Origin of the sequence: Accumulibacter sp., assembly GCF_036625275.1 — a bacterium.
In the GTDB taxonomy this organism is placed as follows: domain Bacteria; phylum Pseudomonadota; class Gammaproteobacteria; order Burkholderiales; family Rhodocyclaceae; genus Accumulibacter.
The window spans coordinates 1-44,339 of the sequence record NZ_JAZKUD010000033.1; the positions used below are offsets into that span (position 1 = coordinate 1).

At 64.5% G+C, this 44,339-nt stretch carries 30 protein-coding genes and 2 pseudogenes; 13 read left to right on the forward strand and 19 right to left on the reverse strand.

The window, feature by feature from the left end; genetic code table 11:
• Nucleotides 1-1,012: 1,012 nt before the first annotated feature.
• Nucleotides 1,013-2,551 (reverse strand): YiiX/YebB-like N1pC/P60 family cysteine hydrolase, encoded by a 1,539-nt coding sequence (locus V5B39_RS11925; protein WP_332343115.1) that lies wholly within the window; start codon nt 2,549-2,551, stop codon nt 1,013-1,015.
• A gap of 179 nt (nt 2,552-2,730) precedes the next feature.
• Between V5B39_RS11925 and ilvA the strand changes: the two genes are divergently transcribed.
• From ilvA to V5B39_RS11960, 7 genes are all read left to right on the forward strand, one after another.
• Entirely contained in the window at nt 2,731-4,242 is a 1,512-nt protein-coding gene (gene ilvA / locus V5B39_RS11930) for a threonine ammonia-lyase, biosynthetic (RefSeq protein ID WP_332343116.1), read from the forward strand.
• A gap of 24 nt (nt 4,243-4,266) precedes the next feature.
• Nucleotides 4,267-5,199: a cysteine synthase A gene (cysK, locus tag V5B39_RS11935; RefSeq protein WP_332343117.1), complete on the forward strand. Its 933-nt coding sequence runs from the start codon at nt 4,267-4,269 to the stop codon at nt 5,197-5,199.
• Nucleotides 5,200-5,215: 16 nt separating this feature from the next.
• A complete protein-coding gene (locus V5B39_RS11940; protein ID WP_434735689.1) occupies nt 5,216-6,382 on the forward strand; it encodes a MalY/PatB family protein in 1,167 nt (388 codons plus the stop codon).
• 358 nt (nt 6,383-6,740) lie between these two features.
• Nucleotides 6,741-8,015, forward strand: coding sequence for a hypothetical protein (locus tag V5B39_RS11945; RefSeq protein ID WP_332343119.1), 1,275 nt, complete (start codon nt 6,741-6,743; stop codon nt 8,013-8,015).
• A gap of 114 nt (nt 8,016-8,129) precedes the next feature.
• Complete coding sequence (locus tag V5B39_RS11950) at nt 8,130-8,771, forward strand: hypothetical protein (RefSeq protein WP_332343120.1); 642 nt, start codon at nt 8,130-8,132, stop codon at nt 8,769-8,771.
• The gene (locus tag V5B39_RS11955) at nt 8,771-14,092 is read left to right on the forward strand and encodes a KGGVGR-motif variant AAA ATPase (RefSeq protein ID WP_332343121.1); all 5,322 of its coding nucleotides are present in this window, start codon (nt 8,771-8,773) and stop codon (nt 14,090-14,092) included. The genes V5B39_RS11950 and V5B39_RS11955 overlap by 1 nt, the downstream gene beginning before the upstream one ends.
• Before the next feature lie 451 nt (nt 14,093-14,543).
• On the forward strand, nt 14,544-15,128 hold the full coding sequence (locus V5B39_RS11960) for a molybdopterin-dependent oxidoreductase (protein ID WP_332343122.1): 585 nt from the start codon (nt 14,544-14,546) through the stop codon (nt 15,126-15,128).
• Between the two features lie 37 nt (nt 15,129-15,165).
• Here the strand turns inward: V5B39_RS11960 and V5B39_RS11965 are convergent, their stop codons facing one another.
• The 8 genes and pseudogenes from V5B39_RS11965 to V5B39_RS12000 form a co-directional block, all read right to left on the reverse strand.
• On the reverse strand, nt 15,166-15,483 hold the full coding sequence (locus tag V5B39_RS11965) for a hypothetical protein (RefSeq protein WP_332343123.1): 318 nt from the start codon (nt 15,481-15,483) through the stop codon (nt 15,166-15,168).
• Nucleotides 15,484-15,923: 440 nt separating this feature from the next.
• Nucleotides 15,924-16,850 (reverse strand): ketopantoate reductase family protein, encoded by a 927-nt coding sequence (locus V5B39_RS11970; protein WP_332343124.1) that lies wholly within the window; start codon nt 16,848-16,850, stop codon nt 15,924-15,926.
• Between the two features lie 81 nt (nt 16,851-16,931).
• Nucleotides 16,932-17,960 (reverse strand): zinc-dependent alcohol dehydrogenase family protein, encoded by a 1,029-nt coding sequence (locus V5B39_RS11975; RefSeq protein ID WP_332343125.1) that lies wholly within the window; start codon nt 17,958-17,960, stop codon nt 16,932-16,934.
• A gap of 218 nt (nt 17,961-18,178) precedes the next feature.
• Entirely contained in the window at nt 18,179-18,499 is a 321-nt protein-coding gene (locus tag V5B39_RS11980; protein ID WP_332343126.1) for a DUF2442 domain-containing protein, read from the reverse strand.
• Nucleotides 18,454-18,714 (reverse strand): DUF4160 domain-containing protein, encoded by a 261-nt coding sequence (locus tag V5B39_RS11985; protein ID WP_332343127.1) that lies wholly within the window; start codon nt 18,712-18,714, stop codon nt 18,454-18,456. The genes V5B39_RS11980 and V5B39_RS11985 overlap by 46 nt, the downstream gene beginning before the upstream one ends.
• Before the next feature lie 54 nt (nt 18,715-18,768).
• A complete protein-coding gene (locus V5B39_RS11990) occupies nt 18,769-19,167 on the reverse strand; it encodes a transposase (RefSeq protein WP_332343143.1) in 399 nt (132 codons plus the stop codon).
• A pseudogene (locus tag V5B39_RS11995) lies at nt 19,115-19,264 on the reverse strand (IS5/IS1182 family transposase); the annotation flags it as partial. The pseudogene V5B39_RS11995 and the gene V5B39_RS11990, both read right to left, overlap by 53 nt.
• Before the next feature lie 451 nt (nt 19,265-19,715).
• Nucleotides 19,716-21,818, reverse strand: a complete 2,103-nt coding sequence (locus tag V5B39_RS12000) for a molybdopterin-containing oxidoreductase family protein (protein ID WP_332343128.1) — start codon at nt 21,816-21,818, stop codon at nt 19,716-19,718.
• Nucleotides 21,819-22,503: 685 nt separating this feature from the next.
• On the opposite strand from V5B39_RS12000, the pseudogene V5B39_RS22190 reads away from it, so the two are divergent.
• The 4 genes and pseudogenes from V5B39_RS22190 to tsaD all read left to right on the forward strand — a co-directional run.
• Nucleotides 22,504-22,707 (forward strand): annotated as a pseudogene (locus V5B39_RS22190) (Ig-like domain-containing protein); the annotation flags it as partial.
• A 64-nt stretch (nt 22,708-22,771) separates the two neighbouring features.
• Entirely contained in the window at nt 22,772-24,319 is a 1,548-nt protein-coding gene (locus V5B39_RS12005; RefSeq protein ID WP_332343129.1) for an Ig-like domain-containing protein, read from the forward strand.
• A gap of 126 nt (nt 24,320-24,445) precedes the next feature.
• The gene (locus V5B39_RS12010; RefSeq protein ID WP_332343130.1) at nt 24,446-25,015 is read left to right on the forward strand and encodes a hypothetical protein; all 570 of its coding nucleotides are present in this window, start codon (nt 24,446-24,448) and stop codon (nt 25,013-25,015) included.
• Nucleotides 25,016-25,181: 166 nt separating this feature from the next.
• Nucleotides 25,182-26,201 (forward strand): tRNA (adenosine(37)-N6)-threonylcarbamoyltransferase complex transferase subunit TsaD, encoded by a 1,020-nt coding sequence (gene tsaD, locus V5B39_RS12015; protein WP_332343144.1) that lies wholly within the window; start codon nt 25,182-25,184, stop codon nt 26,199-26,201.
• Nucleotides 26,202-26,529: 328 nt separating this feature from the next.
• Here the strand turns inward: tsaD and V5B39_RS12020 are convergent, their stop codons facing one another.
• The 9 genes from V5B39_RS12020 to V5B39_RS12060 form a co-directional block, all read right to left on the reverse strand.
• Nucleotides 26,530-29,733 (reverse strand): type I restriction endonuclease subunit R, encoded by a 3,204-nt coding sequence (locus V5B39_RS12020; protein ID WP_332343131.1) that lies wholly within the window; start codon nt 29,731-29,733, stop codon nt 26,530-26,532.
• Entirely contained in the window at nt 29,730-30,809 is a 1,080-nt protein-coding gene (locus tag V5B39_RS12025) for a PDDEXK nuclease domain-containing protein (protein ID WP_332343132.1), read from the reverse strand. The genes V5B39_RS12020 and V5B39_RS12025 overlap by 4 nt, the downstream gene beginning before the upstream one ends.
• The gene (locus tag V5B39_RS12030; protein WP_332343133.1) at nt 30,806-32,056 is read right to left on the reverse strand and encodes a restriction endonuclease subunit S; all 1,251 of its coding nucleotides are present in this window, start codon (nt 32,054-32,056) and stop codon (nt 30,806-30,808) included. The genes V5B39_RS12025 and V5B39_RS12030 overlap by 4 nt, the downstream gene beginning before the upstream one ends.
• Nucleotides 32,057-32,202: 146 nt before the next feature.
• Nucleotides 32,203-33,054 carry a DNA damage-inducible protein D gene (gene dinD, locus V5B39_RS12035; protein WP_332343134.1) on the reverse strand — a complete coding sequence of 284 codons (852 nt, stop codon included), beginning with the start codon at nt 33,052-33,054 and terminating at the stop codon, nt 32,203-32,205.
• Entirely contained in the window at nt 33,051-34,682 is a 1,632-nt protein-coding gene (locus V5B39_RS12040; RefSeq protein ID WP_332343135.1) for a type I restriction-modification system subunit M, read from the reverse strand. Before V5B39_RS12040 ends, dinD begins: the two co-directional genes overlap by 4 nt.
• Before the next feature lie 229 nt (nt 34,683-34,911).
• Nucleotides 34,912-35,535: a ParA family protein gene (locus V5B39_RS12045; RefSeq protein ID WP_332343136.1), complete on the reverse strand. Its 624-nt coding sequence runs from the start codon at nt 35,533-35,535 to the stop codon at nt 34,912-34,914.
• Complete coding sequence (locus tag V5B39_RS12050) at nt 35,532-36,872, reverse strand: TAXI family TRAP transporter solute-binding subunit (protein ID WP_332343137.1); 1,341 nt, start codon at nt 36,870-36,872, stop codon at nt 35,532-35,534. The genes V5B39_RS12045 and V5B39_RS12050 overlap by 4 nt, the downstream gene beginning before the upstream one ends.
• A complete protein-coding gene (locus V5B39_RS12055; RefSeq protein ID WP_332343138.1) occupies nt 36,872-37,846 on the reverse strand; it encodes a quinone oxidoreductase family protein in 975 nt (324 codons plus the stop codon). The genes V5B39_RS12050 and V5B39_RS12055 overlap by 1 nt, the downstream gene beginning before the upstream one ends.
• 239 nt (nt 37,847-38,085) lie before the next feature.
• A complete protein-coding gene (locus V5B39_RS12060; protein ID WP_332343139.1) occupies nt 38,086-40,275 on the reverse strand; it encodes a UvrD-helicase domain-containing protein in 2,190 nt (729 codons plus the stop codon).
• Between the two features lie 166 nt (nt 40,276-40,441).
• On the opposite strand from V5B39_RS12060, the gene V5B39_RS12065 reads away from it, so the two are divergent.
• Nucleotides 40,442-41,284, forward strand: a complete 843-nt coding sequence (locus V5B39_RS12065; RefSeq protein WP_332343140.1) for an HDOD domain-containing protein — start codon at nt 40,442-40,444, stop codon at nt 41,282-41,284.
• A 27-nt stretch (nt 41,285-41,311) separates the two neighbouring features.
• On the opposite strand, the gene V5B39_RS12070 is transcribed toward V5B39_RS12065, so the two are convergent.
• A complete protein-coding gene (locus V5B39_RS12070) occupies nt 41,312-41,950 on the reverse strand; it encodes a 5-formyltetrahydrofolate cyclo-ligase (RefSeq protein ID WP_332343141.1) in 639 nt (212 codons plus the stop codon).
• 152 nt (nt 41,951-42,102) lie between these two features.
• Between V5B39_RS12070 and V5B39_RS12075 the strand changes: the two genes are divergently transcribed.
• Nucleotides 42,103-44,046: a lytic transglycosylase domain-containing protein gene (locus tag V5B39_RS12075; RefSeq protein WP_332343142.1), complete on the forward strand. Its 1,944-nt coding sequence runs from the start codon at nt 42,103-42,105 to the stop codon at nt 44,044-44,046.
• Nucleotides 44,047-44,339: the final 293 nt, after the last annotated feature.

Sequence of the window (44,339 nt, forward strand, 5' to 3'; positions counted from 1 at the left end):
TCCGGTGGTAACAGCTTCGCTACCACCCGATCCTTCATCACTTGTCCGTATCTTGCCATTTCCTCACCTCGTTATTGCCCCCGGTTTCAGATCCTATCGAGGCGACAACTAGTCTGACACAGGGGGGTGTGACCCCCACTTCCGCCTATATCACAAGAACTACGGCAACAAGAAATGTTGCTAAGCCAATGCCGAAGAATAGGAGCAAGTCGGATAGCTGACTTCCCGCAAGAAAGTAGTCGGCCTCCGAGACCTCTACCATGCCGGATAAGTCAGGCCTCCACTTAACCCTACAACCACCCTCCAGAAATTCAAACGTGTAATTCGTTTGAGAAGCGTTTGAAGGGCTGGAGTAACTGAAGTAGAAATTTTCTCCCCATCTGCGAATAGCCCATAAGTCGAATTCTTCAGTCGTGGGCATGCGGCCATAATGAGCGGCATGGTGGTTTACGAAAGCAGATGCTTCCTCAACTAATGCAGTGTTATGAAGACGGTGCATGATTGGAGGAGACTCTGTATTGAGCGCGATATACGTCCCGAAAAGGAAAGACAATAGGCTTGGGACAAGCAATAGTGCCGAAAATAGCCCGCGCAACACCATGATGAGCGCTAACGAATGAAAGGGACTTCCCCGTGCCGAGCGGAGCGCGTGGCGAAAGCCTCGCGCGAAGCGGCAACGAAGTGCCAAGATGGGGTTTGCCAACTCATCTCAATGCCCAGGAGGGGAAATCCTGGAAATCGTAACGCTTGGAATTGATCTTGCCAAGAAACTTTCGTCTTGACGCCCCGTTGCCCTGAACAGGCTCTGAAAATATTCCGCGAAGTCCTCACCGAGATTGCCCGTGTGCGCTACTAGCGGCCTAAAGCGCCACGGCCTTCGCAGCCCCGCGTACCCAAAAAAACCCATCAACAAATGGCGGATCGATAAAGCCAAACGAATCGCACAGGCTGAATTCAACAGCACTGGGGGCCGACCGACCCTCTCCGTCACCCGGCCGGCCGTGTCAGCCACCTATTCGGTACGCCTGGTTTGCAGGCGCGCCAGCCGTTCCGGCCTGATCAGCCGTTCCATCTGTCGGCGTGGCTCCGGCATTTCCTCGCCGTCGTGATAGAGCAGCACCACCGCCAGTGGCCCGTCGCCGATGGCGCGCCGTGCGATGTCGTCCGGACTGACGGTGGTTTTCCCGAGGATGCGCGAGGTCGGCCACTGCAGATCGCCATAAGCCAGATAGACGAGCTTCGAGCAGAAAATCCGGTGTGTCGTCTCGGCGTCGAAATTGAAATCGTAGGCCTTGCCCACCTGGCGCAGCGTGTGCAGGACGATTTCCGCCTGCCGCGCCGTATGGCTTGCCTCGCCCGTTTCGTGCCGCAGCAGCGCGAGATCGTCCACATTCAGGAAATGCGCCAGCGAATTCATCTCGACGCCCGAGCGTAGCGCCTCGACGACGCCCCGCCCGGCGCGGATCGCGGCGTGGTGCGGGCGCACGACAGGATGCTCCCAGATGCCCAATGCACGCAGCTCCGCCGCGCTGCCGATCCAGATCGCCGCGTGGCCCCAGTGACCGGGGATGAAAACGTCGGTCAGCCGGAACGGCGTCTTCTCGACCAGGATGTCGCCGGCGCGCAGCGTGCCGGCGACATGGCTGGCGATCTCCTGCCGCCCGTACAGCTTGCCACGGCGCGTTTCGACGAGGCCGACGGCGTTGCCGAAGAGCAGGCTGGTCAGGTTGGTGCCCTCGTTCTTCAGCGAAAACAGACCGTCGATGGTCAGCGTGCCGAGCAGCGCGAACGGCTTGCCGATATCGCGCAACAGGTTCGCCTGGCGCACGAGATGCAAGGACGGGCTCTGCGCAATCGAACGGGAAAGATATTCGTAGTGCTCGAACGGCGTCGGCGAGAGCGTGGCACCATGCCGCGTCCACCACTCCAGCGCGTTGCGTGTGCGCCCCCGGTTATCCACCGAGCCGTAGTTCATTGCGATGCGGTTCAGCGTACCGGCGTCGATATTGAAGCCGGCGTCAGCGCGGTTGAAGTGCTGGCGGAATTCGTGATCCTGGCGGTAGGGGGCGATCGCCAGCAGGTAGTTGTCGTAGAGGAGCAGTGCAGCCGACAGCGACATCGCGACGCCGGTGGCGCGCAGCGCGATCTCCTCGTGGTCGTCGGGGAGCGCGGCATAAACCCAGCACTCGTGCGCCTCGGCGATGCGCAGCAGCGCGCTGCGTTGCGCCAGCAAGCGCGCGGCGCCTTCGTTGAGGCGCTTCAGGTCGTGGCCGCTGAGCGGCTGCCGGGCATCGGTCTTCGCCTTCAGCTCGCGATACAGCCGGATCGCACCGGCACGCATGGCCAGCGCCTCCTCGGAAAGGCGCACATACTCGACCAGCTCCGCCGCCATCGCCGCGTGCCGCACCCCCCTGTCGGCGTCGCCGTGATGCGTGCGCAGATGCGCTTCGCAGACTTGCGCATCGTAAGTCACCGGTGGCGCCATCTCGTCGGCCGAGGTGCCCCCGGCCAGACCGAGTGCGAAGACCGCCAGGGCGATCAGTCGTTTCATGGTTCCCTCCCGCAGGTCGAGGAGGTGATTATGCCGGGGAGGAGGGCGGATGTCATTTTCCGTGCCGCCGGGGGGGCGATTGAACTTTCAATCACACCCGACATCAATGGTTTGCCCATCAAACACCGTTTCTGCTGCTAGAATCGGGCGCTTGACCCAAGGATCTCTTGTCTGCTGCCATGCCCACGGATTATCTCGAAAGAATTCTCAACGCGCAGGTCTACGACGTCGCGATTGAAACCCCCCTGGACCTCGCACCCAGCCTGTCGGCGCGGCTGGGCAACCGAATCCTGTTGAAGCGCGAAGACCTGCAGCCGGTTTTTTCCTTCAAATTGCGCGGTGCTTACAACAAGATCGCCCATCTCTCGGCCGAGCGACTGAAGCGCGGCGTGATCTGCGCCTCTGCCGGCAACCATGCCCAGGGGGTGGCGCTGGCGGCAGCCAGGCTGGGCTGCCGGGCGGTGATCGTGATGCCGACGACGACGCCGCAGATCAAGATACAGGCGGTGCAGGCGAGAGGTGCGGAAGTCGTGCTCGCCGGTGAGGGCTATGATGACGCCTACACCCACGCTCTGGAACTCGAGAAAAGCGAGAAGCTGAGCTTCGTGCACCCTTTCGACGACCCCGAAGTGATTGCCGGGCAGGGCACGATCGGCATGGAGATCCTGCGCCAGCATGCCAAGCCGATCCATGCCGTATTCTGCTGCGTCGGTGGTGGGGGTCTGATTTCCGGGGTCGCCGCCTACATCAAGCGGGTCCGGCCGGAGACCCGGATCATCGGGGTCGAAGCCGTCGACGCCGATGCCATGACGCGCTCGCTGAAAGCCGGCCAGCGCGTCCGACTTGATCACGTCGGTCTGTTCGCCGATGGTGCGGCGGTCAAGTATGTCGGCGAGGAAACCTTCCGCCTCTGTCAGAGCTACGTCGATGAAATGGTGCTGGTGGATACCGACGCGATTTGCGCGGCGATCAAGGACGTTTTCGAAGACACCCGAGCCGTGCTCGAGCCGGCCGGCGCACTGGCCGTGGCCGGTGCCAAGGCCTATGCCAAGGCGCACAGACTGAAGGACAGGACGCTGATCGCAATCGCATCCGGCGCCAACATGAACTTCGACCGCCTGCGTTTTGTCGCCGAGCGGGCCGAGATCGGCGAGCAGCGCGAAGCCGTCTTTGCCGTGACCTTGCCGGAGAGGCCTGGCGCCTACAAGCGCTTCGTTGCGCTGATCGGCGCCCGCAACATCACCGAGTTCAACTACCGTTACAACGACCAGCGTGATGCGCATGTCTTTGTCGGCATCCAGGTCGCATCGCGCGCCGAATCGGTGCGGCTGCTCGAACATCTGCGCAAGCACGACTATCCGACGCTCGACCTGACCGATGACGAAATGGCCAAGGGTCACATCCGTCATCTGGTGGGCGGGCACTCGCCACAAATCGAGCACGAGATCCTCTATCGTTTCGAGTTTCCCGAGCGCCCTGGCGCGCTGATGAACTTTCTCAACCGCATGAGCGCCGGCTGGAACATCAGCCTTTTCCATTATCGCAACCACGGCGCCGACTACGGTCGCGTGCTGGTCGGCATGCAGGTGCCGCCGAGCGAGATGGGCGACTTCGAGGATTTTCTGGCGAAACTCGGCTACGCGTACTGGAACGAAAGCAATAACCCGGCGTACAAACTGTTTCTTGCCTAGTCATCTTTCAGAGGAGATTTCGCCATGCCCATTGCCAACAATGTCACCGACCTGATCGGCAACACGCCACTGGTCAGACTCAACCGTCTCGGTGCCGGAATTGACGGCACCGTCGTCGTCAAACTCGAGTTCTACAGTCCCGCGCACAGCGTCAAGGACCGTATCGCTGCAGCGATGATCGATGCCGCGCAGGCCGCCGGCAAGATCAGCGCGGAAACCATCGTTCTCGAACCGACTTCCGGGAATACCGGCATCGGCCTGGCGATGGTCTGTGCGGCGCGCGGCATCCGGTGTTGCTTCGTGATGCCGGAAACCATGAGCCGCGAACGCCGCCTGTTGCTCAAAGCCTATGGTGCCGAACTGGTACTGACCCCCGGGCCCGATGGCATGGCTGGCGCGATCCGCCGCGCCGAGGAACTCGCTGCCGCCGATGCCCGTTATTTCATCCCGCAGCAATTCGAGAACCCGGCCAATCCGGCGATCCACCGCGCGACGACGGCGGAAGAGATCTGGCGAGATACCGACGGGCAGGTCGACATCTTCGTCTCCGGCGTCGGCACCGGTGGCACCATTACCGGCGTCGGCGAAGTGCTCAAGGCCAGAAGACCCGGCGTGCAGGTCATCGCTGTCGAACCCGACGCGTCGCCGGTGCTCTCGGGCGGGGTCAAGGGACCGCATCCGATTCAGGGGATCGGCGCCGGTTTCGTCCCCAAGGTCCTGAACACTGCGATCTACGACGAAGTGCTGCGCGTCAAGGCCGACGACGCTTTTGACATCGCTCGCCGGATGGCGCGCGAAGAAGGGCTGCTGGTGGGAATTTCCTCGGGCGCGGCCGTCTGGGCCGCCCTCGAAGTCGCGCGGCGGCCGGAAAATGCCGGCAAGCTGAGTGTGGTGATCATTCCCTCGTTCGGCGAACGCTACCTGTCGACCGCACTCTACGCTCACCTCGAAGTCTGAAGTCCCGACTCTGGGCCTGCCGGTGAACGGTTTCGACTTTACCCATGTCATCGACCGCCGCGGCGGTGATTCGCTCAAGTGGAACAAATACGCCGGTCGCGACGTGCTGCCGCTATGGGTTGCGGACATGGATTTCGCCGCGCCGCCGGCGATCGTCGCGGCCATCGAGAAGCGCGTCGCGCAAGGCTGTTTCGGCTACGCCGTGCCATCGCCGGCACTCTACGACGCCGTTCTCGGGCACCTGTGGCGCGCCTACGGCTGGCGGGTCGAGGCCGACTGGCTGGTGTGCTTGCCCGGTCTGGTCTGCGGCCTCAACGTCGCCTGCCGGAGCGTCGACGGCGATGTCCTGACGGCGACGCCCGTCTATCCTCCCTTTCTCTCTGCACCACGCTTGTCCGGCCGGCGGCTGGCGAGCGCCGCGCTGTATCAGAGCGATGGCCGCTGGAGCTGGGATTTTGCGGCGCTGGAAGCCGCGCTGACGCCCAGCAGCCGCCTGTTGCTGCTTTGCCATCCGCACAACCCGGTTGGCCGGGCCTGGGAACGTGCGGAACTCGAAGCCATCGCCGCATTCTGCCAACGCCACGACCTGCTCGTCTGCTCCGATGAAATCCACTGCGGCCTGATCCTCGACGAGTACCGGCAGCATCTGCCGCTGGCGATGCTCGATGCCGACCTGGCCAATCGCAGCATCACCCTGATGGCGCCGTCGAAAACCTACAACATTCCGGGCCTGGGCGCTGCTTTTGCGGTGATTCCCGATGCCACCTTGCGCCGGCGCTTCATCGCTGCCGCGCGCGGCATCGTACCGGACGTCAATGTCCTCGGTCTGGCGGCGACCGAAGCGGCATACCGCGACTGCGAGGACTGGCGCAGCGCCCTGCTGCAGGCGCTACGCAGCAATCGCGATCGTGTCGAAGCTGCCCTGGCCGGCATGCCCGGCCTGGCCGTGAGCCATGTCGAAGCAACCTACCTGGCGTGGATCGACGCGCGCGGTCTCGGGGTCGACGACCCCGCCGCATTTTTCGAGGCCGCAGGCGTCGGTCTGTCGAGTGGCGTCGATTTCGGTCTGCCGGGTTGGGTCCGGCTCAATTTCGGTTGTCCGCAGGCGACACTCGATGCTGCGCTCGAACGGATGCGGATTGCCTGCAGCGAGAACCGTGCGGCTTCGACTACCGGAATTTGACAGGTGTTGATGCCGGTGCCCGAAGGATAGGAAATCCACCCCCCCACGGTGAGAACATGAGCGCCCACCAAGCGGCGTCAATCTCCAGATTTGTTCCAGGAGTCTCGCGAAAAGTCCTCTGGATTCGGTCTGCCCAGTGCCCGTCGTCACCTGCCGGGGGCAATCCGCTCCGGCAGGTGACGACGGGCACGCATCCTCTCGCTTTTTCGCTTCGACTCATCCAGTCCGACAGGCGGTTAGTCATATTTGGAGTAGCATCTTATTTCGCCGGCCGAGAAGTTGCTCTGGGCATGATCGGGTCGCGCGCATTGGCAAGGAGTGGGTCGTCACGGCTGGAAAAAGGCATCGGAACGAGGGCATGCAACGCGTCGTCAGCGCAATCAACAGCGGTCACTTCGAGGACGCACTGATCCGACTGTGGGTCATGGCGATCGCCACGGTCGACGACGAGCAGCAGGCGAGCCGTTGGCAGCAAGCGCTTCCATCGGAGAATCCTGCGCAGGTCGAAACATTTCTCGGGCGACAGATCGACGGGGCTGCGCTCAGCCTGGAAACTGCCAACGACCATCCGCTTGCCCTGCTCGCCGCGCTCGACCGTCACTTGCACGAGTACTCCAGGGATGGGTACCGGGGCGTGCCAACGCTGGACATCGGCGGTGTCACCTACGCGCTGGTTCGCCGCGGCTTTGCCCGTCAGACGTCGGCGAGCATTCAGTCGCCGAACATCGGTGCCTGGTGCCGCTATCATTCGGTCATCCCGCAGACACTGCCGGTTGGCGCCAGTCACTTCACCGTCCACATCGTCCCGCTCCGGTTCGTCCCCTCGGCATTCCGGCAACACGTTTCCTGCCGTCTCAGCCATTTCCATGACGAAGTTATCCTGCAGATCGAGGAATCCCCTGCCAGCCCCTCGTTCCGCGCCATCGGTCTGAGTGACGCGACGTGCCGGCGAGAACGGCTGCTGCAGGAGCTGAATACGTGTCGCTCGGACGCGATCGGGTTTTGGGTCGCTCCCGAACTGACCGTTCCCCCGCTCTTGCAGGAAGAAGTCGGCCGACTTCTCGCCAGTAACCCCGCCCGGCAGTTGCTGCTCGCAGTTCCCGGCAGCTTTCACGAGTGCGCGGATGGCCAGTGGCGTAACAGCGCGCGCGTATTCACCGGCAACGGCACGCCGCAGCCGAGCCACGCCAAGCTGACGCAATTCTCGTATGGCAGAAACGGGCAAGGCGATTACCCGCGCGTCGAGGGGATCGTCGCCAGCCGGCGAATCACCGTCTTTCTGACGCCGCTCGGGTTGGTCGGCGTCGCCATCTGCAAGGACTTCAGCGACGCCTCGGCGCCCGAAGTCGAAGCGGTGTGGAACCTGATCGCCCCCGATTGGCTGTTGGTTCCGAGCTACGGCGACGAGGCGCACACGCTGAAGCGGCACCGCGAGCGCGCGCGAGAACACGACTCTCGGCGTGGCATCCGTTCGCTGATCGCCAATCAGGAACCGAGTTTCGCAAATCAGCATGGGCAACGCGTGTGTGACGCTTCGGCACCCGGCTTTCTCCGCGCTGACGGAGGCGAACAGGCGGTCGCGAGTGGAGGCAGCACCCTGCAGGTGAAGAATCCGCTGTTCCCGAGCTGTTGAGCGCCGCTCGCGAAATCTGGATTGGCGCACGCGGGCCAAAGTGAACTAAACTAGTTAAAAACATGCCGCATCCAGTTTAGTCAACTTTAGCGAAATTCCCTGCCCAGACAACCGATGCCGCCAATCGACCTCAACGCCGTCAACCCGCTGCGCAGCGCCGACGCCGACGATCCCGAAGCGCTGTTCGACGCCGTGCAGGCCATGCCACAGTGGACCGAGCGCAGTCTGCACTGGGTCGACGCGATCGCCACCGAGTGGGTCAGCGACGCACTGGCGGCGCCGGCCAACCGCGAAGGCTGGGCCGAGCTGCACAGCCTGCTCGAACGCGTGCAGCTGATTCAGCCGCTCGCCGCGCAGAGCGAAACGCTGCGGCCGACGGTCGAAGCTTTCTACTACCGCTGGGACGCGCTCGCCGACCTGCTCGCCGCGCGCGCGCACCGGCACGACCGGCACGATCCGGCGCAGATCGAAAGCCGCGCGCACATGCCGCAACTCAGGGACGCCCTACGCGCCGCCGCACCGCAGCCTTTGCCTGTCGGCGAACTGCCGCAACGCCTCGCTCTCAGCCGGTCGCGAGTCAGCCAGCTGCTGTCGCTGGCCGAAGCCGCCGGGCTGGTGGTACGCGGGCGCGAAAACGGCCAGCGCGTCGTCCGCACGGCCGGCCAGTGGACCAACGCAGAGCCAAAGAGGGCTGCCGCCGAACAATCGTTTAAGCGGTCGCGCCGTGGCGCCTCGCTTCTCGGTCCCTGTCCCTGATGGCGCTCACCGTCACCTTCTACAGCTACAAGGGCGGCGTCGGGCGTACCGTCCTGGCGGCGAACATCGCCGTCCTGCTCGCGCGGCACGGCAAGACCCTGCTCTGCGACTTCGACCTCGAAGCGCCCGGACTGCACCGCATCGCCGATCTGTCGACCAGCCGCGAAAACCGCGGCGGCCTTTTCGAATGGCTGCTCGACTGGCAGGAAAAACGCCACTTCGACCCGCCAAGCGCGCGTGACCTCGACGCGCTCGCTCGCTGCGCCTTGCCGGCCGAGAAGCAGGACCGCCTGTTCCTGTTGCCGGCGCACGCCACCCATGCCAACCCGGCGCAGCTTTACCAGGCGGTCGACTGGTCGCGCTTCCTGGTCGACGACCCCGACCTTGGCCTGGCCATGCTGCGCGCGCTGCTCGGCCACCTGTGCACGGCGCACGACTTCCGTTACCTGATCCTCGATGCACGCACCGGCATCACCGACGTCGGCGGCTTTCTCGCCGCGCTGCTGCCCGACGTCACCGTCCTTGTCGGCAACTACGGCGCGCAGAACACCGGCGGCCTGAAAGGCGTCTGGGAAGGACTGCGCGCGCACGCCGACGACTCGCGCCGGCGGCAGAAAGCGCAGGAAGTTGGCACCGTAACGGGCGAACTGCCGGCATTGCGCCCGCTGGAAATCCGCCTCGTCGCCTCGCCGATCCCCGACGAAGGGCCGGAAATCAAGCGCCAGTTGCGCGCGATCTGGGAGCGCGAGTTCGACCTCGCCGCCGGCAGCCTGATCGAAATCCCCGAGCGCAGCGACCTGCGGCGCAGCGAAGCGATCCTGGCGATCGGCGAGACCGATTCGCCGGTGGTTCATCAGTACCGCGCGTTGTGCCGCGAGCTTTTGCACATCGAGGAGGCGATCGCGCGCGACAACGCCGCCGAAGCACTTGCCGCCGAGCAGCGGCCCGAGCACTACCGGCGCCTCAACCCCGCCGACCCGCGCGCGCGTCCGGGCCAGGGCAAGCGCTTCGAGGAGCGCGTCGCCGACCTGCTGCGCCTGCTCGGCTACCGCGTCGAACCCGAACAGACGCTCGACGGCAACCGCGTCGACCTCATCGCGACGCTCCGCCAGGGTCTGGACGAAACCACCTATCTGGTCGAATGCAAGGACCGACGCGATGCGGTCGGTACCGCCGTCGTCGACACGCTCGCCAGTTGGCTGAGCCGCGAAAAGGCGCGCGCGCTGCAGGCGCGCGGAATGATCGTCGGTCGCCGCTTCAGTCCACAGGCGATCGAGGCAGCCAAAGCCGCCGGCATCCGCGCTTTCACTCCCGAGGATCTCGAGCGCGCGCTGATCGACTTTGCCCCCTACCTCAACCGGCTGCTCGCCGACTTCGCCCACAGCACGCTCGCCCGCTACTACGTTGCGCAGCAGGTGCAGGCCGAAGGCCACGAAACGCCACTGCCGCTGCTCGACTACGCGGTCGCCTGGGCGAACGGCGAGCGCAGCCGGCTGTGGGTGCTGCTCGGCGACTACGGCACCGGCAAGACCGCCTTCACCCGCCGTTTCGCCTACGAGCTGGCGCAGCAGGCGCTCGGCGGCGGCAGCGAGACAGCGGTCGTGCCGCTGCTGATCAACCTGCGCGACTTTCCGAACAAGACCAGCCTCGGCGACATCCTGCACGAGCACTGGCACCGATCGACCGGCGAGCGGCGCGACCCGGCGATCTTCCTTCACCTGCTGGCGCGCGGCCGCGTGCTGCTGCTTTTCGACAGCTTCGACGAAATGGGGATCAGCCAGGCGCACCGCAATGTCGTCGAACAATTCCGCATGCTCGCGCAGCCGACCGGCAGCGCCGGCGACGGTGCGCGCGGCAACCGCGTGCTCGTCACCTGCCGCGAGCAGTTCTTCCGCGAGCACGGCGAAGCGTTACAGGCGATGCGCGGCGAAAGCGACCGGCTGGCGGCGCTCGAACAGGCGGCGCGCGGCTTCGACGGCACGATCGACGTGCTGCCGCGGTTTACCGACACGCAGATCCAGGAGTACCTGCAGAGCCGGCTCGGCGCGCGCGAAAGCGAGCGCGCCTGGCGGGCGATCGAGTGCATCTACCATCTGCGCGGGCTCGCCGACCGGCCGCAACTGCTCGAAATGATCATCGACTCACTGCCCGAGCTGTTGCGCTCCGGGCAGACGGTCAGCGCCGGCGCCCTCTACCTGCGCTACACCAACCGCTGGCTCGAGGACCCGGCAATCCGCCCGGCCGACCGGCAATGCAGCAGCGAGCAGTTGCGCGCGGTGCTCGAAACGCTGGCGGTCGAACTGTGGCGGCGTGAAGGCCAGCGCATCCACCACGCCGACCTCTACGCGCTGATCAGCATGCGTGGCGAATTGCGCGGCGGGCACGATGCGGTCGTCCTCGACGTCGAACTGCGTACCGCCGCTTTCCTCTCGCGCACGCCCGACGGCTACTACGGCTTCTCGCACCGCAGCTTTCTCGAATTTTTCTACGCGCGCGCCTTGCTGCAGTCGCTGCACGCCGGTGCCGACGAAACCGCAGCCGCGCAAGCGCTGGCGGCGCAGCTCGCCGGGCCGCTGCCGAGCCGCGAACTCGCCGGCTTCATCGCCGACCTGCTCGCTGCAGCGCCACCGCCGGGCGGCATAGACTACGCGCGGCGTTGCGTCGCGCGCCTGCTCGCCGACTCCGCTCAACCAGCGCGCGCGCGGCGCAACGCCTACCTGCTCGCCTACTGGATCGCCGGCCACCGTCTTGCGTCGGGCGGGGCGCTGGCCAAGGAACTCGACGCCTGGTTGCCGCAGGCACCCGCGCGCCTCGAACTCGCCGGCTGCCGCGGCGACGGTCTGGCGCTGCCGGGCGCACGCCTTGCCGGCGCCGACCTGAGCCACAGCGTTTGGGACGACGGCGACCTCAGCGGCGCCGACCTCAGTGGCGTTGACGCCGGCGCTGCGAGTTTCCGCCGTTGCCGGCTGGCGCAGGCGACTCTCGCCGACGCCGAACTCGCCGACGCCCGCTTCGACGCTGCCGACCTCGCCGGCGCCCGGCTGGTGAATGCGCACGCCGTCGGCTCGAGCTGGCGCAACGCCCGGCTGACCGGCGCTGACCTCACCGGCGCCGACCTGACGAACGCCGATTTGCGCGCCGCACGCCTCGCCGCGAGTCGCGGTCAGCCGCGACTCGCCGGCGCGCTGCTCGAAGGCGCGACGGCGCCGGGCGCCGAACACCCCGATCTGCCGCTCCCACCCACCCACCCCGCGGCGCGTCTGCAGACGACGATCGCTCTCGGTCACACCGATTCCATTAACAGCGTCGCCTGGTCGCCCGACGGCCGCCGCCTGCTCTCCGGCGGCGATGACGGCTCGCTGCGCGTCTGGGAGGCCGAGAGCGGTGCGCTGCTCGCGACCCTCGAAGGGCATCAAAGCGAGGTGATGAGCGTCGCCTGGTCGCCCGACGGTCGCCGCCTGCTCTCCGGCGGCGCCGATGTTATGTTGAACGGCTCGCTGCGCGTCTGGGACGCCGAGAGCGGCGCGCTGCTCGCCACCCTCGAAGGGCATCAGGGCGGGGTGACGAGCGTCGCCTGGTCGCCCGATGGCCGCCGCCTGCTCTCCGGCGGCGATGACCGCTTGCTGCGCGTTTGGGACGCCGAGAGCGGCGCGCTGCTCACTACCCTCGAAGGGCATGAGGGCGGGGTGACGAGCGTCGCCTGGTCGCCCGACGGCCGCCGCCTGCTCTCCGGCGACGATGACGGATCGCTGCGCGTCCGGGACGCCGAGAGCGGCGCGCTGCTCGCCACCCTCGAAGGGCATCAGGGCGGGGTGTGGGGCGGGGTGACGAGCGTCACCTGGTCGCCCGACGGCCACCGCTTGCTCTCCAGCGGGGGTGACCGCTCGCTGCGCGTTTGGGACGCCGAGAGCGGCGCACTGCTCGCGACCCTCGCCGGGCATCAGGCCTGGGTGACGAGCGTCGCCTGGTCGCCCGACGGCCGCCGCCTGCTCTCCGGCGGCGAGGACGGCTGGCTGCGCGTCTGGGACGCCGAGAGCGGCGCGCTGCTCGCCACCCTCGAAGGGCATCGGAACTGCGTGACGAGCGTCGCCTGGTCGCCCGACGGCCGCCGCCTGCTCTCCGGCGGCGATGACGGCTCGCTGCGCGTTTGGGACGCCGAGAGCAGCGCGCTGCTCGCCACCCTTGAAGGGCATCAGGGCGGGGTGTGGAGCGTCGCCTGGTCGCCCGACGGTCGCCGCCTGCTCTCCGGCGGCGCCGATGTTATGTTCAACGGCTCGCTGCGCGTCTGGGACGCCGAGAGCGGCGCGCTGCTCGCCACCCTCGAAGGGCATCAGGGCAGGGTGAGGAGCGTCGCCTGGTCGCCCGACGGCCGCCGCCTGCTCTCCGGCGACGAGGACGGCTCGCTGCGCGTCTGGGGCGCCGAGAGTGGCGCGCTGCTCGCCACCCTCGAAGGGCATCAGTACGGGGTGATGAGCGTTGCCTGGTCGCCCGACGGCCGCCGCCTGCTCTCCGGCGGCGCCGATGTTATGTTGAACGGCTCGCCGCGCGTCTGGGACGCCGAGAGCGGCGCGCTGCTCGCCACCCTCGAAGGGCATCAGGGCGGGGTGACGAGCGTCGCCTGGTCGCCCGACGGCCGCCGCCTGCTCTCCGGTGGTGCCGATGTTATGTTGAACGGCTTGCTGCGTGTCTGGGGCGCCGAGAGCGGCGTGCTGCTCGCCACCCTCGAAGGGCATCAGGGCGGGGTAACGAGCGTCGCCTGGTCGCCCGACGGCCGCCGCCTGCTCTCCGGCGGTGGTGACCGCTTGCTGCGCGTCTGGGACGCCGAGAGCGGCGCGCTGCTCGCCACCCTCGAAGGGCATCAGGGTAGGGTGAGGAGCGTCGCCTGGTCGCCCGACGGCCGCCGCCTGCTCTCCGGCGGCGATGACGGCTCGCTACGCGTCTGGGACGCCGAGAGCGGCGCGCTGCTCGCCACCCTCACCGGGCATCAGGCCAGGGTGATGAGCGTCGCCTGGTCGCCCGACGGCCGCCGCCTGCTCTCCGGCGGCGATGACGGCTCGCTGCGCGTCTGGGACGCGGCGAGCGGCCGCCCGCTGCGCTGGTATTGGGCCGACGGCGAGCGCTGGTTCTCGCTCGACCTCGCCGGGATCGACCCGGCTGGCGCGCCATTCGCCGCAATCAGTCGGCCGCGTCTGCGTGGCCGCGGGCCGCTGCCGCTCGCTTTCGTCGAAGTCGTCGACCAGGAGCATCCGATGCCGCCGCCGCCGTGGATCCCTCGCTACTGGCGCGCCGACGACCTGCCCGAACTCTGGCTCGCCACCTAGCAGCCACCGGGCTTGATGAGTCGAAGCGAAATCAGTGGGAGGCGAGGACAGATTTTTACGAGTCGCCAGATCGACTCCCTGTGGCTGCTGCGGTCACTGGACGATTGGTTGAACCAGAATCCCGCGGCCCGCTTCATCGTGGAGGGGGTGACCCACTTGACCTGTCGAAGCTGACGCGACGATACGCGGGGTGGGATCAAAGGCATACCCTCCGTCGACCCTGCTGGCGATTCTGGTCGATGGCGACAGCACGAGGGGCTCGATAGGGAAAAGCGAGGAGAAACCCGTCGAAAAAGCCGGAACATCGACGAAATCCGGCTTTTGCATTCCGGATGGTGAAACTTGGCGGATTTTCAGGGCTCAAGTCCGACAGGCCGCCAGAAAATGTATATCAGCAGTTAAGTCTGCTCGTCGTGCAGCTCATCTTTGTTTGACGCCTTGGGAGCGGTTCATGAACAAACGCGATTTCCTTTCAGCAAGCGCCATGATGGGTTTGCTGTCCGCCGGATTGGCCCGCACCGCCAACGCGGCCGTATCCAGTCCGGTTCTGCTGACGGTCAGCGGCGAGATACACCGGAGTAACCGGGGTCCGTTCGATCCGGCGTTCGATCAGATGATGGCCAAACACGGCATTCGGTTCGTCAAGGCCTTCACCTTCGACGCGCCCGCTCTGCAGCGCCTGCCCGCGGTGTCGATCAGGCCGACCCTGGAGTACGACGGACGGGTTCATGCGCTGTCCGGCCCGCTGCTCGAAACCGTGCTCGAGGCCGCCGGGGCGGGAACCAATGGTGCCGTGCTGCTCGGTCTGCGCGCTGTCGACGGATACCAGGCGGTGGTGAGTCGGGCAGATGCAGGCAGCTACCGGATGATGGTTGCCACTCACCTCGACGGCCAGCCGCTGGCCCTCGGCGGACTGGGGCCACAGTGGGCGGTGTTCGACGCCGATACCATCGCCCCTTTCTGGGACAAGCCGCTGCAGGAGCGTTTCGCGCTGTGTCCCTGGGGCCTGTACCACATCGATGTCAGGCGCGCGTAGACCCTGCCGGTGGACCGATTGCACGCCGGGGAATCGGTCACCGGAGAGTACGGTTTGCAACAGGCGGGTGAAGCGGATCGTCAAAGCCTTCTGGCCGCCCCGGACGATCGCTCGATGGCGGGATGCAGATCTTGCCGAACCGAGCGCCGCTTTTCAGGTACGCCAGCGCTTCCTTGAGCGCCGGAAATTCGGAAACCCGGTCGACGATCACCGGCACGCGGTGTTGCTCAGATGCCCACAGCATTGCCTCGAAGCGGTCGCGATGGCCGACGGAGATGCCCTGCAGCCGTAGCTGCCGGGTGATGACCGGGCCGCGCGGCGTCGCCAGGGAGGAGCCCGGGAGCACGCCGATCATCGGGTCGACGACCCCGCCGCCTTTTTCGGGGCCGCAGGCGTCGTTCTGTCGAGTGGCGTCGATTGCGGTCTGCCGGGTGGGGTCCGGCTCGATTTCGGTTGTCCGCAGGCGACATTCGACGCTGCGCCCGAACGGATGCGGCTTGCCTGCAGCGAGAACCGTGGCCTGGCTCCGATTACCAAACGGTCATGACTTTGCAAGATACCCCCGATGATGAAAGTCATGACCGTTTCCCTCTCCCCCGACCCCTTCCACGGCCCGCGCTGCATCGCGGGCCGGCTGCGGCGGCGCGGAGCAGTGCTCCGCGAAACCCCGCCTTCGCCCCCGCGAGGGGGGAGGGGAGATTCGAGAGTCGCTCACGACTTCCATAGTAAACCTGATGGGCGTGCAGCAGGAGCCCGCTGGCTGTGTGCGATCGACGCCTTGATCCTTCCCAGGCATCAACGACGGACGGCAGACTCCGATTCCCGGATTTCCATCTGGCTGAAAGCCAGTGCCAGTATCGGCGAGTCCAGTCCCTTTGCCAACGATTTGTCCAGCAGATCGCCGAGCACGTGGCGGTGCTCGGTGCGCAATCCCGCCTGCAGATCACGAAGCATCGAGGAGGTCAGTGCCGAACCGCGCTGGGTGAGTATTTTCAAGGCCGCGTCGCGGGCTACCGGCGCCATGTCGATGCCGCAGGTCGTGGCCACCGCCAGACATTCCGCGTACAGTTGCCGAATCAGCGATTCGCCGTTGGCAGTGGCCATGATCTGACCGACGCTGCCCCGCATCAGGGTGGTGATACCGGCCAGGGTGGCAATGAAGACCCATTTCTCCCAGAGGCTCAGGACGATGTCCGGGGACAGGCGGGCGTTGAATTTTGCGGTCTGGCACAGTTCGACGAAGCGGGCGGCAATGGCCTGGGTGTCCGCCGTTCGGCCGCCAACGGTCAGGGAATGGATCGGGGCGAGTTGTCGTACCGCACCGTCCGCTTCCAGCATGGCCGCCACTTGGGCAACGCCGCCGAGGACGCGCTCGGCGCCAAAGCGACGGTCCAGCATGGGCATGTGCGAAAGACCATTGAGCAACGGCAGGATGAAGGTCGCAGGCGCGATGAAAGCGGCAACGGATTCAATCGCATCCTCGAGGTCGAAGGCTTTTGCGGTTAGCACAACGAGGTCGTAGTCGTCCGCTGGCTTATCCCGGGTGACGCATCTTGCTGGAACGACGAAATCGCCGTCAGGGCTGTACACCCGCAGGCCCTCGGATCGCAGACGTTCGGCGCGTGCCGGTCGCACCAGGAATGTCACGTCTGCGCCTGCTTCGACGAGCCGGGCTCCGAAATAGCCGCCGACGCCGCCAGCACCAAGAAACAAGATCTTCACGATGGCTCCTTCGATGTGGGACGCCACAACACAAAAAAGAGGGGAAATCCAGCCCACTGGCGGGAGAGTATATCGGTTCCCCTATCCACTGCGATCACCATGGCGGATGCAGATCTTGCCGAACTGTGCGCCGCTCTTCAGATACGCCAGCGCTTCCTTGAGCGCCGGAAATTCGAAAACCCGGTCGACGATCACCGGCACGCGGTGCTGCTCAAGCGCCCGCAGCATCGCCTCGAAACCGTCGCGATGGCCGACGGTGATGCCCTGCAGACGCACCTGCCGGGTGATGATCAGGCCGAGCGGTGTCGCCAGGGAGGAACCCGAGAGCACACCGATCATCGACAGGGTGCCGCCGGGACGAATGCAGCGCAGCGACTGTGGCAGGGTTTTCTCGCCGCCAAGCTCGACGATGTGGTCGAAGCCGCGACCATCGGTGAGCGCACGCGCCGGTTTCGACCATTCGGGAGTCGTCCGGTAGTTGATCGTCGCGTCGGCACCGAGCGCCTTGAGTCGCTCGATCTTCTCGTCGCTCGAAGAGATCACGGTGACCCGTGCGCCGGCGATCCTGGCAAACGCCAGCGCGAACAGCGCGACGCCGCCGGAGCCCTGGATCAGTACCTGTTCGCCGGGCTTGACCGCGCCGTGCGTGGCCAGAGCACTCCAGGCAGTCAGGGCCGCGCAGGGTAGCGTCGCGGCCTCGACGTCGCTGAGATAGGCGGGCACCTTGACCACGCCCTGCTCGGACAGGCACATGAACTCCGCCATGGTGCCATCGATCGGGCCACCGAGCGACCCGGTCATGCGGGAAAGATCCGGTTCGCCGGCGATCCAGCCCTGGAAAAAGGTCGGGCAGACGCGGTCGCCGACCGCCACCCGGGTGACTCCGGGGCCGACCGCAACGACCTCGCCGACGCCGTCGGAGAGCGGGATCAGCGGCAGTGTCCCGGTAAAGCTGCCATATCCGCGCTCGGGAACGACCAGGTCGCGGAAATTCAGCGACGAGGCGAGCATTCGCAGCAGGACCTGTCCCGCTCCTGGCTGGGGTTGCGGGCGATCGGCCAGTTTGAGGTTGGCCATCCCCCAATCATCCTGAATCTGAAAAACGCGCATTTTGTACCTCCAAGTATCCGGCGCCGTAGCACCAGGGTATGGCCTGCCCATTTCCATGGCCTCCACGACGTGTTTGTGTGGGAGGGGAGGAGGGCACTTCCGGGAGTTTGTCCGAGCAGCGTGGTGGCCGTCAATCCTTCCGGCCGACCTGCGGCTACCCCCGTTCGACTTCGACCAGGCAGTCGTAGAAGGTCGCTCCACCAACCTAAAAGGGCAACCTAAAAGGGGACAGACCACGATTTTCTGTCGGCCAGTTCCGCATGCAGCCAACTTGGATCGAGATCGGCACCATTGGGCCAGGTGAGGGCGCCGAGTTCAACCCGAACCTGGGTGAAGAAATCGGGGTCGCGCAACGGGCCGTAGATGCCCGGATTGCTCGATTTCTTGATCGATGAGCAATCGACGATTCCGTTGCGCCCATCCCGGAAGCGCACGGCCAACCGGTAATCAGGCAGCACCGTAACCGCTCGAATCCGCCAGGGCGCCGCGGGAATTACTCCAGCGGCTGTATCTTCTTGGTCGGTTGTCTTGTTTGGCATAAATTCCAGTCCTCCATGAGTTCCTGACGATGTTCGATGGCCCATTTGATCGTCAGGTTCAGCGCGCGCTTGGGCAGGTGGCCGACGATGACATCCAGTGTTCGGATGTCGATCTGCGCTTCGTACTCGCCGTAGAGCGCATGAAAGTGGGGCGGGGCATGTTCCCGCCAGAACATCTGGATGACGATCCCGAAGAACTGGCTGATGGTGGGCATGGCTTGCCTGCTTGAGCGTGGTGACTAGGGCGTGTCATCAATTAAGCCAAACGGTCATGACTTTTCCAGGCACCCCCGATCATGAAAGTCATGACCGTTCCCCTCTCCCCCCGGCCCCTTCCACGGCCCGCGCTGCATCGCGGGCCGGCTGCGGCGGCGCGGAGCAGTGCTCCGCGAAACCCCGCCTTCGCCCCCGCGAGGGGGGAGGGGAGATTCGTGAGTCGCTGACGCGACTTTCACAGTAACGACGGATGCCACCAGATGAATAGCACCGAGGAAGTTCCGCGCGGTTTTGTCGTAGCGGGTAGTGATGGCGCGATACTGCTTGAGTCGAGCGAAGAAGTTCTCGATCAGATGGCGCGCCTGGTACAGATGCTGGTCATAGAAACGTTGCGTCTTACCAAGGGATGCCGGTTTTATACCGATACAGCACCGCCTCCACGAACAGGCGATTGTTTTGAGCCATCACCCTAACGTGCCCCTTCCGTCCTGGTCGTAAATCCTTGATGCGGTCCCATGGGTCATCTCTCAGGGCATGCCGAGGGGTCATCCGTTCTCTTTCTCGACCCGGTTCGTCCGCCATTATCGCGGATCTGGTCATTGATGACACGCCCTAATTTTTCATTGTAACGGTCATGACTTTTTCAGGCACCCTTGATCATGAAAGTCATGACCGTTTCCCTCTCCCCCGACCCCTTCCACGGCCCGCGCTGCATCGCGGGCCGGCTGCGGCGGCGCGGAGCAGTGCTCCGCGAAACCCCGCCTTCGCCCCCGCGAGGGGGAGGGGAGATTCGTGAGTCGCTGACGCGACTTTCACATTAAAGATTCGCCGACGATCCAGCCCTGGAAAAAGGTCGGGCAGACGCGGTCGCCGATCACCAGGGTATGGCCTGCCCATTTCCATGGCCTCCACGATGTGTTTGTGTGGGAGGGGAGGAGGGCACTTCCGAGAGTTTGTCCGAGCAGCGTGGTGGCCGTCAATCCTTCCGGCCGCCCTGCGGCTACCCCCGTTCGACTTCGACCAGGCAGTCGTAGAAGGTCGCTCCACCGCCCATCTCGGTCAGTGCCTGGCTGGTGACCTCGTTGCAGTTGCGTCCGTCGGGCGAAAGTTTGCGCCACCAGATCGAGGTGGCCATGGCGACGCCCGGACGGATGCGGTCGCTGACGACGGCGCGGGCGCGGAATTCGCCACGGTGGTTATGGATGCGTAGCGGGCTGTCGTTGGCAATGCCGCGTGCCGCGGCGTCGACCGGATGGATGTGGAGGGCGGGCGATTTTTCCTGCGCCAGAAAGCGTGGCGAGTTGGCAAAGCTGGTGTTCAGGAAGTTGCGCGCCGGTGGCGTGATCAGCGCCAGCGGGAATTGTGCTGCCAGCGGACTGTTTCGCCATTCGTGCGGTTCGATGAAAGTCGGCAGAGGGTCGAGTCCTGCACCGGCGAGCATTTCGCTGAAAAACTCGCATTTCCCTGAAGGGGTCGGGAAACCGCCCTCTGCGAACGGCGCTTCGCCAGGTGGCAGATTGAGGCGGGCGTGACCTGCGGTTCTGAGCTTTTCCCACGACAGCCCGGCGAGGCGCGGATCGCTCCAGTCGAAAGCCTGGCGGCACAGGTCCTCGTCGCTGTCGGCGAAGCAGGCTTCGCTGAAACCCATTTGCCGGGCCAGACGGCGGAACAGTTCGGTGTTCGGCAGCGCTTCAGCGAGCGGTGCGATCGCCGGCTGGTTAACCTGCAGGTACAGATGCCCGTAAGACTTGTGGATGTCGAGCTGTTCCATGTGGCTGGTGGCCGGCAGCAGCAGGTCGGCGTAGTCGGCGGTATCGGTCTGGAAAAGGTCATGAACGACGGTGAACAGGTCGTCGCGAGCCAGGCCGCGTTCCACCTCGGCCGACTGCGGGGCCACTGCGAGCGGATTGCTGTTGTACACGAACAGCGCCTTGATCGGCGGTTGCGCGCGCAGCAGCGCGTGGCCGAGGGTGCTCATGTTGACCGTTCGCGGCGCCGGCGTCGGCATCAGGTCCGGTCGTTCGAGGGCCGCGGTGTCGACCGGATAATTGCCGGAGCTGGAGAGCAGCACGCCACCCGCTGCGTCCCGCCAGGCACCGGTCAGCGCCGGCAGGCAGGCGACGCTGCGCAGCGCCATGCCGCCGCCAGCGGTGCGGTTGATGCCGTAATTGGTCCGGATCGCTGCTGGCCGGGTGCTGCCGTAGGCGTGCGCGAGGTTTTCAATCTCCTGGGTGCCGATGCCGCAGATCGCCGCGACCCGCTCCGGCGGGTATTCCAGCACGCGTTGCTTGAGCGCGTCGAAGCCGAGCGTGTAGCGGGCGATGTAGTCGTGGTCGAGCAGATCGTCGCGAATCAGTACGTGCATCAATCCGAGCGCCAGCGCGCTGTCGGTTCCCGGCAGCAGCGCGAGGTGCTGGTCGCACTTGTCGGCGGTGGGGGTGCGGCAGGGATCGATGGCAATCAGGCGCGCGCCGCGCCGCTTCGCCTCCTGCGCCAGACGCCAGAAGTGCAGGTTGGAGACCACGCTGTTGGTTCCCCAGAGAATGATCAGGCGCGCGTCGACGACGTTTTCGGCGTCGAACCCGACGCTAGCACCGATGGTTGCCCGGTAACCCATCGCGCCGGCACTGGCGCAGATCGTCCGGTCGAGTTGCGAGGCGCCGAGACGGTGGAAGAAGCGGCGGTCCATCGAACCGTAACCGAGCATTCCCGAGTTGCCGGCATAGCTGTAGGGAACAATCGCCTCGGCGCCGTCTGTGGCCGTGATCTGGCGGAAGCGATCGGCAATCGTCGCCAGCGCCTCCTCCCAGGAGATGCGCTCGAATCTTGCTCCCGGACCCTTGGCGGCGATCCGGCGCGCCGGGTACAGCAGGCGCTCGGGGTGGTGGATGCGCTCGGGGTAGAAAGCGACCTTGGTACACAGCACGCCGGCCGTCGGCGGGTGATCGGCCGCACCGGCGACCTTGACGACGCGGCCATCGCTGACGGTGATGTCGAGCGCGCAGGTATCCGGGCAATCGTGCGGGCAGGCGCCGCGCACCGTGTGGGGGGCGGTCGGCGCAGAGGTCGGCGCAGAGGTTGACGCAGAAGCGGGGTGGGCCATGGGGTGTTTCCGTGCGGGTGTCGATGGCGAGAAGATAGCATACCGACTGGAGTAGAATGCTGCCCATGCGGGTTCTCGGCATCGAATCTTCCTGTGACGAAACGGGTATGGCGCTGTACAGCACCGACGCTGGCGGTGCCGGGGGAAAATTCTTGAGCGTGCACGGTCGCGGCCGACGGCCTGACCCTGGGACACCGCACTGCCCACCGTGGCGGTTGCCGGTCGCGGCCTCGTGGCGGCTGGCGCCTTGCCCGAGACCGCTTCCGTTCGCCACTCAGCAAGCGCTGGCTACTTGCCATTCGCTTGCCCAACTCTTCGCTCCAAGGGACGCTGCGCGATAAAGCTGCGCAGCGCCCCAGAGCTTTCGTTAGGTAGCACGAGGTCAGCCAGCAGCAGGTGGCCTACACGAATGCGCTGCAGGCCTTGGTCGACTACCCGACCGAACATTCGACGCACAGATCTGGCTCAACATCGACGCCGGCCGATGACGCCGAGCGTCATTTTTCGTAACCGGGTGTTCGCCGTAACGAGCCATGGCACCGGTGTACGGCTGCTCTTCCGGTGTCGAAAAATTTTACATGCGGCTGGACGCCACTCGTCAGAGAATCGATCAAGTCGTTGTTTTAAAGAACATGGAATGGTTATTGCTTATATGCCCTGGGGGCAATAATCAACGGAGAACGCCATGGCGGTGAACAACACACCTGTCGCCCGCAACGACACCTTCAACATCCGCCCGAACCAGGTGCTGAACGTGGCTGCGCCGGGATTGCTGGCCAACGACAGCGACGCCGACGGCGACCCGCTGAATGTCACCCTGGTCAATGTCACCGGTCTGCAGGGCACCCTGTCACCCTTCGCCGACGGTCACTTCAGCTTCACGCCGACGACCGGTTTCGCTGGCACCACCAGCTTCACGTACGCGATCGGCGACCGCTACGGCCACGATCAACGTGGTCAACAGCGCTCCGGTGGCCGGCAACGACCGCTACACGGTCCACACCAACCGGACGCTGAACATTGCTGCGCCGGGACTGCTGGCCAACGACAGCGACGCCGACGGCGACCCGCTGAACGTCACCCTGGTCAATATCACCGGCCTGAAAGGGACCCTGTCACCCTTCGTGGACGGTCACTTCGACTTCACACCGACGACCGGTTTCACCGGCACCACCAGCTTCACGTACACGATCGGCGACGGCTTCGGTGGCTCGGCGGTGGGGACGGTCACCATCGACGTCGTGAACAGTGCGCCGGTCGCCCGCAACGACAGCTACAGCATCCGCCCGAACCAGGCGCTGAACGTGGCCGTGCCGGGATTGCTGGCCAACGACAGCGACGCCGACGGCGACCCGCTGAATGTCACCCTGGTCAATGTCACCGGTCTGCAGGGCACCCTGTCACCCTTCGCCGACGGTCACTTCAGCTTCACGCCGACGACCGGTTTCGCTGGCACCACCAGCTTCACGTACACGATCGGCGACGGCCTGGGCGGTTCGGCGACCGCCACGGCCACGATCAACGTCGTGGCCAACAGCGTCCCGGTGGCCGGCAACGACAGCTACACGGTCTACGCCAACCGGACGCTGAACATTGCCGCGCCGGGATTGCTGGCCAACGACAGCGACGCCGACGGCGACCCGCTGAACGTCATCCTGGTCAATATCACCGGCCTGCAGGGCACCCTGTCACCGTTCGCCGACGGTCACTTCGACTTCACGCCGACAACCGGTTTCACCGGCACCACCAGCTTCACGTACACGATCGGCGACGGCTTTGGTGGCTCGGCGGTGGGGACGGTCAAGCTCAGCGTCGTGGCGACACCCACCAAGACTCTGAGCGTTGGCAACGCACCGGATCGTCAGTCGGGGGCGGGGGGGCAATGGGCTGCGGCCTGGACCAACAATGAAATCGTCTCGGCCATTACCCACAAGGCTGACCAGACCAATGCTGCGGAGAACTGGAGCACGGTCCGGTTGACCGGGCTTAGTCCGCAATCGCTTGCCGGTGGTGATGTTTATGCCGGCGATCTGGGAGTCAGCGGGCAGTCGGCAGCCACCAGCTCGGTGCGGCAGGAAATCGACGGGAAGGAAGCTCTCCGTTTTGATCTCGCCCAGAGCGCGACCGCTCTGACCGTCCATCTGTCTCGTCTGTTTACTCAGGACGATGGTAGCCCATTTGTCGAGAGTGGTCTCTTGCGGTTGCTCGACGCGGCTGGCAAGGTCGTGACGGAAACCAGCTTCCACGCCAGCGGCACCACCGGAACTATGGTGGTCACGCTGACATCGGACACGGCCTTCAGTGCCATCGAACTCAGTGCGGGCGTCTACGATGGCAGCAACTTCGTGTATGGCGGCTATGCCCAGGCCGATGGCAGCTTCGCATCGGCGGTGACCACGGACGCCTCGGGGAACAGGCATGGCAGTGACTTCATGGTCGACAAGATCGACTTTCAGGTGCCGCTTGTCGGTATTCCCCTTACCGAGGCGCTTGCCGGTTAGCGCGTACAAGGGGCGCGCTAACGGTGCCTCTGCTACCAATCGATATCATATAGCCATCTTCGATATAGCCATCGTCATGTCGGCGCAGTTCTTGCGCTGGCGTACATCAAAGGAACTGGAAATCACATGCAGCCACTCGCCATCTTTCGCCAATCCCGCAGCATGTTGCTCCTGGGCTGCGCATTGCTTGCCACCAACGTTTCTGCGGCGGTGCTCGTCGAGCATTTGCCGGCGACCATCGCTGTTGGCCAGCAGGCCGACAACAGCACTCCGCCCTATGTGGCGGACTTGACCCTGGGCCCGGCCTCGATAAACCGGATCTCCTGGTGGGGCTACTACGATGGGGGTTCCCCTGTCGACGACTCGTTCTCTGTCAGGCTCGAAGGCATCGCGCAAGGCGCCATACCAACGAGTGTCCTGGAAGGTGTTGTCGACGGCTTCGATCTGTACCGTTACGACCTGACCTTGCCCGCACCGTTTGCCTTTGCTGGCGGGGGGATGACTCTGGAACTCGAACTGATCAACGCCAGCGATGACGTCCAATGGTTCTGGCAGGGCATGAGTTCCTTAGATGGCATGCGTGCGGTCAGGGTGGAGGGCTCTGCGCCGGTGCCGGAGCCCGGTATTCCTGGATTGTTGGCGATTGCCTCGATGGCCCTGGTATTGTCTTCCAGGCGCAGGGCTGCAGGTAGGTGAAGGGAAGGTCGTGCAGGGCAACTGTACGGGGATGCTCGCCGGCCTCGTCGCCTACTGCCTTTTCCCCAAAAAACCCAAGCTTCCTTTGCGGGATTTCCGCCGGATCTCCGAAACTTCGCTTATCCCGAACTGACGTTAGCATACCGGCTGGAGTAGAATGCTGCCCATGCGGGTTCTCGGCATCGAATCTTCCTGTGACGAAACGGGTATGGCGCTGTACAGCACCGACGCTGGCGGTGCCTTGCTCGCGCACGCCCTGCACTCGCAGGTGTGCCTGCATGCCGACTTCGGCGGGGTGGTCCCCGAACTCGCGTCGCGCGATCATATCCAAAGACTCGTCCCGCTGCTGCGCCAGGTGCTGGCCGATAGCAACTGTTCTCTGGCCGAACTCGATGCCATCGCCTACACGCAGGGACCGGGCCTGGCGGGCGCCCTGCTGGTGGGTGCGGCGTTTGCCGAAGCGCTGGCGACCGCGCTCGGTGTGCCGACCGTGCCGGTGCATCACCTCGAAGGCCACCTGCTGTCGCCGTTGTTGTCGAGCAAGCCGCCGCGCTTTCCCTTTGTCGCCCTGCTCGTTTCGGGGGGTCACAGCCAGTTGATGCGGGTGACCGGCGTCGGCGCATACGAGTTGCTGGGCGAAACCCTCGATGACGCCGCCGGCGAAGCTTTCGACAAGACCGCCAAACTGCTCGGTCTCGGCTATCCAGGTGGCCCGGCGCTGGCCGCACTGGCGGATACCGGCCGGCCCGGGCAGGTGAAGCTGCCACGTCCGATGCTGCAATCCCCGGACCTCGATTTCAGCTTCAGCGGTCTGAAAACCGCCGTGCTGGTCAAGGTGCGCGAGTTGGCGACGATCAGCGATCAGCAGCGGGCGGACATTGCGCGCGGATTTCAGGACGCGATTGTCGAGGTTCTGGTCAGCAAGGCGCTGCGTGCGGTGAAAGTCTGCGGCCTGCAGCAACTGGTGGTGGCTGGTGGCGTCGGCGCCAACCGCGAACTGCGTCGCCAGCTCGATGCACACGCCCTGGCTGCAGGGGTTACCGTCTTCTACCCCGAGCTCGAGTTCTGTACCGACAACGGCGCGATGATCGCGCTGGCCGGGGCCTTGCGTCTCCAGGCCGGGGGAGCAGGCAAGCTGCCCGGCGCCTTTGCGGTGCGGCCGCGCTGGCCCTTGACGGGCGCCTAGCCGCTTGTCGGACTGGATGAGTCGAAGCGAAATGTGAAAGTCGCGTCAGCGACTCACGAATCTCCCCTCTCCCCTCGCGGGGGCGCAGGCGGGGTTTTGCGGAGCACTGCTCCGCGCCGCCGTAGCCGGCCCGCGATGCAGCGCGGGCCGTGGGAGGGGTCGGGGGGTGAGATGGGGAATTCGCAGAGCCTGCTCTGCGCCCATCGAACGATTCCGGCGTGCAAGCCGGAATGCGCCCTGCAAGGGAGGGAAACGGTCATAACCTTCATGATCGTGGAGCGCCTGAAAAAGTCACGACCGTTAGTCGTGAGCCCGCCCGCCAGTGCGCTCATGCCGCCTCCGCGTAAACCCCTGCATTCCTTTCCGGGTAGCTCTCATATACATGCTCGAAAAGGGCGGCGCACTTCTGTGCATAGAGCGGTCGGTCGTAGCCTCCTGGAAGGTTGTCAAGCGTGTCCTCGATCGCCAGCTTCAACGACGAGCGCGCCGCCGACTTCTGCCGCCAGTTGAGTACCAGCAAGGTCTGGAGGCGAGCGAGCAGATCCTTGGCCACCTTCTTGACCTCGTCGCGCTCGGCGGCGCTCAGCTCCGGCGCAGGGCGCGTCAGGATGTCGAAGATGACCAGTTCTTCTTCGGTGAGGTTTTCGCGGACGTGGCGCTCCTGTTCGTCGTCGAGGCTGTTCGACAGCTTGAGCAGCTCCTCGAAAAGTTGCTCGATGTTCCGGCTGCCGCTGTTGTAGCTCTCGATCAGCGCCTCGAACTTCTCGGCGAAGTCGGTGCGGGTGCGGTTCAGGCGGACCAACTTCTCGAGCTTGGCCTGGATCGCTGCCTTCAGCGCCTCGAGGTCGGTGTTCTTGTGCTTCGACGCCTTGAAGCGCTGCGCCAGCGCCTCGAAGTTGATCTTCGACAGGTCGATGGCGGGCGGCCCGCCTTCGCGGATCGTCAGGCCGGTGATGGACTCATCCAGCAGGCCGGAAATCTGTCCGAGGATCGTGGCGATGTCGGGCGGGCTGGGGCTGCGCTTGGCGCGGATGGCCGCCGCCAGCATGGCGATGCCGGACACACGCACGGAGAACTCGATGGCCGCCGGGTCGGGCTGCACGGCGCGATAGAGCGTGCCGACGAATTTCTCGTGGCCGAAGAATTCACGGCGCAGGGTGTCGGGACCGATCAGTGCGTTGATCGCGTTCTCGACGGCGGCAAGCCGCTGCATGCTGCCCACCGGCAAGGCTTCCATCGCCGCGAGGTCCACGCCGTGCGCCAGGCAGAACGCCGTGGCCGCCGCCACCGCTTCGCACAGCGCGGCGACCAACCGCGCCTTGTCCTGCACCGGATTCGTGCCGCCCTTGCCGGCGCCGTAGATCGCCAGCGCCTTCTCCAGCGAGGCGAACACGTTGGCGTAGTCCACGATCACGCCGCTGTGCTTGCCGGGGAAAACCCGGTTGGCGCGGGCAATCGTCTGCATCAGCGTGTGGTTGCGCATCGGCTTGTCGAGATAGACCGTCGAACAGCTCGGCGCATCGAAGCCGGTCAGCCACATGGCGCAGACGAACACCAGTCGCAGCGGGTCGGCGGGGTCCTTGAACTTCTCGTCGAGGCCCGGTTGCGACTCATTCATGCGCTTGCGGTGCGGCCCGATGTCGAGGCCGAGCTTCTTCATCTGCGCGATCTCGTTCTGTCCCGGCGAAACGATCAGCGCCATGTCGGTGGTGGTCAGCACCTCAAGGCGTTGCTTGAGCGGCTCCCGCCCGGCCCTGGACAGGTCGTAGCGGCCCAGAGCCTCCCGAACCCGCGCGGTCTCGGCGGCCCAATGCGCCTTCACCTTGTCGTGCATGCGCAGCGCCGTGGCCTTGTCGATGGCCACCACCATCGCCTTGCCCACCGCATTGGCCAACATGCCGCGGCCAAGAAAGTGCCGCACGATGTCCTGCGCCACCGTTTCCAGCCGGTCGTCGCGGGTGATCAGGTGATATTGCCGCCCAAGCACCTTCTCGAGCTTCTCCTCCTGCTCGGCGTCGAGGTCGGCGTCCTCGATCAGGCGGTAGATGTCGTCGTTGAGGTCGGGATTAACGAGTTGCAACTCGGGCGTGCGGTTTTCGTAAAACAGCGGCACCGTCGCGCCGTCCTCCACCGACTGCTGGAAGTCGTAGATCGACACATAGTCGCCGAAGACCTCCCTGGTGCGCTCCTCGCCAGCGATCAGCGGCGTGCCGGTGAAGGCCAGGAACATCGCTTTGGGCAGCGCGGCGCGCATGTTCAGCGCCAGCGTGTCGTACTGGCTGCGGTGCGCCTCGTCGGTCAGTACGATCACCTCCGAGCGGTCGGTCAGCGCCTCGGGCCGGGTTTGGCCAGACCCGAACTTGTGCACCAGCGTGAACACATAGCGGTGGTTGCCGCGCAACAACTCGCGCAGATGCGCGCCGCTGGCCGCGTGGCACGGGTCGCCCTCGGCCTCGCTGACCGCGCCCACGGTCTTGAAGGTCTTGGCGATCTGCTCGTCCAGCTCCACCCGGTCGGTGACCACCACGAAGGTCCAGTTGCCGGCGAGCTTCCTCAGCACCTTCTGCGCGAAGAACACCATCGAAAAACTCTTGCCGCTGCCCTGCGTCTGCCAGAACACGCCGCCGCGCCCGTGGCCGAGCTGGCGCGCCTCCAGCATCTTGCGAACAGCGTTGTTCACGCCGAGAAACTGGTGGTTCTGGCCGAGTACCTTCACCAGCCCGGCCTTGTGCTCGGAGAAGAGCGTGAAGTTCTCCACCAGGTCGAGCAGGCGTTGCGGCAGGCAGGTGCCGCGCAGCATCACCTCCAGCGACACGCGGCGCGGCTCGTCCTCGCGCTCGATCCGCTTCCATTCGAAGAACCGCTCCCAGTCGGCGGTGAGCGAGCCGACGCGGCTGTCGGTGCCGTTGCTGGCGATGAGGAAGGCGTTGAACCAGAAGAGCTGCGGGATCTCCTGCTGGTAGTGGGTCAGGTTCTTGTCGAAGGCCGAGCGCGCCGGCACGCCGGGCTTCTTCAGCTCGATCACCACCCACGGCAGGCCGTTCACGAAACCCACCAGATCGGGACGGCAGGTGTAGAGACTGCCCACCACGCTGAGCTGGCTGACCAGCAGGAAGTCGTTCTGCTCCGGCTGCGCCCAATCCACCACGCGCAGGCGCTCGGTCCACTGTCCACGATCATGCCCGCCGCGCTCGCGATCCGGGACGGAGACCGGGATGCCGTCCTTGAGCAGCCGGTAGATCTCGCGGTTGGCGGCCGGGAGGCTCATCGCCGAGCGGTCGCGGGCGAGTTCGTCGATGGCGGTCTGGATCGCCTCAAGCGGCAGGCCGGGGTTGAGCTTCGTGAGCGCCGCCCGCAGGCGATCCGTCAGCACCACCTCGCCCTTGGTCTCGCGGCCCAATGTTGAAGATGAAGTGCCGCCCGTACCGAAGGTCTCCTCCATCGCCGACAGCGTCTGCCAGCCGAGCGCCGCCAACAGCCCGATGGCGGGCTGCTCGACGAGCTGGTCTTCGGTGTAGGCGTGGGGGCTCATGGTGTCTTCTTTCCTGTCATCTTCCGAAGCTTCCGCTTGGTCGAGGGAAGCGCTGCCGTGGCATCCTGCAACGCATAGAACTCGTGCAACTTGGCGGCGAGCAGTTTTTTGTCGGGCAGGTGGGTTTGGTATTCGGCGATCAGGGCCGGTGACAAGGTGCGGTTCAGTGCATACTCCACCACTTTGCTGTCTTTCGAGGCGCAGAGTAACAGGCCGATCGCGGGATTTTCGTGCGGCTTGCGCACGTCACGATCCAGCGCTTCGAGATAGAAATTGAGCTTGCCGAGGTGCTCGGGTGCGAAAGCGGTCACTTTGAGTTCCACCGCCACCAGACAATTCAAGCCGCGATGGAAGAAGAGCAGGTCGAGCGCGAAATCCTGCCCGCCCACCTGGATGGGGTATTCGGAACCGATGTAGCAAAAGTCCCGGCCCAGTTCGGTCAGGAAGCGCCCCAGGTTCATCAGCAGACTGCGGTGCAGGTCGGCCTCGGAATGCGGGTCCGGTAGTGACAGAAAATCCAGCAGGTAGGCATCCTTGAACTGTTGCTCGGCCTGCGGATGCATTGCTCTCAACGCCGTTGAGACTTTTGGCGGATCGAGGAGCGCCCGCTCAAACAACCCGCTGTCGATCTGTCGCGCCAATTCACGCACCGACCAGCGTTGCTGTGCCGCCATCCCGAGATAAAACTCTCGTTCTTCCGGTCGCTTTGCCCGGCTGAGAAGATGCAGATGCGCCGACCAAGGCAATTCTCTCAACAGTGTTGAGAGTTTCTCCGGATTCGGGTAGGCCTCGAAAAACTGCCGCATTCTCCACAGGTTCTGCGCCGAAAAACCGCGCAGACCCGGTTCGGTTCGCGCAATGTGGTCGGCCAGTTGCTCGACGGTTCCCTTCGCCCAGCCATCGGCCCGGATTCGCTCATGGAGATACTTGCCGATACGCCAGTAGAGGTCGATCAGCTCCGTGTTGACGGCCTGAACGGCCCGCTGCCGCGCCGCACGGATCAGCCCCACCACTTCGCCGAATGCGGCATCGGTGGTGAGGGGATTTGCGTAGGGCTTCTTGCCGGTGCTTCTCATGACGCCCCCCCTTGAGGCGTCGCCTCCACATCGATCTGGCCGGAGAGCAGGCGCGGCAGCAGCAGGTCGCGGGTGCGGCGGAGGTTTTGGATTTGGCGTTGGAGTGTGTTTACTTGATCAAACACGGCGTCTGATTTGCTAGCAAAGCGTGCAACGAGTTCCCGGGGCGGCTTTACGACCTCCATCCGGCGGAATGTGTCCACAATGATGGTGTCGAACGTCGCGCCACCGACGTTTGTTTTCAGGTAGTCCACCTGCTGTAGCGTCATCAGAAAGAGGAATCGCTGCGCAATGCCGCTCTTGCCGCGCAGTGCATAGCATGACTGGTTCATCGCCATTGGCACGGACGGAAGCGCGACTTTGCCGACCGTGCCGCGTGCAGTGATGAACACGGTGTCGGGCGGGTAGAGTTCACTCGAGCACTTCGAGAGTCCGAGTGCGGTGGCGTGCTTGTCTGTGTCTTGAACGTAGAAGCAGTCAGGCACATCGCGCGGCGTGAAGAATGGGATTTCACCGTTCCAATATTCGGCAACATCAGTCTTAGGCGTGCCACCGCTCAACACTTCTGCGAGTTCCGTGAACGCACTCACCTCCCACCCCTGCGGAATCTCGCCGAGGGGAGACGGAACTCGGGGGAGGGATTCGTGACCGGGGAAGCGGAAGTGGACGAACCACTCGCGGTAGAGGGCGCGGGCCATCGCCTCCAGAATCTTGATGCGCCGCTGGCTGTTTTCGATCAGCTCGTCGTAGGCCGACAGGATGCCCGCGATGCGGCGCTGGATGGGGAGGGGGGGAAGTGGGACTTCAAACGACTCAATGTGACCCTTGGTTAGCGCACGTCTGCTGCCGCCTGTGTTGAAAGACTCCATGTATCGTTTCGCAAGCGGGTGAGTCAGAAACGAAAGCAAGTAGCCTGGTTCGCAAACCTCACGATTTACGCGAATGATTGATACGTGCTGGTTGACGCACGCCGGGAGGATTTCGTCGGGAACAATACACGCGCGAGCGAAAGTGACGCCGTCCCCGGTGATGTTGAGAAGCACGTCTCCCGAGCGGACTTCAGCATTCCGCAACTCGCGGGAATGCTCTTCGGAGATGAAGGCGAGGCCCACGTTGTCGAAGTACCGGTCGAAGACGTGTTGGCTCCGAATGAGTGCGTGAGACGCCCGCTGCGTCAGATAAACAGATTTGCCACCGTGCGGCGTCGCGCCGCTTCCAACCTTGGCGGCAAAATCGCTGACCGTCATGATTCTCCATCCCGGCGGCAGGTCACCGATTGCTGTGCGTTCTGATGGTGCGGCGCTCATCATCACGCCCCCAAAATCCCCGCCACATTCGCGGCGATGGTCTGTTCCAGTTCCATCGCCTGGGCGTTCAGCACTGCGCTCACCCCTCATTCCTCCGGCGACAGTGCATCCGGGTTCTTGAGGGACTTCTTCTCTTCAGATGCCAACCGCCGCTCGACCTTCTTCACATCTTCGGCCGGTGGCAAGGTCTCGGGGCGGATGCCGCGTTCGAGCAAGGTGTTGCGCACGGCCTGGTGATTGGCGACATGCTCCCTTGCGATGGCGGACTCGCTTTTCATGCGGTGTTCGCGGGCGTTGAAGATGGTGATTTCGGTGGCGAAGTCCTTGGCCTTGAGGATGATCGTCGGCGCAAAGTCGGCCAGCGGACGGTTGTCGGGCACTTTCCATTGCGCCTTCATCGCCTGTGTATTCTTGTTGAACAGGGCATGATCGCCCTTGCTGCGGATCAGTGCGAAATTCTGCTCGCCGCCGGTCTGTTCAAAGATGACGTCAGAGAGTTCCTTTTCGGTGGCGCTGAGCTTCTTGCGCGCGCTGATACGCTCGGTTTCGAGCAGGCGTTGCTCGATCAGTTCGGCACGACGGGTCTGGACGGCGAAGTAGGTCTGGGCGAAGGCGATTTCGGCTTTGCGCGAATCGCCGTTCTGGGCGATCAGGTAGCAGGCGTAGCGCGTGAGCATGAAGTCTTCGATTTCGCGCTGGCTGCCGGAGCCGAGGTCAACCATTTTGGTGACGCCAACAAAATGGTCGCTGGCCAGGTGTCCCGAGACTTCGCAGGCCGTCTTGGCCTTGGAAATCGCGGTGTTGTTGAAGTTGCGCCACTCGCCATAGCCCAGTAAATGCTGGAGGTCGCGGGCCAGCCAGTACTCGATGCCGCTCTCGGTTTGCTGTGCGTGGCCTTCGAAGGTTTCGGTCAAGCTGTGAACAAGTTCGGTTTTCATTTTTCAAGTATCTCCGCAACATTTTTGGCGATCGTCGCTTCCAGTTCCCGCGCCTGGGCGTTCAGCCCTTCCAGCTCCTCATTCAGCGCTTCCAGTTGGGTCTTGAAGTCCTCGTCGCTCACCGCCTCGCCCGGCGCGACGCCGACATAGCGGCCGGGGTTGAGCGACCAGCCCTGCGCTTCGATCTCGGCCAGCGTCGCCGTCTTGCACAGGCCGGGCACGTCGGCATAGGCGGGCGAGTTTTTTCCATTTTGGCCGAACACTTCCTTGAGCTTGGCCGCCGTCTCCTCGCCGCCCACGGTCAGGTCGGGCGCTTCGCCGCGATAGAGGCGAACCAGGTTGGCAATGAAGCCGATCTGCGCGGGCGTCCAGTCGCGGTGGGCGCGGTCTACCTGCCGGTAGATGTGGCGGGCGTCGATGAACAGCACGGTGTCGGCACGCTTCGTCTTCGCCTTGCCCCGGTCGAGAAACCACAGTGTGCAGGGCAGCGTGACGGTGTAGAACATGTTGGGGCCGACGGCGACCATCACATCGACCGCCTGCGCCTCGATCAGCTTCTGCCGCAGCTCGGCTTCGCTTGCGCGGGCGTCCGAGGCCGAGTTGGCCATGACGAAGCCGGCGCGACCCTTGGCGTTGAGCGCCGAGTAAAAGAGCTGAATCCAGAGGTAGTTGGCGTTGTCGGTGCGCGGCAGGCCGAAGGGAAAGCGGCGGCCCGCGCCGACCATGTCCTTGAGCCGTTCCTTGTCGACCGCGTTGACGTTGAAGGGCGGATTGGCGAGCACGAAGTCGAACTGGCCGGTGGCTGCGTGCGGGTCGTCGTAGTAGCTGTTGACGTTGCCGCCGTGGCGGATGTCGCCCTCCAGCCCGTGCACCGCGAGGTTGAGGCGGGCGAGGCGGCCGGTCTCGTCGGTCTTCTCGACGCCGCAGATGGCCAGCTCGGCGGCCGGGTTCTGGTGGTGCTCGGCGACGAAGCGCGCCGACTGCACGAACATGCCGCCCGAGCCGCAGGCGGGGTCGAGGATGCGGCCGTGGTAGGGCTCGATTACCTGCGCGAGCAGCTGCACGATGCTGGCGGGGGTGTAGAACTCGCCGCCGCCCTGGCCCTCGCTCATGGCGAACTCGCCGAGGAAGTATTCGTAGATGCGGCCGAAGGCGTCGAAGTCGAGCGTGGCCGGGATCTCGGAGATCTTCTTGAGCAGCTCCTTGAGCAGGGTGCCGGTGAAGAGGTTGAAGGTCTTGGGCAGCACACCGGCGAGTTGCGGGTTGTGCTTCTCGACCTCGCGCATCGCCGCGTTGACCTTGCCGCCAATGTCGGCCACTTCGGGGAGGGTCAGGAGAAAGTCGAAGCGCGCCTCGGGGGCGAGGTAGAGCACGTTGTCGGCGTGGTAGGCGGCCGGTTCATCGACGCGGCTGCCCCGGCGGGAGGAGGCGCCGGCGGCCTCCAGCTTCTTGCGCCGGGCGGCAAAGCGCACCTCGGCAAAGCGCAGGAAGATCAGGCCGAGGATCGGGCCGGAGTATTGCTGCGCCTTGAGGCCGGAGTTGGCTCGGAACTGGTCGGCGGCATCCCACAGGCGCTTTTCAAGCGAAGTGGAGGCGGCGTCTTTTTCGGTGGGGGCGATCCAGTGCAAGTATTCGTCTCCTTGGTCCTATGGCGGCGTACCAAACGGTCATGACTTTTCCAGGCACCCCCGATCATGAAAGTCATGACCGCTTCCCTCCCTTGTAGGGCGCATTCCGGCTTGCACGCCGGAATCTTTCGATGGGCGCGGAGCAGGCTCCGCGAATTCCCCCTCTCACCCCCGACCCTCCTCCACGAGGGGGAGGGGAGATTCGTGAGTCGCTGGCGCGACTTTCACATTAAGCGTTCACCCAGTCGATGATCGCCTGCCATTGCTCCAGATCTTTCGCCGCACGCGATGCCGACAGGTCGAACATGGTCATCCCGTGCATCGTTGTCTGCACGTAGAGTTGCGTATTGCGCAGATGGGTCAGGACCGGCAGGTCGTATTTTGCGAGAAAGCGCTCAAGCTCGGCGGCGGCTCGGGTACGCGGGTCGACGCGCATGCCGACCACGGCAACGAACGCCTGTTCGTTGCGTACCGCTTTCTCGGCCAGCAGCGTCTCCAGGAAATGGCCTGCCGCGAGAATGTCGAACAGCGAGGGTTGCACCGGAACGATGACCCGGTTGACCTGTTTGACGACGGTGTCGAGCGCTTTGCCGTGCATCCCTGCCGGCGTGTCGAGAACCACATGCGTGGTGCCTTTCGGAGGTTTGGCGGTTTTTCCGGGCTCGATTTCCCAGCTACGAATCGGCGGCAGGATCGATGGCCGCAAGCGCAGCCATTCCCGCGACGACTGCTGACGATCGACGTCGCCGAGCATCACGCGGTGGCCACTGCGCGCGAGATGGCCGGCCAGATTGATGGCCAGTGTCGATTTCCCCGACCCGCCCTTGGGATTCGCAATCAGGAAGGATTTCATTCTTCATTGTCCTTGTCATGGTTCGTAGCGAGCCGGCGAAGCTCTGCACGCACCAGGTTGATGTGCTCGCGCAGAGTGTAAAGCAGATCGCTGAAGGCCAGTGGAATATTGAGCACGCTGGCCCCCTCGTCGATATGATCGAGATGGTCCACGTACTGCTGGTGGCGAGCCGGGTCATAGTGATGACGCAGATCGTTTTCGAGGAACTTCAGGTCACCGTAGTAGCGAAAGATCTTCGCGCGCACCCGCCAGCTATAGATCGCCGGTGCGAACTTCAACAGCGGCAGCGACAACATCAACAGCGGCAGAACCATCACGAACAGGCGCTCGACCAGCACCGCCAGCCAGAAAGGCAGATACACCTGCAAAAACGGCGGCCCCGACTTGTAATAGTGCTCGGCGTCTTTCGACAGCGGAAAGCTGTGGTCCTTATAGGCCGGGAATTCGCCGGCACGCTGGAAAAAGCCGCCCTTGCCGTTGACTTCGGTCATCGCCTGCAACAGCAGGCTCGCCAGCGCCGGATGCAGGTCGTCGCGAACGATGAGGTTGGCCGTGGTCGCCAGCAGCAGGGTATCGCGCGGCGGCACATCGCGCACCAGATCGACGACGCCGCGTGGCAGCACGATCTTCGAAAGGAACGGGAAACGGCGCAGATAGGCTTCGGCCTGGCTCAGGCTGACGACCCGCAGGCCCGGCGAACGCAGCATGACCTGCACGACCGGCGCTTCCTGGGCAGCAACGATGAAAGCGGCATCGATCTGTCCCTGCTGCAAGGCTTCGGCGGCGGTGAGGCCGGCAATCGGCAAAAGGTTCGGGCTGTTGGCCGGGATCTCGTTGGCTTCCAGCAGGCTCAGCGCGAGCCCGCGGATACCGCTGCCGTCCTCCCCGACGGCGATTCGCTGACCCGCCAGTTGATGCAGTTTGTCGACACGTTGTGCTCCGCGATAGAACACCCACACCGGCTCGTAGGAAACGCTGCCCAGTGAACGCAGCGGGCCATCCTCGTCGTCCTCGCCAGCGGCCGGTGGAACGATGCCGCCCTGCACGAAGGCGATGTCGGCCTCACCCTTTTCGATCCGTTCGAGGTTCTGGTGCGAACCCGCCGAAGTCAGGATGTCGAGCGTGATGCCCTTGGCCGCCAGCAGGACGGCGTAGCGCTGGGCGTAGGCATAATAGGCTCCGGAGTCGCTGCCGGTGGTGATGGTGATGCGTCGGGGTGGCTCGGGCGCGACGAACTGGTAGGCGACGGCCAGACCGATCGCCGTGATCAGGACGATCGGCCAGGCCGTCGCCAGCAGATAGCGGAGGGCAACCAGCCGGGCGCGCAAACGCGGCATCAGGGCAGCAGGATGGTCGATCCGCTATGTTTGCGCGCTTCGAGGTCACGATGCGCCTGCGCCACTTCCGACAGGGGGTAAGTCTGGTTGATCTCGATTTTCACCTGCCCATTGCTGACCACGTCGAACAACTGGGCGCCGAGCGCGAGCAGATCCTCGCGCTTGGCGGTGTAATGCATCAGGGTCGGCCGGGTCAGAAACAGCGAACCCTTCTGCGAGAGCAGCAGCGGGTCGAAGGGCGGTACCGGACCGGAGGCGTTGCCGAAGCTGACCAGCATCCCGCAGGTGCGCAGGCTGTCGAGCGAACCGGCAAAGGTCTCCTTGCCGACTCCGTCGTAGACCACGGCCACGCCTTCACCGACGGTGATTTCGCGGACCCGCCGGGCGAAGTCCTCGCGCGTGTAGTCGATCACGTGGTCGCAACCGTGCGCGGCAGCCAGCGCCGCCTTGGCCGCGGTCGACACCGTACCGATCACGGTGGCACCGAGTGCCTTGGCCCACTGGCAGGCGATCAGACCGACACCGCCGGCCGCGGCATGAATCAGCACGGTGTCACCGGCCTGAACGCGATAGGTACGGCGCAGCAGATAGGCGCTGGTCAGACCCTGCAACATCATCGCCGCCGCGGTGCGGAAATCAATCGTGTCCGGCAATTTCAGCAGACGGTCGGCGGGCAGACAGCGGACCTGGCTATAGGCGCCGACCGGCCCGCCGGCGTAAGCGACGCGATCGCCGGGGCGCAGTTCGCTGACGCCGGCGCCGACGGCGTCGACGACGCCCGCAGCTTCCAGACCGAGGCCGTTCGGCAACTGCAGCGGATAAAGACCGCTGCGATGATAGATGTCGATGTAGTTGAGACCGACGGCCTGGTGGCGCACGCGCGCCTCTCCAGGCGCCGGATCGGTGACTTCACGCTCTTCCCAACACAGGACTTCGGGCCCACCGGTGCGGTGCATACGAATGGCAAATGGCATGGTGATCTCCTGATCTGACGTAACGCGACAGTCTAGTGTGGCGCCCGCTTCTTAGGCAAGCGCAAAAAAGCCCTTGCGGTCTGCCATCTGACCCCCTGAGCGACCGGTGGTCCACAGACTTATCCACACAATCGGTGGGTAAAGAGGCCAGATATCCACCGTTTTCTTCACCATGGGTCATCGCGAAGAATGCCCCCGAATGATGAAGGATCAAGGTCGTGGCGACGATGCCTGGCTCGTCAGGCCGGCGTCAGTCGGGCGTACTCGATCACCAGCCACTTCATCCCGCCGGCACCAAAATTGACCTGCACGCGTGCTTCGGGCCCCGACCCTTCGATGGCCACGATGACCCCGGCCCCGAACCGGGCATGGCGCACGTTCTGGCCGATCCGTAGACCACCGGCCGCGGTCGGTGCCTGCCAGCCGGGACTGCTGGTCGGACGGGCGGGTACCTGGCCGCTGCCGCGGTTGATCCTGCGCAACAGCGTTGCCGGCAGCTCTTCGAGAAAGGACGAAGGCAGACAGTAGCGCGTCTGCCCGTGCAGCAGGCGCGTCTGCGCGTGGCTCAGATAGAGGCGGCGGCGGGCACGCGTCAGGGCAACGTACATCAGTCGCCTTTCCTCCTCCAGGCCGTCGCGCTCCTGTGCCGCGTTCTCGTGCGGAAAAAGACCCTGTTCGAGGCCAGTGATGAAGACCACATCGAACTCGAGTCCCTTGGCGGCATGCACGGTCATCAACTGGACCGCCTCCTCGCCTTCGCCGGCCTGATGCTCGCCGGCCTCCAGCGAGGCGTGCGCGAGAAAGGAAGCAAGCGGACCGCCATCCGGCACGACTTCGCCATCACTCGCTGAATCGCCTGGAGAGCCACTCTCTTCGTGCAGGAAAGCCGTCGCGGCGTTGATCAGTTCGTCGAGGTTCTCGAGTCGGTCATGGCCTTCCTTGTCGGTCAGGTAATGCTGGCGCAGGCCGCTCTTGTCGATCAACTGATCGATCACGATCGGCAGGGGAAGAGCGCGGGTTTCGTTGCGCAGCGTCTCGATCAGGCGTACGAATCGGGCCACTGCGCTCCCGGCCTTGCCGGCGAGGCTCGCGGCCGCGTTGTAGAGGCTTGAATTCGTCTGCTTCGCCGCATCCTGCAACGCTTCGAGGCTGCGACTGCCGATCCCGCGCGTCGGAAAGTTGACCACCCGTGTAAAAGCCGTATCGTCATCGGGGTTGGCGATCAGGCGCAGGTAGGCCAGCGCATGCTTGATCTCCTGCCGGTCGAAGAAGCGCAGGCCGCCATGCACGCGATAGGGCACCGCCTGAGTGAATAATTGGTGTTCGAGGACGCGTGACTGTGCGTTGGAGCGATACAGCAGGGCGATCTGATGGCGTTCAACCCCTTCGCGGACGAGTTCGGACAGCTCGTCGACGATGAAACGCGCCTCGTCGATGTCCGAGTGCGCCTCGAAGACACGGATCGGTTCGCCAGCACCGGCTTCGGTCCAGAGCTTCTTGCCCAGCCGACCGCGGTTCTGCTGAATCAGGGCATTGGCGGCGTCGAGGATATTGCCATGCGAGCGGTAGTTCTGTTCGAGCCGAATCACGTTCGGCAACGCGAATTCGCGCTGCAGGTCGCGCATATTGCCGATCTCGGCGCCGCGGAAGGCGTAGATCGACTGGTCGTCGTCGCCGACCGCGAAGAGACAGGCCGCACTACTTGCCGGAATGACGCTGCCGTGTCCGGCGAGCAGCTTCAGCCAGGCATACTGGAGGCGGTTGGTATCCTGGAATTCATCGACCAGGATATGCCGGAAACGCGCCTGATAATGCTGGCAGAGCGGCTCGTTGCGTTGCAGCAGTTCGTACGAGCGCAGCAACAGTTCGGCGAAGTCGACCACCCCTTCGCGCCGGCACTGCGCTTCATATTCGGTATACAGCTCGACCCGGCGGCTGGTGAAGACGTCATAGGCTTCGGCCTGGGCAGCGCGCAGGCCCTGTTCCTTGTGCGCGTTGATGAAGTGCATCAGCTCGCGTGGCGGAAACTTCTGGTCGTCGACATTGAGGTTCTTCAGCAGGCGCTTGATCGCTGCCAACTGGTCCACCGCATCGAGAATCTGGAACTGCGCGGGCAGCCCGGCCTCGCGGCAGTGCGCGCGCAGGAGGCGGTTGCAGAGACCGTGAAAGGTGCCGATCCACATGCCGCGCGTGTTGATCGGCAGCATCGCCGCGAGCCGCAACTGCATTTCCCTGGCCGCCTTGTTGGTGAAAGTCACCGCCAGGATGCCCTGCGGCCCGACCTGCCCGGTCGAGATCAGCCAGGCGATGCGCGTGGTCAGGACGCGCGTCTTGCCGCTGCCGGCACCGGCAAGAATCAGGGCATGTTGCGCTGGCAGCGTGACGGCAGCCAGCTGTGGCGCATTGAGGTTGGCGAGCAGATCGGACATGGCGAAGGGTTTCCCGACAAGGCAGCCCTGGATTATAACGGGCGCGCCGTGCTGACTTCGGCTTGCCGCAGCCGGAACGGGGGCGGGCGGCATCGGTGCGTGGCATTGCTGAGCACAGCGGAGTGGAGTACCTTGTTGATCTATCAAAAATCAAAGAAGGAAAAAAATGGCGAAGTTGATTCCAGTCGAGGTGATTGAGAAAACCCTGAAGGGAATCACGATCCCCGCCAGACCGCAGGCCCTGCTCCATCTCCAGAACGAACTCAAGAAAGGCGACCCGGAACCGCGGGTCATCGTGCGTCTGGTCGTCGGCGACGTCGGCCTCTCGGCAGCCGTGCTCAAAACGGTGAATTCCCCTTTCTTCGGCCTGTCCAGAAAAATCAGCTCGGTCGCCCAGGCAGTGAGCCTGCTGGGCATGAAAGCCGCTGCGCAGATCGTTACCGGATTGGTTTTGAGGGCTGCCGTGGGTGGCAAGGAGCCGTCGCTGGAACGTTTCTGGGACAGTGCCGAAAAAGTTGCCGGTATTGCCAGTTACATCGCATCGACGATCCCCAGAGGGCCTCGCGACGACGCCTACTGCTTCGGACTGTTCCACGACGTGGGCATTCCGATCCTGATGCAGAAATTCCCGGATTACCGGCAGACTCTGGCGCTGGCGGACAAGGACAGCTCCCGGCCATTGACCGCCGTGGAAGATGAGCGGCATGCGACCGACCATGCGACCGTTGGCTACCTGGTGGCCAAGGGCTGGTTCCTGCCCGAGGCGATCTGCGAAGGCATTCTCCACCATCATGATCCCTTGGTCTTTGACGACAAGGACAGCGTCAACCCGCAGGCGCTGACCCTGATCGCGATCAACGCCATGGCCAAACATTTTCATGACGATTACTTTTTCATGCGCGGCAACAGCCGCTGGGGAATGATCGGCGCACGAGTACTCGATCATCTGGGGCTGCAGGATGACGAGTACAGCGATCTGCGGGAAGATTTGATCAGCATGTTCAAATGAACAACCTCACCCTTCGCCGCTCACCAGTCATGCTGCCACTGGGCCGGCTGCCGGCCGAGCCATTGCGGCGCCTGGCGAGGGGAAAAAGATTCCATCTTCGGTGACCATCACGTCGAGCCGCTGGTCATGCGGTTCGGGGTGGATCGAATCCCGCCGGGCCAGTTCAAAACCGACGCCAACCGCCAGCGGACGCGGCGAGAGCGAGGCCAGCGTGCGGTCGAAGTAGCCGCCGCCGTAGCCGATGCGATGGCCGGCGGCATCGAAGCCATTCACCGGGATCAGCAAGGCTTGCGGGATCAGAAAATCACCTGCCTCTGGCGCCGGGATGCCATGCTGGTCGACGACCATCGCCGTGTCTGGCGACCAGGCGCGAAAAGCCAGCGCCCGGTGTTCATCGATCACCACCGGCAGCAGCGCCGCGAAACCTGGCCGACCCTCGCCGGCCCAGTCTGCAATCAGCGGCCGGAGGTCGGGTTCCTTCCTGAACGGCCAGCAGAAACCGACGCGCATTCCCGAGAACTGTGGAAAACCGGCTTGCAGGAGCGCACGGATGCGTCGGCAATGGTCATCCCAGGCGTCGTCCGGCAAGGCCAGCCGACGCGCGATCAGTTCCTTGCGCAGCGCACGCCGGTCGGCAACGATTCCCGGCATCAACCCGGCGGTCATGTGATATGCTCAAATGCAGTGTTTTTCGAGAAACCCAGCTTATCATGTTTCAATCCACGCCCCTAAAGGGGGGCGAATTGGGAACGGGTTACCCCTCTCCCAAATGAACTAACCCCCTGAAGGGGGAGGTTTCAAACCGGAGTTAGTTTTTGATGAAGTTCCGTCAGTCGATCCTGCTCATCCTCATCCCCCTGTTTCTGGCACCCACCCTGGCCTTCGCGCTGACGCCCGACGAGCAGTTCCTGGCCGCACGCGACGCTGCACGCGCCGGCGACCGGGCCAAACTCGAACGACTGGCGCCTTTGCTGCAGGGCCATGAACTCGAAGCCTACGTCGAATACTGGCAGCTCCTCCCGGACCTCAAGGACAGCGATCCGGCGACCGTGCAGGCCTTCCTCGGCCGCCACGAAAACAGCTACATTGCCGAGAAACTGCGCACCGACTGGCTCCGCCAGCTCGCCAGAAAGCAGCAATGGTCGGTCTTTGACAGCGAGTATCCGCGCCTGGCGCAAGCCGACCAGGAACTTGCCTGCCAGGCACTGCAGAGCCGGCGTGTGCAGGGCGACCCGCGCGTCCTCGACGATGCCCTGCCGCTCTGGCTGACCCTGCTCGAACCCCCCGAACCCTGTTATCCGATCCTCGAAGCGCTGATCATCGACAAGCGGGTACTGGCCGATGCGGTATGGGCGCGCATTCGCCGCCAGTTCGAGGCCAACAAGATCGCAGCCGCCCTGTATACGATGAATTACCTGCCCGCCAGCCAGATGCCGGAAAAGAAGCTGGCACAGACGGTCGTCGATACACCACTCCCCTGGCTGGGTCGATTGCCGAGCGACTTCTCGGGCAGTCGCGCGCAGCGCGAGCTGGCGGCACTGGCGATTCAGCGCCTGGCCCGCAATGATCCGCGGACGGCCGCCGATCAGCTCGAGAAAATCGGGGGATCGATGAAATCCGGTGAAAAGGCCTGGGCATGGAGTCAGATCGGCTGGCAGGCGGCACAGCGGCATCTGCCGGAGGCCATGGATTGGTACCGGCTGGCCGGTGACGCCCCCCTTTCCGACGAGGCTGCCGAGTGGAAGGTACGCGCTGCGCTGCGGGCGCAGGACTGGGGTAGCGTTCGTGCCAGCATCGAAAAGATGCCGCCGGCGCTGGCCGCACAACCCGCCTGGGTGTACTGGCTGGGTCGCGCCTACCGCGCTGGCGGCCGCCTGGAAGACGCCAACACGCTGTTCGCGAAGATCGCCGGACAGCCCCACTTCTACGGCACCCTGGCCAATGATGAGCTCGGCCGCAGCACCATGACCCCGCCCAAGGCGGCACCACCGAGCCGGGAAGAGCTGGCGCAGGTCAGTGCCATGCCCGGTGTGCGGCGCGCGCAGGCCTTCTTTCGCCTCAACCTGCGCAGCGAGGGCAGCCGGGAATGGAGCTGGGCCCTGCGCAGCATGAGCGACCGGGAACTCCTCGCGGCCTCCGAAATCGCCGTGCGCGCAGGCAATTACGACCGTGCGATTGCCGCCGCCGACCGCACCCGTAACGAGCACGACTACTCGCTGCGCTATCTGGCGCCCTACGGCGACCAGGTCCGGCCGGCAGCGCGCAATCAGGCGCTGGACGACGCCTGGGTGTATGGCCTGATGCGCCAGGAAAGCCGTTTCATCAGCAGCGCCCGATCGAACGTCGGTGCTTCCGGGCTGATGCAACTGATGCCGGCGACCGCCAAATGGGTGGCCAACAAGATCGGTCTCAAGGATTTCCAGCAGGCCAGGGTCAACGATACCGAAACCAATGTGCTGCTCGGCACCACCTACATGCGCCTGGTCCTCGAAAGCCTCGACAATCACCCGGTGCTCGCCTCGGCTGCCTACAACGCCGGCCCTGGTCGGGCGCGCAGATGGCGTGCCGAGCGGCCGCTGGAAGGCGCCATCTATGCCGAAACCATTCCCTTCAACGAAACCCGCGATTACGTCAAGAAGGTGATGAGCAATTCCGTCTATTACGCGGCTCTCTTCGATGGCAAACCGCAAACCCTCAAGAACCGGCTCGGCGTGATTGCGCCGCGCACCGGGGGCGAGGCGAGGATCGACGATTTGCCCTAACGGTCATGACTTTTTCAGGCACCCCCGATCATGAAAGTCATGGCCGTTTCCCTCTCTTGCAGGGCGCATTCCGGCTGGCACGCCGGAATCGTTCGATGGGCGCGGAGCATGCTCCGCGAATTCCCCATCTCGCCCCACGACCCTTCTCACGCGAGAGGGGAGGGCAGGAGTGGCCAGTATAGAGATGTTTTCGCTCCTCGCAAAGCCTTGCCGCTACTGGGGAGTGGGAGTGTTGGGAGAGACCGATATGCCCCTCCCCCCTCGCGGGGGATGGGTTGGGGAGAAGGGGCCGT

Bases quoted from the DNA above. Each gene is read 5' to 3' on its own strand.
- V5B39_RS11925 (WP_332343115.1), bottom strand. From the start codon at position 2,551: ATGAAACGACTGATCGCCCTGGCGGTCTTCGCACTCGGTCTGGCCGGG.
- ilvA (WP_332343116.1), top strand. From the start codon at position 2,731: ATGCCCACGGATTATCTCGAAAGAATTCTCAACGCGCAGGTCTACGAC.
- cysK (WP_332343117.1), top strand. From the start codon at position 4,267: ATGCCCATTGCCAACAATGTCACCGACCTGATCGGCAACACGCCACTG.
- V5B39_RS11945 (WP_332343119.1), top strand. From the start codon at position 6,741: ATGCAACGCGTCGTCAGCGCAATCAACAGCGGTCACTTCGAGGACGCA.
- V5B39_RS11950 (WP_332343120.1), top strand. From the start codon at position 8,130: ATGCCGCCAATCGACCTCAACGCCGTCAACCCGCTGCGCAGCGCCGAC.
- V5B39_RS11955 (WP_332343121.1), top strand. From the start codon at position 8,771: ATGGCGCTCACCGTCACCTTCTACAGCTACAAGGGCGGCGTCGGGCGT.
- V5B39_RS11960 (WP_332343122.1), top strand. From the start codon at position 14,544: ATGAACAAACGCGATTTCCTTTCAGCAAGCGCCATGATGGGTTTGCTG.
- V5B39_RS11965 (WP_332343123.1), bottom strand. From the start codon at position 15,483: ATGATCGGCGTGCTCCCGGGCTCCTCCCTGGCGACGCCGCGCGGCCCG.
- V5B39_RS11975 (WP_332343125.1), bottom strand. From the start codon at position 17,960: ATGCGCGTTTTTCAGATTCAGGATGATTGGGGGATGGCCAACCTCAAA.
- V5B39_RS11980 (WP_332343126.1), bottom strand. From the start codon at position 18,499: ATGCCAAACAAGACAACCGACCAAGAAGATACAGCCGCTGGAGTAATT.
- V5B39_RS11985 (WP_332343127.1), bottom strand. From the start codon at position 18,714: ATGCCCACCATCAGCCAGTTCTTCGGGATCGTCATCCAGATGTTCTGG.
- V5B39_RS12000 (WP_332343128.1), bottom strand. From the start codon at position 21,818: ATGGCCCACCCCGCTTCTGCGTCAACCTCTGCGCCGACCTCTGCGCCG.
- V5B39_RS12010 (WP_332343130.1), top strand. From the start codon at position 24,446: ATGCAGCCACTCGCCATCTTTCGCCAATCCCGCAGCATGTTGCTCCTG.
- tsaD (WP_332343144.1), top strand. From the start codon at position 25,182: ATGCGGGTTCTCGGCATCGAATCTTCCTGTGACGAAACGGGTATGGCG.
- V5B39_RS12020 (WP_332343131.1), bottom strand. From the start codon at position 29,733: ATGAGCCCCCACGCCTACACCGAAGACCAGCTCGTCGAGCAGCCCGCC.
- V5B39_RS12025 (WP_332343132.1), bottom strand. From the start codon at position 30,809: ATGAGAAGCACCGGCAAGAAGCCCTACGCAAATCCCCTCACCACCGAT.
- V5B39_RS12030 (WP_332343133.1), bottom strand. From the start codon at position 32,056: ATGACGGTCAGCGATTTTGCCGCCAAGGTTGGAAGCGGCGCGACGCCG.
- dinD (WP_332343134.1), bottom strand. From the start codon at position 33,054: ATGAAAACCGAACTTGTTCACAGCTTGACCGAAACCTTCGAAGGCCAC.
- V5B39_RS12045 (WP_332343136.1), bottom strand. From the start codon at position 35,535: ATGAAATCCTTCCTGATTGCGAATCCCAAGGGCGGGTCGGGGAAATCG.
- V5B39_RS12050 (WP_332343137.1), bottom strand. From the start codon at position 36,872: ATGCCGCGTTTGCGCGCCCGGCTGGTTGCCCTCCGCTATCTGCTGGCG.
- V5B39_RS12055 (WP_332343138.1), bottom strand. From the start codon at position 37,846: ATGCCATTTGCCATTCGTATGCACCGCACCGGTGGGCCCGAAGTCCTG.
- V5B39_RS12060 (WP_332343139.1), bottom strand. From the start codon at position 40,275: ATGTCCGATCTGCTCGCCAACCTCAATGCGCCACAGCTGGCTGCCGTC.
- V5B39_RS12065 (WP_332343140.1), top strand. From the start codon at position 40,442: ATGGCGAAGTTGATTCCAGTCGAGGTGATTGAGAAAACCCTGAAGGGA.
- V5B39_RS12070 (WP_332343141.1), bottom strand. From the start codon at position 41,950: ATGACCGCCGGGTTGATGCCGGGAATCGTTGCCGACCGGCGTGCGCTG.
- V5B39_RS12075 (WP_332343142.1), top strand. From the start codon at position 42,103: ATGAAGTTCCGTCAGTCGATCCTGCTCATCCTCATCCCCCTGTTTCTG.